The following is a 57,671-nucleotide window of genomic DNA, read 5'->3' on the forward strand; positions in this document are numbered from 1 at the left end:
CATGATGTTATCGCGCTGCTCAACATAGACCAGTGGGCGCGAGAACGGCGTATCATGATGTTCTCGCAAAAACTCTTCGATCGTCATTTTTGCATCGACGCGAAACAGTACTGGTCGCGGTGTCATTAATTTGGTGATTGGCACTTCGCGAAGGCTAAGCAAGTTAGTCAGCATGGTGGACTCGTCATCCTCCAGTTCGCCACTCTCTTTTGCTAATAAAGCCATCGCAGAGATCTCATCACGTAGTTTCGGTTGCTCTTTACCGCGCGAGAGGCGACGCGTGAGTTGCTCGGATGCCCATACGATAGGCGTTAGTGCCCATACCATCCAGCGCAAGACGCTCGAAGCGCCTGGCGCTAATTGACGCCAATAGGTTGCACCAATGGTTTTTGGTACGATTTCTGACAGCAGAAGAATGGCCAATGTCAGGAAGGCAGAAAATGCACCTAGCCATGCATCGCCAAATACTTTGGTCGCTTGTGCACCAGACGCCGCAGCGCCCACAGTATGAGCAATGGTGTTGAGCGTGAGGATAGAAGCGAGCGGGCGATCTATATCATCTTTAAGTTCTTGCAGGCGCGAAGCAGCAGGATGACCTTGCTGTCGCATCTGGGCCAAGTAACTGGGGGTAATACTCAAAAGAACCGCTTCGAGTACCGAACAAATAAATGAGACACCAATGGACAGTGCCACATACATGATAAGCAGGATCATCGTTTTCCAGCGTAATAGTAATAAAACAGGAATAAAGTAACGTCCAAGATCGGGTCTTAGCGCAGTAAATACAAGTGTTCGAGTGGGAATATACCCAATATTTTGTGAGGATGCGCTCAGTTTATGGTTAAAGACTCTGCAGACAGTCACTTGTAGCGCCACAAACCTTTGCCAGCTGGGCTTCTTTTGAATTAGAGTTGCCTTGTCTCAAGAAAACCTAAAGAAGGGAAGACCTAATGAACAAGACCAACTTGATCGACCTGATTGCTGAGAAAGCAGACCTGTCTAAAGCACAAGCAAAAGCAGCACTTGAAGCAACGCTAGCAGGCATCGAAGGTGCACTGAAAGACGGTGACCAGGTTCAACTGATCGGTTTCGGTACGTTTAAAGTTAATCACCGTGCAGCGCGCACTGGTCGTAACCCACAAACTGGCCAAGAAATCCAAATTGCTGCAGCAAACGTTCCTGCGTTTGTAGCGGGCAAGGCGCTTAAAGACGCGGTTAAGTAAGTTATACTCCGCCAAAGCATTCTCATGTTTTGGCGGATATTTATGCGTTCAACGCTAACACCTCTCGTTTCAATTCTTATTTTTTCTTTGGCGGGCTGCAGCTCGACAGAGAGCATCAAGCCTCCTATACAAACCCAAACCGCTGCTATCCAAGGTGATGCAACCACTATTTATTGGTTGGATGAACGCCAGGGATTTCCAGAATCGCTATCAGAACGTGTGTTGATGGGGGATTACGGTAAATACAGCACCGAATATCGCTGGCGTAAGGGTATTGTTCGCGAAATTCAGCGTGATGGCGAAGTCTTAATTGACGGAAAATTAACGCAGCAGTCTTTTCTGATCCGCTATGACTCTGAAGGTCAGGCTGTGTATCAACAGAATCGTCTAGATGGCGCTATGCGGCCATTGCGCACGACTGACCTTGTACGTTACTACCAGCAAGCCGAACAGGCGCTGAGTCAAGCCAGAGAGCTAAATAAAAGCGGCCATCAGTTTTTTCAAGGGTACTGGAGTGAAGGCATTTTGGAAGAGTGCTTTACTGACGAAGAGAAAGCGTTGTCGTTCGATGCTGCTGTGCCAAGTTTCATTGTGCAGCGACTCAACCAAGAAAATAACTTTATTGCCGCTGTGGGTAAAGTTGGACGTAAAAAAAATACGGTTAATGCCATTATCGCGCTGGACAATGATAGCGCTGATTGCATCGAGCGCCCCGATTTATAACGTACAGATGCTTCGCGCCTGATTGATAGGTTGTCCCGGAGTATCGTTAAAACGGCAAGGTATAAAAAACGCGCTCAAAGGCGCGTTTTGTGTTTTGAACGATGGTTGCAGACTATTGGTTTTGCTCGCGAGCAATTGCTCGGTAACCAATGTCATCACGGTGGAACATGCCGTCCCAGCTAATTTGTGATGCCAGTGCATACGCACGCTGCTGTGCCTCAGACACGGTTTCCCCCATTGCCGTGGCACACAGAACTCGACCACCCGCAGTCACCACACTACCGTCTTTCTCTGCAGTGCCTGCATGGAAGACTTTCGCCGCATCCAATTCTTCTGTTGGCAAACCTGAGATCACGTCACCTTTGTTGTATGACGCTGGGTAGCCACCTGCAGCCAGTACCACACCGATAGATGCTCGCGGGTCCCATTTAGACTCAACGGTATCAAGTTTACCCTCAATCGCGGCTTGGCAAAGTTCAACCAAATCGGATTGCAGACGCACCATCATTGGCTGGGTTTCAGGGTCACCAAAGCGACAGTTGTATTCAATCACTTTTGGCGTGCCGTCGGCCATGATCATTAGGCCCGCGTATAAGAAGCCCGTGTAATCATTGCCTTCGGCTGCCATGCCGCGCACGGTTGGGAAGATGACGTCGTTCATCACACGATCGTGGATCTCTGCAGTAACAACGGGTGCTGGACTATAAGCGCCCATGCCGCCGGTATTTGGACCCGTATCGCCGTTGCCCACACGCTTGTGATCTTGGCTGGTGGCCATTGGCAGGACGTTTTTGCCGTCTACCATCACGATGAAGCTCGCTTCCTCACCATCGAGGAATTCTTCTACCACCACGCGGTGACCCGCTTCCCCAAATGCATTACCTGCCAGCATGTCACGGATAGCGGTTTCAGCTTCTTCCAATGTCATGGCAACAATCACACCTTTACCTGCTGCGAGGCCGTCAGCTTTGACCACAATGGGAGCGCCTTTCTCACGGACATAGGCAAGAGCAGGCTCAATTTCAGTGAAGTTTTGATATTCAGCTGTTGGGATCTGATGGCGAGCAAGGAAATCTTTAGTGAAGGCTTTTGAACCTTCTAGTTGTGCAGCCGCGGCGGTTGGGCCAAAAATTGGCAACTCTTCTGCACGGAACGCATCAACCACGCCGATCACCAATGGTCCTTCAGGACCTACGATGGTTAGGCCGATATTTTTTTCTTTTGCAAACGCAATGAGTGCTGGAATGTCTTCAACGCCAATGGCGACGTTCTCAAGCTTTGGCTCCAATGCTGTGCCAGCGTTGCCGGGCGCAACAAACACAGTACCTACATGAGCTGATTGCGCCGCTTTCCACGCAAGCGCGTGCTCGCGGCCACCGTTGCCAATTACCAATACGTCCATTTTCAATCCTTGTATAACATCAGCCCGGCAGAACCGGGCTGTTGAAAAATATTAGTGACGGAAGTGGCGCATGCCAGTGAATACCATCGCCATACCGTGCTCATCGGCAGCAGCAATAACTTCGTCATCACGCATTGAGCCGCCAGGCTGAATCACGCAGGTAATCCCTGCTTCAGCGGCTGCATCAATGCCATCGCGGAACGGGAAGAAAGCATCAGATGCCATGACACTGCCTGCTACTTCGAGGTTCTCGTCAGCGGCTTTAATACCCGCAATTTTTGCTGAGTAAACGCGGCTCATTTGCCCTGCACCCACACCGATGGTCATGTTGCCTTTGGCGTAAACAATCGCGTTAGATTTCACGTATTTTGCTACTTTCCAGCAGAACAAGGCATCACGTAACTCTTCTTCAGAAGGTTGGCGTTTTGATACGACCGTCAAATCACCAGACGACACCATGCCTTGGTCACGATCTTGAACCAGCAGACCGCCATTCACTCGCTTAACGTCAAAGCCAGTGGTCTGTGTGCTCCAAGCTCCACATACCAGCAAGCGCAAGTTTTTCTTGGTGCTTACGACATCAGCCGCTGCTTGTGACACGCTTGGTGCAATGATGACTTCTACAAACTGACGGTCAACAATTGCTTGTGCAGTTTCAGCGTCCAGTTCACGGTTAAAGGCGATAATGCCGCCAAATGCGGATGTTGGGTCAGTTTTGTAAGCACGGTCATAGGCTTCAAGCAGGTTATCACCCAGTGCTACGCCGCATGGGTTTGCGTGTTTAACGATAACGCATGCTGGCTCAGCAAATTCTTTCACACACTCAAGTGCTGCATCTGTGTCTGCGATATTGTTGTAAGACAGAGCTTTGCCTTGAAGCTGAGTTGCAGTAGACACTGACGCTTCTTCTGGGTTGGCTTCCGTGTAGAAAGCGGCTGCTTGGTGGCTATTCTCGCCGTAGCGCATATCTTGCTTTTTGATGAACTGCTGGTTGAAGGTGCGCGGGAATTTCGACGCTTCATCACCTTCTTTATTGTCACCATAAGAAGGAACCATGGTGCCGAAGTAGTTGGCGATCATGCCGTCATAGGCTGCCGTGTGTTCAAAAGCAGAAATGGCCAAATCGAAACGGGTTTTCAGTGTTAGAGAGCCGTCATTCGATGACATTTCTGCCAAAACGCGGTCGTAATCAGACGCATTAACCACGATGGCAACATCTTTGTGGTTCTTCGCTGCTGCGCGAACCATTGTCGGGCCACCAATATCGATGTTTTCTACCGCATCTTCCAGCGTACAGCCTTCTTTTGCGACAGTTTCTGCAAATGGGTAAAGATTGACGACAACCATGTCGATAGGTGCAATATCATGCTTTTCCATGATGGCATCATCGGTATCGCGACGGCCAAGAATGCCACCGTGAACTTTCGGGTGCAGCGTTTTAACGCGACCATCCATCATTTCTGGAAAACCGGTGTAATCTGACACTTCAGTGACGTTCAGACCTTGCTCTGCCAGTAGGCGAGCGGTACCGCCGGTCGATAGAATATCGACGCCTTTTTGTGAGAGAGTTTTGGCAAATTCAACAATGCCAGTTTTATCAGATACGCTAATCAATGCGCGACGAATAGGGCGAGCGTTTTCCATTGCTACCATCTCTTTAACTGTGGGGATAGGATACTTGGGAAAATCGCTGAATGAGAGCGACTTTGCCAAACACCCGATTTACGGCAGAACGTTGATTGATTCGGCGCACATTCTAACCTAAATAACAGACGCAATCGATTGCTTTTGTGGTTTTGTCACAAAAATAGGTGGAGGTGAATAAATGAAGATGTTGCAGATAGGCCAGCTTGCTAAGCAGGCTGGGGTTTCCGGCGATACGCTGCGCTTTTACGAAAAAGTCGGGCTATTAAAACCGACGTCAAGAAACGAGAGCGGATACCGCCTCTACAATGAAGATGCGCTCTCACGTGTTCATTTTATTATGAAAGCGAAACGTTTGGGGCTAACCCTAGATGACATTCAGGAAATGCTCGAAATCCGGCTCGAAGCCAGTCAGCACAGTTGTGCTGAAGTGAAAGGCATAACGCAAAAGAAGCTGGATGAAATTGACCAAAAAATTGCGGAGCTCACTCAAATTCGCGTCGCACTGAAAAAGATCAATGATGCTTGTTGTGGTCATGCTAATGATAATGCGAGTCATTGCTCGATTTTGGGTGCGCTCGAGACTAGTTCAGACATCAATTAAGCGAACATATAAGGAGGCCAGCCTCCTTATATGTTCAGCGCGCTTTACGCCAAGGCGGCTAGTGCAGCCTCATAGTTTGGCTCATTGGTCAGTTCGTCGATTAACTCAACATGTTTCACAACGCCGCCTTCGTTAATGACGACTACGGCACGCGCAGTGAGCCCCACCATTGGACCCGCGCCCACGGCAACGCCATAGTCTGTGGCAAAGTTTGGGCTGCGGAACGTTGAAGCATGTTGAACGTTCTTCAGCCCTTCTAGTTCACAAAAGCGGCTTGCTGCAAAAGGAAGATCGGCAGAGATGCAAACCACCTTGGTGTTGTTCAGTGATGCCGCTTTCTCGTTAAACGCACGAACACTGCTGGCGCAGGTCGGGGTATCAATGCTTGGGAAAATGTTCAATACCACTTTATTGCCGCGTAGGCTTTCGAGTGTCAGATCAGATAAGTCCTGTGCCGCTAATGTAAAGTCAGGTGCGGGAGTTCCGATCTGCGGCAAATCGCCGGTCAGAGGGATGGGTTGTCCTTGAAAATGAATCTGCGACATCTTGCTCTCCTTGATGGATGGAATGGTTATCGCGTTAAGTTTGGCATAAAGGCTGCCGTTATTTGTGTATGAAAAACGCAATACGCCATAAGTCTTTGTTGAGACCAATTTGGGGCAAAAAATAGTGTTAGTGAAGCTTAGAAGAGTGTGATAGCGTCAAGGCAACGAAAAGGATAAACAGTTTCAATGGATAAGGATTGAGATGTTAAAGGTTAACGAATATTTCGATGGGCATGTAAAGTCGATTGGATTTGAGAACAAAGGCCCAGTCAGTATGGGTGTGATGGAAGTCGGTGAATACACCTTCGGCACAGCAGCACCAGAGCGTATGACCGTGGTGAAAGGTGAGCTTACGGTAAAATTGCCGGGTCGTATCGAATGGGAAACCTACGGTGCTGGTGATAGCTTTGAAGTGCCCGGCGAATCATCATTTCAGGTTCAAATTACGCAAACATCTGCTTACTTGTGTGAATACCTGTAACCCCCACATTATTTCAATAAAAAAGCGCCATTTAGGCGCTTTTTTATTGGCTGCGATCTGAGGGCATTAACGTCAGGTCGCTCATCTTTTTGGCGATGATGACCTCGTTGCTCCATCCAGATATATCGCCTCAAGCTTGTCAGCATGACCTTGCATGGAAAAGTGTTGAAGCGCGCGGTGATAGGCTTTGATCGCATTGCTCTCACGCAGCACATCATCGTCCAGATAGTGTTTCAGGCCAGCCGCAATAGACGCTGCATCCTGAGGCGTGCAATACACACCTGTCTCCTCCAGAATCTCTGGCAGTGCACCTGTGTTTGACACCACGAGCGCACAATGTTGCGCCATGGCTTCAATCGCCGTCAGCCCAAATGCTTCGTTCCAGTAAGGCAGGCACACGATTTGAATTTCTTCTAGCAGCGTCGGTACGTTTTTACGATAGCCTGCAAGATGAATACGATCAGCGAAAGGGGACGTGCGCGCTTTTTCTTGCAACAACCCTGAAAAGGTCTCATCAGCGCCCTCATCAGGGTTGAGTCCACCAATCAAAACCAAGTGTGCGTTAGGGTAATCTTTCGCAATCAACTCAAACCCCGCCAGCAGATCGGCTTGCCCTTTCCCATCGCAGATACGGCCTACTGAGCCAATAAATAGGGTGTCGTGTGAAAGGCCATACTCGTCAGCCAATAAGTGCGGTCGGGTAGCCTCATCAAAGGTTTTCTCTTCGATGTAAGTACCTAGCCACAAACGCTCAATGTTACTTTCAGGCACAGGCAGCGCTTTGATGTTGCGCTGATAAGTTTCGTTGCTGATAGATAGCACCTGATCGACATGTTTATACACCCAGCGGTGATAGATATCTTTCTTCGGACGTTTAACGCCCATGTGTTCAGTGAACACGGTGTAGCGGCGGGTCAGCAGGCTCAAAAGCGCGGAGATCAGGATATCGCCCGACTTATGACAATGCACAATTTGGACGTCGTTGGCTTTGAGCCAATTGTTGAGCGCAAAGAGTGTCGGGCCGAATAGGGCGGATTTTTTCGGCACGGTGAACACATCCATGCCTGCGTCTTTCATTGCATTAGCAACACGGGAGTTCTCAGATGCCAGCCCAAACACACGATAGCCTTTGTCGATAAACTCTTTACCCATGCGGGCAGGATACATTTCAAGGCCGCCCCAACCAGTGGACAGACAGATATGCAAGATACCCGGCTTGTTCTGTGCGGCAGTGTTGTTTAAGGCATCAGCCTGACCCATGTTTATCTCCTGAAAAAACTTTCGCTAGATGCGAATAAAACAGCAAAGTCAGCAGGGAGTATATAACGAAGGCGAGGAGAGGTGCAGTGTGAGTGTCGCTTGAGGGTATTGTTTGTTGGGGATAAAAACGCAAAAGCCAGACTTTGCAGTCTGGCTTCTACTGAAAACCGTTAAGACAGATGAACCTTAGTTCATGCCGTACTTTTTCAGTTTCTTACGCAGAGTACCGCGGTTGATACCCATCATGGTCGCTGCACGGGTTTGGTTACCGCGAGTGTATTGCATGATGGTGTCCAGCAGTGGTTGCTCAACTTCTGCCAGTACCAGCTCGTACAGGTCATTGACTTCCTGGCCATTCAACTGCGCTAGGTAGTTTTTCAGGGAGGCTTTTACTGAGTCACGCAGTGGCTTCTGGGTGATTTGATCTTGTGAAGTCACAGTAGTCACTGTCAATGCTTCTGAAGTCAGGTTTTGTTCGAACATACTCTGTCAGCTCTTCTCGTATTTTATGCAACGTTTACGAAATAATCTTGCAGCGCATCGATCTGCTGGTGGGCATCGTCGATTGCGTTGAAAGTCCGGCGAAAATCGCCAATCAAATCATGTTCTTTCAGGTACCATCCCACGTGTTTACGTGCAATACGTAGCCCTTTGAGATCACCATAAAATTGGTGTAGCTCTTGAACATGACCTAACAAAATTGCTTTGATCTCATCCATTGGGGGAGCGGCTAGCTCTTCACCGGTGGCGAGATAGTGTTGAATCTCTCTAAAAATCCACGGACGCCCTTGTGCCGGGCGACCAATCATTAAGGCATCTGCGCCTGTGTATTCCAACACTTGTTTGGCTTTCTGAGGGGAGTCAATATCTCCGTTGGCGATAACGGGAATGGAAACTGCCTCTTTGACCGCTCTTATGCTGTCGTACTCAGCCTCTCCTTTGTACATACACGCGCGAGTTCGACCGTGAAGGGCCAACGCTTGAATGCCACAGTCTTCGGCCATTCTGGCAATCTGGATACAATTTCTATTCTCCAGATCCCAGCCTGTCCGTGTTTTTAGTGTGACGGGAACGTCCACTGCAGACACAACTGCTTTTAGGATTTGCTCAATGATGTCAGGTCGGGTCAGCAAAGCTGAACCGGCCAGTTTCTTATTGACCTTTTTTGCCGGGCAACCCATGTTGATATCGACGATCTGAGCGCCATTTTCAACACAGTAACGCGCGGCATCTGCCATCAATGCTGGTTCAGCACCAGCAATCTGAACAGAGCGGATACCCTTTTCATCGAGATGAACCATCCGGTTTTTCGATTTGGCGGTGTGCCACATCGCCGGATTGGAAGACATCATTTCGCTCACCGCCATACCTGCACCGTGGCGCAAACACAGTTCGCGAAATGGCTTATCTGTTACGCCAGCCATGGGCGCGACAATAAGTGTGTTTTCCAGCTTGTACGGTCCGATCTGCAAGGTGATATCTTCAATGTCAGCAAGGGCGCGCATTTTACGCATTTTTTCCCAGTCTGAAAAGGCCAATATTTGAGCGTTCTGTATTGATTTTCTAAAAAGCCAGTGAATTCAAATTTTTAGTATAAAATTTGTTCGATTATCACTGAGTTAGGCTTTCTCGGCAGTGATACGACACCACTCTTCCTTCACGATAATCTCGTCAACCGTCAATTCATCGCGATAACAATCGGCCACAGACTTGGCCTGAGCTTCTAAAACGCCAGACATTGCCAATTTGCCTTTTGGTGCCATCAGGCTTTTGATAACGGGAGAGAGCTCACGAAGAGGACCGGCCAGAATGTTGGCTACCACGATTTCTGCTTGCAGATTATCAGGCTGATCTTTGGGTAGGAACAACTCAAGGCGGTCAGAAACACCATTGCGTTCTGCATTGTCTTTTGATGCTTGCAACGCTTGCGGGTCGATATCGATGCCGATCACTTTCTCTGCGCCCAGCAGCAGTGCCGCTAGTGATAGAATGCCAGAGCCACAACCAAAATCGATCACAGTTTTGCCTTTCAGATCGAGACCATCTAACCATTCAAGACACAGTGATGTGGTTGGATGAGTCCCCGTGCCAAATGCAAGGCCAGGATCAAGCATGATGTTGACAGCATCAGGGTCGGGGGCATCACACCAGCTAGGGCAAACCCATAGACGTTGGCCAAAACGCATTGGCTTGAAGTTGTCCATCCAAGCGCGTTCCCAATCTTTATCTTCTAATTGTTCGATTTTATGCGCGAAACCTTCCACAAGCAGTGGGCTTGCTTTCAGTACGCTCATTACCGCATCCATGTCGGTTTCTGCATCGTATAGTGCCACGATGTCAGTTTCACCCCACAAGCGTGTTTCGCCTGGCATAGGTTCAAAGACAGGCGTGTCTTTGGCATCAAGAAAAGTCACGGACAGGGCGCCAGCGTCCTCCATCAGCATGTCGCCAATGGCTTCTGCCGTTTCCGCTGTTGCGTTTAGTTTGATTTGAATCCAAGGCATGGCTAATTCACTTTTCGTTTTACTACGGTTTGAGGGGGCGGATTCTAGCATAAAAAGTAGGCAGCCCGCATAGGGGGGAATAGGGGCATGGGTAAGAAAGGGCAAAAAAACGGACAGCCGAGGCTGTCCGAGGAGAGGGGGATATCAGGCGATAGCGGGCTTGATGCGCGGATACTGCCATAAGCTAACCAGCACGAAGGCGATGAGGCTAACGGTTAAGGCAGGTACGATAGCGTGAACGCCAGCTATGTCCGGTTTAAAGGTGGAAAGCGCGGCGTAACTGCTAAGCCCAGTAATCATTGAAGCTAATGCACCACCTGCCGTCGCTTTTTTCCAGTAAAGTCCAAGCACGAGTGGCCACAGAAATACCGCCTGCATGCCGCCAAAAGCCAGCAAGTTGAGCCAGATAATCATATCGGGCGGATTGGTGGCTGCGACAAACACCAACAGCGAGAATATACCCGTCACCCAAAGAGACAGTGTCGGCAACTTGCTTTCTGTCTCTGGCGCATCAGCCGCCTTGGGGTTGATGTAGTTGAGGTATAAATCTTTCAGCAAAGTTGCTGATGCTTGGATCAGCTGGGAATCAATGGTCGACATAATCGCCGCCATGGGACCGGCAAGGAACACACCTGCGACCACAGGCGGTAAGACGGTCATCATCAGGGTTGGCATGATCTGATCAGGATTGGCGATATCGGGCACAATGGCACGTCCAAGTGCGCCAGCCAAATGCATTCCTAGCATCAAAAACGCCACCATCGCCGTACTGATCATCATCCCTTTGTGTAATGACGAGCTGGACTTGTAAGACATACAGCGCACGGCAGCGTGAGGGAGACCGATCACCCCAAAGCAAACCAGTACCCAAAAACTCAGCATGAAGGGTTCAGTGAGAAACGCATCTGGTCCATAAGGCGTCACTAGCGCAGGGTCAATGGTATGAAGTTCGGTGATCATTTCACCCAAACTGCCGCCTGCATGGATAATGCCTACCAGCAGGGCGATGGTGCCGATGATCATCATCACCCCTTGGACTGTGTCTGTCATCACTACCGCGCGGAAACCACCAATGGTGGTGTATAGGCCGACGGTAAAGGCAAACAGCATTAATCCATGGGTGTATGAAAGTCCTGTGACAGTTTGCAGGAGACGAGCGCCACCCACAAACTGCACTACCATAGTGCCAAAAAATGCCAGCAACAGCGCGAGAGAAGCGAAGATCACCACGGCGCGGTTTTGATAGCGAGCATAGAGCATGTCATTGAGGGTTAGGGCATTATGGCGGCGCGACTCGATGGCAAATTTTTTACCAAGCACGCCAAGTGTCAGCCAAGCGGCGGGCAGCTGGATCATGGCGAGTAACACCCAACCTAGCCCCATTTTATAAGCAGCGCCGGGACCGCCGATAAAAGAGCTGGCGCTCGCGTAGGTGGCCGCGAGCGTCATAGCGAGCACGAAGCCCCCCATGCTGCGGTTGCCCAGCAGGTATTCATTGAGAAAGCCCTTGCTCTGTTCACCCTTCTTTCGCGAGTAGATAGCCAATGCGAATACTGCAATCAGGTACAGTGCCATGGGAATAATAAGCTGATTATTCATGGGAACTATCCTGCTCGATGTCGAGTGACATATCTTTAAACAAGCACTTCACCATGGCCGCACACAAGAGCGTAAACAGTACAGGGCCGACGACACACGCCATCAAGAACCACAGTGGCAAGCCAAAATAGAGTGTTGGGGGAGCCAGTTCAATACCTTCTGGGGCAAGACCATAGGCAAACCCGTACCACCATAGGAAATAGGCAACAGCAAGTCCGATGGACCACTTTGCTTCTTTATGCGCTTGGCGGTAGCGGCTGCTAAGTGTCTTCATTAGAAGCCTCCGAAACAGAACAAGGTGTCTGTTTGTAATCATACAGTGTGTTGAGAAGGCGCGTATTGTGGCAAAAGAGGGGGGAATGTGACAGCAATTGCAGTGTGTTGATGAGGTAAAGAAAAGAAAAAAGGCTGCGAAAGTCGCAGCCTTTTACAGAAAACTAAACGGGGATGATTACTTGTGTATACCCAGTTTCTTTTCCAGATAGTGGATATTCGCGCCACCGTGCTGGAAGTTTTCGTCTTTCATGATTTCTAGCTGAAGCGGGATGTTGGTTTTGATGCCGTCGATGATTGTTTCACTCAGCGCATTACGCATACGAGCAATTGCCACGTCGCGGTTTTCACCAAAACAAATCAGCTTACCGATCATTGAATCGTAGTGAGGCGGCACGGTATAGCCTGAGTAGACGTGCGATTCCCAACGAACACCCATACCACCTGGCGCATGAAAGCGTGTGATTTTACCAGGGCTAGGCAAGAAGCGAACTGGGTCTTCCGCATTGATACGACATTCAATGGCATGGCCACGGATCACGATATCATCTTGCGTGAATGACAATGGCTGACCCGCTGCAATGCGCAGTTGTTCTTTGATAAGGTCAACGCCAGTTACCATTTCTGTCACTGGGTGCTCTACCTGAATACGGGTGTTCATTTCGATGAAATAGAACTCGCCGTTTTCGTACAAGAATTCAAACGTACCTGCACCGCGGTAACCGATCTCAATACACGCGCGGCAACAACGCTCACCAATGTATCGGCGCATTTCTGCGGTGATACCGGGTGCTGGTGCCTCTTCAACGACTTTTTGGTGACGACGCTGCATTGAACAGTCACGCTCACCAAGGTGAATGGCGCCACCTTGACCGTCCGCCAAAACTTGCACTTCAATATGACGTGGGTTTTCGAGAAATTTCTCCATGTAAACCACATCGTTATTGAACGCCGCTTTTGCTTCCGCGCGGGTCATGGCGATGGACTCAGTGAGTTCCGTCTCTGAGCGAACCACTCGCATACCACGACCACCACCACCACCAGAGGCCTTGATGATCACAGGGTAACCAATACGTTTAGCAAAGGCTTTGTTTTTCGCTTCGTCGTTGTCCAATGGGCCATCTGAACCCGGTACGCACGGAACGCCCGCTTTTTTCATCGCATTGATTGCGGCAACTTTGTCACCCATGATGCGAATGGTCTCTGCGCGAGGGCCAACGAAGATAAAGCCAGATTGCTCTACTTGTTCAGCGAAATCTGCATTTTCAGACAGAAAACCGTAGCCAGGGTGAATAGCCACGGCGCCTGTGACTTCCGCCGCACTAATAATGCGAGGAATATTCAGGTAACTTTCAACGCTTGATGCCGGACCAATACAAATGGACTCGTCTGCCAGCAACACATGCTTCAGATCGCGGTCAGCAGTAGAGTGAACAGCAACGGTTTTGATGCCAAGTTCTTTACATGCGCGCAGAATACGGAGCGCGATCTCACCGCGGTTAGCGATGACAATTTTATCTAACATAACTGTCCTCGATTACTCGATGATGATCAGTGGCTCATCAAACTCAACGATTTGACCGTCTACGCACAGAATCGCTTTTACCACACCTGCTTTGTCAGATTGGATCTGGTTCATCATTTTCATCGCTTCAACAATGCACAGCGTGTCACCCACGTTTACAGACTGGCCAACTTCAACGAATGATGGTGCTTCTGGGCTTGGTGAACGGTAGAAAGTCCCCACCATTGGTGACAGCACTTTATGGCCCGATTCAACAGGTGCAGCTGGTGCTTCTGTGGCTGGAGCTGCAGCAACAGGCGCTGGAGCCGCAGTTGAAGCTGGAGCGGCAACAGGTGCAGCATACATTTGTGTCGGTTGAGCAGAAGCAGGAACCGCACGGCTGATGCGTACTGATTCTTCACCCTCAGAAATTTCCAGCTCAGCGATACCTGATTCTTCAACCAGCTCGATCAGTTTTTTGATTTTACGAATATCCATGTTGTCTAATCTCTTCAAATTTGTTGTTCAGTTGGCGTCTGACTGCAGGCGGCGTGCCGCTGCCTTCAGTGCAAATTCGTATCCGTCTGCGCCTAAGCCACAAATCACACCTTCTGCTTTATCAGAAAAATAGGAGTGGTGGCGAAAAGGTTCGCGTGCGTGGACGTTGGACAGGTGCACCTCAATGAATGGGATACCCACTGCAAGAATGGCATCGCGAAGCGCCACGCTTGTATGTGTAAAAGCAGCAGGGTTGATAATGATAAAATCAACGTTTCCCATGGCTTGATGAATTCTCTCAATCAATGCGTATTCGGCGTTTGATTGAAGGTGATCAAGTTGGAGGTTGAGTTGTGCAGCAAGCGAAGTTAGATCGGCGACAATTTGATCTAACGTTTTCTGTCCATAGTGTCCTGGCTCCCTAACACCCAGCATATTGAGGTTGGGTCCATTAAGTAGTAAAACTTTGCGATTTGTCGTCATATTGATCGCTTTGTTCCTGTTCTTGTGGCGAAAAGACCGTAACTTCTGCTTTTCAATATCGTGTAGTACGAGAGCCAACAAATGGTACTCCGACCATCTGTTAATTGCCAATTATAGAGAAATCACAGCAAATGGCAGCAAAATACTGGTCTAATCAGACATATTAAGACATTCAGCGTTATAGATTACGGGTTTATGACAGGCATTAAGATGTGATAGTTCACGATTTAACCACTTCTGAAATAAAAAGTGTTATCTCGCTCCCATGAAATGATGTGCAACACGTTGATATTTGTGAGGGTGAATAGTGGTTTTATGTTTAAAACAGAGGGAATAAAAAAGGCCGCATTGCGGCCTTTTCATCGACTTAAGTGAACATTAAACCACGCTAGACTTCTCAGCGATCAATTTATCAACCACACCCGGATCGGCCAGTGTAGAGGTATCACCCAGCGTTCCTGTATCACCGGTAGCAATCTTGCGCAGGATGCGGCGCATGATTTTACCCGAGCGGGTTTTAGGTAACGCATCTGTCCAATGGATGAAATCAGGCGTGGCGATAGGACCAATTTCCTTACGTACCCAGTTTTTCACTTCTTTGGTTAGTTCGGCACTTGGTACTTCACTCGCGTTCAGCGTGATGTACGCGTAGATTGCCTGACCTTTAATATCATGCGGTACACCGACGATCGCGGCTTCGGCAATTTTGTCGAATGCGACGAGCGCAGATTCGATTTCCGCCGTACCCATGCGGTGACCCGACACGTTTAATACGTCATCGACACGACCTGTGATCCAGTAGTAACCATCTTCATCACGACGTGCACCATCGCCTGTAAAGTACATACCTTTAAAGGTCGAGAAGTAGGTTTGCTCGAAACGCTCATGGTCGCCAAATACAGTACGCATTTGGCCTGGCCATGAATCTAACATCACCAAGTTGCCTTCGGTTGCGCCTTCAACGATGTTGCCCATGTTATCGACCAACGCAGGTTGCACACCGAAGAATGGACGAGTTGCAGATCCTGGTTTCAAGGCCGTTGCGCCTGGCAGTGGGGAAATCAAAATGCCGCCAGTTTCAGTCTGCCACCAAGTATCAACGATCGGGCATTTGCTGTCGCCGATGGTTTTGTAATACCACTCCCACGCTTCTGGGTTAATCGGCTCACCCACTGATCCCATGATACGCAGTGAGTCACGCTTGGTGCCTTCAACAGCTTCGTTGCCTTTCGCCATCAGTGCGCGAATTGCGGTCGGAGCAGTATATAGAATATTAACCTGATGTTTATCAACCACTTCACTCATGCGAGCGGTCGATGGGTAGTTAGGAACACCTTCGAAAAGAATGGTTTTTGCGCCGTTTGCTAGCGGTCCGTAGACCAAGTAGCTGTGACCGGTGATCCAGCCAACATCTGCCGTACACCAGAAGACTTCACCTTCTTGGTAATCAAAGACATATTTGAATGTCATGGTGGCATAAACCAAGTAGCCCCCCGTGGTGTGAAGAACACCTTTTGGCGTGCCTGTTGAACCTGACGTGTAAAGAATAAACAGCGGATCTTCCGCACTCATCTCTTCTGGTTCACAGTTGTCTGATACCACAGCGGTGGCTTCGTGCCACCATACGTCGCGGTCAGAATGCCATTCCACGTTGTTGCCTGTACGCTGATAAACCACCACTTTCTCAACGCAGGTTACTGCAGGGTTAGCCAGTGCAGCATCGACGTTTTGTTTCAGAGGGACTGCACGCCCACCACGAACACCTTCGTCGGCGGTGATCACGACTTTTGCGTTTGAATCGACAATACGGCCAGCCAGTGCTTCTGGAGAGAAGCCGCCGAATACGATGGTGTGAACGGCGCCGATACGGGTACAAGCCAGCATAGCAATAGCCGCTTCAAGCACCATTGGCATGTAAAGGCACACGACATCGCCTTTGCGAACGCCTTGGCCTTTCAATGCATTAGAGAACTTACACACTTCGGTGTGAAGCTCTTTGTATGTCAGTGTTTTGTCTTCGGTTGGGTCATCACCTTCCCAAATCAGGGCGACTTGATCGCCTTTGGATTCAAGGTGACGGTCAATACAGTTAGCAGAAACGTTGAGTGTGCCATCTTCAAACCATTTGATATCGACATGGCCCGTATCAAAAGAAGTGTGTTTCACCTTGGTGAAAGGCTTGATCCAGTCAACGATTTTGCCGTGTTCGCGCCAGAATCCTTCAGGGTTAACAACGGACTGCTGGTACATTTCGCGGTAGCCATCGTTGTTTACGTGCGCGTTTGCTTCAATCTCCGGCATGACCGGGTGCAGGTGAACCTCACTCATTATTTTTCTCCTTGTGTTCCTGCGTGATGCCTTCTGGCATCCTGATTTGTCGACCGCGTTATATAAGAATAGGGTACGGTATTGCGGTCTTGTTACATTAAGGTCGGTCAGATGAGGGTTCTCGACAATTAGACTTTAGGATGACGCGTGTGTTTTCTCAGAGATTTGTGAGCTTGCGAGCCTCACAGTGAGGCATTGATCTCACTTAAATGCGTCTAGTTGCGTGAGGTTCAAGTTGATCTGGGCATTGGTACATCGCCGTACTTTAAACGCACGTATATCAAGGCGGCACTGACTGCATCATCAAGTGCATCATGTCGTCCATACAATGGTAGGTCGAGATGGTGTCCTATCGCCTCCATACTCAAATCGTAGTAGGCGTTGGGAAGAATGTGTTCGAGCTTTTTGCGGTAGATATCACTCACCTCAATCGTGGTATTTGGCAGCTTGAAGCCCAAGAGCCTTTTGGCATACCGATCAAGGATCGCTTTATCGTACTGAATGTAATAGCCGACGATGGGGCGATTGCCAATGAAATCGATGAGACGCTGCATGGCGTCTTTTTCCGATAATCCGTCGTTTAAATCCTGATGACGAATGCCGTGAATTTTAACGGATTGCGCGTTGAGCGAGGATGGCGCGCGCAGTGAGAGCGTGAGTGGGTCGCTAGTGATTATCATGTTGCCGCGAATTTTAGTGGCAGCAATGGTCACAAGCTCCGCTTTGTGCGGGTCGAGGCTGGTGGTCTCACAATCAAGGGATACCACTTCTTCATCCGTCGGAGCGGCAAATAGATGCGCGTAAGGCGTGTTTCGCCATTGGTAGCGGTGCCAGTATCTCGACAGCAGGTTCATATGTCAGTCTCTGACCTGGTAATGCGTCGCGAGTCGTTCTTTGAATTTTTTGACCACGCTTAGGCAATCGCGCAGCAAGTCTCGCTCAGTACGTGGTATTCGTGTCACATCCAGTTGATTGCCTACCGTGGCCGCTTCCTTGTCGAGTTGCTGTCGTAATCGGGTTTTGACAAACAGCTTCAGCGCTTCGGCGAGATTGTTGGCGTTTTCCTGATCCATGGCATGGCATTTCACTAATGCATTGAGGCGATCGAAGGTGTTAGTTTCGGTGAGTCCATGTTCGAGTGCCAAAGTGCGCACGCCATGAACCAGCGGAAATATCCCACCTTTTTTAACATCCAACCCTTCTTTGTCGGTTTTAAGGCCACCAAATAAAGTTAATGGCACGCGAAAGGCGAGACAAGGACGCACAAAGGTATTCAGAGCCAGCATGTTGCCTTTCAAGGTGTCACGCAATCTCGCTGAGACAGGATCAAGCAAGGCTTTGTTGCCCGCGACGGCATGGCTATCTGCGATGATGGCCAAGTCCATTAAACTGCCTTCATCGGATATCTGACACAGGGATAGGATATCTTTTTGCCATTCAGTTTGCGTTTTGACCCAGCGGGGGTTGTTTACCATGACATTGCCCGGGCAGGGTGGGTAACCAAGCCGGCTGAGCACTTCGCTAAATCGCCCCATGTAATGCTGAACATCCGGCCAATCTGCATCGTCGGCAAGCACTAAGCCATTGTCTTGATCTGTCTTGAGCACTTGTTCGCCGCGACCTTCTGAGCCCATGACAAACAGGCAGCATTTATCATAGAAAGCTTCTGGCATGGTAAGGCGAAACGCTTTTTCAATGATTTGTTCGTTGACTGCAGAGATAAGCTCCATCACAAACTGGGTGTGGATACCGTTGTTGGTCAGCGTTTCAACCAACTGCTGCTGATTGTTGGCTGCAAGCGCCAATTCTTCGATGGTATGGGCGCGGTTGATTTGCAGTGAGAGTACGTGAGAATGAGTTGAAAACAAGCTTAACACCTGTGTCATGTCGAGCATGCCCACTGTCTCGCCATTCTCTGTCACTCTAACGCGCTTGACCCGATCGCGTGTCATTAAAATCATGACATTAAAAAGGAAATCACCCACTTCGACGCTGATAACAGGTGCCGTTGCTACCTCTCCAATAGGGTGCAACTGCGAGCAGCTATCTTCGACCAATGCATGAAGTAAGTTAGTGCGCGTAATAATACCCACATCGTGCGATTTTCCTTTCATTGCCACCAATGCACAGTCTTGGCGTTGCTTGTGCATGAGTCGCGTGGCGTCATGAATGGAGGTATCGTGATCGAGGGTTAAGATGGGCTGGATATTACTTTCATCCACCTGCGTCAGGATAAATTCAGCAAGATTTTGCTGCTGTTGAGCTTTTTCTAGCAGGCGCTTTCGTTGACTGAAGCTGGTATTGAAATAATCGGCGAAAGCTTGGTTTTCTTCGTATAGAGCAACAAAAACCGCTTTGGGCAAGACGTAACACAGCGTGTCTTCCACTGCGCGATAGCAGTGATGGGAATAGCCCAGTAACAAGGCGCGGGCGTCGAACAAGTCATCTTTGATGTATTGTGCCTGTATCTCTTTGGTCTCAGGGTTCACTTCCTGCACTCGCCCTTTGATCACTATGTTCAGCGCACTGTTTTTGTCGCCAATATCAATCAGGGTGTCACCACGGCGGTAGTACGCCACATCGAGTGCTGAAAGCAGATGCTTGGCCTGTTTAACATTCAAGCGATCAAACGGCGGAGAGTTGGTATCAAATGGTTCTGGCATGGCAACTCCTTTGCATAGGAAAGACGGCACGCGATGTATATCTCAGTGTGTCTCACCACCCGTGCGCTTGCCAGCCGACTTTAGTCTATGCGGCTTCGTCACATTTCTGAGGTTACTCGGGTATATCAGTTTTTTTGCTTCGCTGTCAGAATAGCCACTCTTTGAACCTTGGTAGAAGGATCCGCCAGTTTGAAACTTCATCGTCCCTCGCCATTCCATTGGCTTTCTATTTATTACGGGACTTTTTTCTTCGCCTTCGGCGTGTATCTGCCTTTTTGGTCAGTATGGCTTGCTTGGTTAGGGCTATCCCCAGATGAGATTGGGATAGTGCTCGGTGCGGGGATCATGACCCGTTTCGTGGTGAACCTAACAGTGACGCCACGCTTTCATTTGCCGGAACACTTGCTCCCTGCTGCACGCTGGGTGGCTTTTTTAGGTGCGACGGTGGGTTTTCTCCACCTTATCGCCACACCGAACTTGCTTTGGTTGACGGTGCTTTCTGTGCTGATTAACAGTGTGATAGGGCCTGCGGTTCCTGTGTCTGATGCGTTGGCAAATCACTATCATCGTCGCCAGCTGGTGGATTATGGCAAAGCACGGCTGTGGGGTTCCTTGGCCTTTGTTGTAGGCTCAATGACTACGGGTAGCATGGTCGACACGTTTGGCCCTTCGGTGATTGTGCCGATGGCCGCTGTTGCTTTGTTGATCACTTGGTGCTGGAGTTTGTTCTCGCCAAATCCGTTGCCACAAAATGAAACTCAGCAACCCTTAGGCAGGCCGCCGATTCTTCACGTGTTGAAATCACGCAGTGTGATCACTTTTTTCATCATTGTTTCGCTCATTCAAGGCAGTCACGCGACCTACTATGCGTTCAGCGCGATTCATTGGACGCAATCGGGCGTTTCGGACTTATGGGTCGGTTATCTATGGAGCTTGGGCGTCGGGGTGGAAGTGTTGATATTTGCGTTCAGCCAGCGCCTTTTCGGTGGATGGTCAGTGCAATCTCTTTTTCGTCTCGCGGCATGTGCGGTGATTCTTCGCTGGTTGCTGACGGGGTGGTCAACAGAGATGAGTGTGCTTGTTTTCGCTCAGTCTTTACATGGGATAACCTTTGGTGTCGCGCATATTGCAGCCATGCGATATATCCAGCAGCAAACAGCGGATAGGGTGATGGCGTTGCAAGCGTTATACAGTGCGCTTCCTCTGGGCGGTGTGATGGCGGTGCTCACTGTGCTTAGTGGCGAATCCTTTGGATTGTGGGGTGGCGACAGTTTTTTCATCATGGCGTTATTGGGTGTGCCTGTATTGTTTCTCTCTTTGCCTTTGGTGCAATCAAACCGCCCGGAAGCATGCAGTAAGCACTGACGCGGAAGGCAAGGAGAGGTAGCTCACGGCGATCAGGATGCACGTTGTTGCATTTCACCTGTCGTGGTAAACAAACAATTGATAACCGCATGTCATGGAAGGAATTATGTCGGCTGGATGGATTGTGGTGCCCGTGGCACTGGCCTACCTTGGGGTTTTGTTTTTAATTGCTTGGTATGGCGATAGCCGCCCACGTTGGCTGCGAGGCTGGCGGCCATGGATATATAGCCTTTCTATTGCGGTGTATTGTACCTCGTGGACCTTTTTTGGCACGGTCGGGCAGGCATCCAGTCAGCCTTGGTCATTCCTCCCTATCTATTTAGCCCCCATTTTGGTGTTCACCATTGGTTGGCGCTTCCTCGCTCGGATTATCTTGATCGCTAAGCGTGAGCACATTACGTCTATTGCAGATTTTATTGCCGCGCGTTACGGAAAATCGCAAGGTTTGGCGGTCATGGTTACCGTGATTGCCGTGCTAGGGATCTTGCCGTATATCGCGTTGCAGCTTCGCGGCATTACCATGGGTCTCGACGTGATTGCGCCAGACATCGGTAAACAAGCAGGACTAAACCAAGGACAAATTGCTTGGCTAGTGTGTATGTCTCTGGCGATGTTCACGGTACTGTTTGGTACGCGTCATATCGACTCTACTGAGCATCATAGAGGCATGATGATGGCAGTGGCGTTTGAGTCTATTGTCAAGCTGGTGGCGTTTTTGGTGGTGGGCATGTTTGCCGTGTTTATGCTGCTCGACGCGCCAGGTCCATTGCCGAGCTTGAAGGATGCCAATGTGGTAGGCGAGCCGCAGTGGGGAGCGCTATTAGTGCATACGCTGCTGACCATGGCGGCCATCATATGCTTGCCTCGTCAGTTCCACACCATGGTGGTTGAAAATGCACGTGCGCAGGATTTGCATACTGCACGTTGGGTGTTCCCGCTTTATCTACTGCTTATGGGGATGTTTGTGTTACCGCTGGCCTATGCGGGACAAATATTTTTGCCACATCTCTCGGCAGATACCCATGTGATCCAGTTACCACTGTCAACGGGCAATGAAGGCATTGCGCTGTTGGCCTTTCTGGGCGGGGCATCCGCGGCGAGTGGTATGGTGATTGTGTCGACCATTGCATTGGCGATCATGGTGTCGAACGACCTGGTGTTGCCACAGTTACTGCGCCGTATGCGGGTGTCTAACCGCAACTTTACCCAGTTTTCTGGGCTGTTGCTGAATGTGCGTCGCGCCCTGATATTTCTGCTGCTCATCGCAGCGTGGGGCTTTTATCAGCTCATTCTCGAAGTCCCTTCTCTTTCTGCTATCGGTTTCCTTTCTTTTGCCGCGATTGCCCAATTTGCACCACCATTGGTGGCGGGTATTTACTGGCGACAAGCCAATAAAAAAGGCGTGTATGCGGGATTGCTTTCTGGCTTTATCGTATGGCTGATGACGCTGATGATGCAAACGGGCATGTTAGCAGGCGATGCAAACAGCAACGTTGTGTTGTGGATGTTATCCCCGCCAGATATTCCTTTCTTCCGCTCTTTGAACCCTGTCGACTGGGGCATGGTGTTGAGCTTAATGGTTAACATGTTTTGCTTTGTTGTGGTCTCGATGGCGACTCGTCCGTCATTGAGCGAACGCCTGCAAGCAGCGAGCTTTGTCGGTACGCCGCTACCTGAGGGCGATGACTCCAGCCTGTATCAAAGCCGTGTGACAGTAGCCGAGCTCGAAATGCTAGCAGCGCGTTTTGTGGGTCGCACGCGCATGCGCCAAACGTTTCGGGCTTTTGGCGAGCAACGCGGTGAAATATTGCTGCCGCAACAGCAAGCCAGTGCGGCTTTAATTCGACATACCGAGCGTGTGCTGGCAGGCGTATTCGGTGCATCGTCTGCCAAGCTTGTCCTGACTTCGGCGCTGCAAGGGCGCAACATGCAGCTAGAAGAAATTGCCACCATTGTGGACGAAGCTTCGGAGCTGTTCGATTTCAGTCGAGGCTTGTTGCAAGGGGCGATTGAGCACATTAGTCAGGGGATTTCCGTGGTGGATAAACAGCTAAGGCTGGTGGCGTGGAATCAGCGCTATGTCGAGTTGTTTAACTTCCCGCCAGATTTGATTCAGGTAGGGAGGCCAATTGCCGATGTGGTGCGCTATAACGCCGAGCGAGGGTTATGTGGCCCCGGTGAAATTGAAGATCACGTCAAAAAACGGGTTTCTTATCTTCGCCAAGGCTCCTCGCATACTTCGTCGCGTGTTCACCCTGATGGACGTGTGATTGAAGTGCAGGGTAACCCAATGCCCGGCGGTGGGTTCGTGATGAGCTTCACCGATATCACTGCTTTCCGTGATGCAGAAGAAGCGTTGAAACAATCCAATGAAACCTTGGAAGCGCGTGTTGTAGAGCGGACGCAAGCACTGGAATCGCTCAATCGTCGTTTAATTAGCGCCACCACCAAAGCTGAGCAAGCTTCGCAATCGAAAAGCCGCTTGTTGGCGGCGGTGAGCCACGATTTGATGCAGCCGATGAACGCCGCACGCTTATTTGCATCGTCACTCAGTGAGATGGCGCAAGACAAAGACGTGCAGAAGATGTCATCGCATATTGAGAGTGCGTTGGGTGCTGCAGAAGATTTGATTGGTGACTTGCTGGATATTTCGCGGCTTGAATCTGGGAAAATGAAGGCCCAGATCGCCCATTTTGAGCTGGATGATGTGTTTTCTACTCTCGCGGCTGAGTTCGGCATGATTGCGCGTCAACAAGGCGTAGATTTTCGCGTGCAGCACACCGGCTTGTGGATCCGATCTGACCGTCGCTTGCTGCGTCGAGTATTGCAAAATTTTCTGACCAATGCCTTTCGTTATAATCCTGATGGGCGAGTTCTGCTTGGTGTGCGGCGTCAAGGTTCACAATGCCGCATTGAAGTGTGGGACAACGGCCCCGGTATACCCGACGACAGACAGCAAGATATCTTCAATGAATTCACGCGTATTGATCGTAAAGGGGCTGAGCTGGGGTTGGGGCTAGGGCTTGCCATCGCGCGCGGTATTAGTCGCATTCTCAATCAACCGCTGGGGCTGAGATCTTGGCCGGGCAAAGGGACGGTATTCTCTATCACAGCGCAATGTGACACGGCATTGCCTCAGTATTGTAACACTGGAGTTGTGGCTGAAGAATCAGTGAAAATTGCTGAGCCATTCGCTGGGGTTCGTGTGCTGTGTGTGGATAATGAGAGGGACATCCTTTCCGGTATGGAAAGCTTGTTATCCCGCTGGGGATGCCAAGTTAGCGTCGCAGAAGATCTTGATGAAGTTGTCAGTTTGTTGGAAGGCGGCTTGAGACCTGATGCCATTCTCAGTGATTATCATCTAGCACCATCATTAACGGGGTTAGATGTATTGCAACGCTGCAGGGAAATGTTGGGTGAGGGGTTTATCGGCGCGATTATTACGGCTGACCGAACCGTAGATACCCGAACTTTAATTCGCGAATTAGGCTTTAGTTATATAGCTAAACCCGTTAAGCCCTTAAAGCTAAGAGCCCTGCTTCAACAAAAAGTGAACTAACATGGAAGCATTCTCTATACCTAGGTTAGATACTGAAGTGGGCCTTATTCGCACAGAAGGGGTCTGGGATCCGCTCACTGCGGAAATGCAGATCACAGAGTTAGCGATGATGGGCACAGACGGTTGGGTTGATGTGACGTTCTGGCTGTCAGAGCAAGAACATGAGGGAAGAGTGGCAGCGGTTGTGTCTGCTGCCAAACATTACCTCGCGGGGCAATAACCTCTGATTTATCGTTAGCGTGTTAAATGCAAAGAGGCAATGCGCGCTAACGTTACTTATCTTCTGTAAATAGGGTTTTGTATTCAGCAAAAACCGCTGGGGCTTCTGCGTAATAAAGCGTGCCATCTGCTTTGACCACCAAATGAATTTCGCTTTCTTCTGTTGTTGGGGCGGGAAGATCAACGAACCATTCTTTTTTATCTTCTTTATTCACAGCCATATCTACAGGCGTAGCGCTCTTCCCTTCTTGTTGCACCAAGCTGATTTTGGCGCCTTCCAAAGGGAAGTCAGAAATCAGCTTAATGACCAGAGCATTGTCTGTGAGTTGCTCAGAGCGTAGTTTGACTTTGAAGTCGCCGTTTTCCAATGTACAGATACCACTGGTATAGCGGCAGTTTGAGCCAGGCACGAGCTTATAAGACTCTCCTTCTTTTGCCACATGTGGCTTCTCGCTGACAGCAAGATCAACACCGAAATAGGCGATGATGGCTAAGATAGGAGCAACGAGCATTGCTGCGATTATATGTTTGTTTTTTAACATAATAGGTAACGTTTTCCGCATTCATCCGTGGGCTTATGGGCTCAACATACATTAAAAAAAGCCCCATAAAGGGGCTTTTTAGCGGTAACGTGATGCTTATGCCCTTCTTTTTAGAAGCTTGTCGCTTCCTTGGCTGCTTGCAGCCGTATAAAGAAGATTAGTGTGACTGTGCATCGCCTGCGCCTGCAGGAATACGCACATGCTCCACCAAGTCTTTCACGTGTTGTGGTGTCTCTGCTGTTACACGTGATATGGCAATGGCAACAATGAAGTTAATCAGCGCGCCGATAGCACCGAATGCGTTTGGTTCGATACCAAAGAACCAGTTGCTACCCCAGTCTTGGAGGTATTTCCAGTCAGCAACAAACAAAATGCCTTTGTGCTGGAATACGTAGAACAGTGTGACACTGATGCCTGCGATCATGCCGGCTATCGCACCTTCTTTGTTGATGGTTTTTGAGAAGATACCCATCATCAGAGCAGGGAAGATAGACGAGCCTGCCAGACCGAAGGCGAGCGCCACCGTGCCGGCGGCGAACCCGGGCGGATTAAGTCCGAGGTAACCAGCAAAGGCGATGGCAAAGGCCATGGCTACCCGGCTCGCCATGAGCTCGTTCTTCTCGGATATGTTCGGCATCATGACCCCTTTCAAGAGATCATGCGACACCGCAGAGGAGATGGCCAATAGTAGACCCGCAGCCGTTGACAGTGCTGCTGCAAGACCACCCGCTGCAACCAGTGCAATTACCCAGTTAGGCAGTTTTGCGATTTCAGGGTTCGCTAGAACCATGATGTCACGGTCAACTTTTAGCTCGTTCGTTGCATCGCTTGAGGTGTAGTTGATTTTGCCGTCATTGTTCTTATCGTCAAAACCGAGTAGACCTGTTTTTTCCCAATTTTTGAACCAGTCAGGACGCTCGTCATACGCAAGGTGTTGACCTGGTGCAGGGTTCACAGTATCCATCAGATTCAGACGTGCCATTGCAGCAACAGCGGGAGCCGTGGTGTAAAGAATCGCAATGAAGAACAGCGCCCAACCCGCAGAGATACGTGCATCACGTACTTTCGGTACTGTGAAGAAACGAATGATAACGTGTGGCAAACCTGCGGTACCAATCATCAGTGACAGGGTGTAGACGAACATGTTAAGGGTGTCACCGCGTACCGATGTTGTGTATTCGCTGAAGCCGAGTTCGGTCACCACCTGATCAAGCCGATCGAGCAGATAGGTATCTGTGCCTGTCATGGTGCTGCCTAAGCCAATTTGTGGCAGGGCGTGACCAGTAAGTTGCAGCGAGATAAAGATAGCAGGAATGGTGTATGCCAGAATCAGGACACAGTACTGTGCAATCTGGGTATAGGTAATGCCTTTCATGCCGCCGAAAACAGCGTACATGAATACGATCGCCATACCGATGTAAAGACCTGTTTCGTAGTCCACTTCAAGGAAGCGACCAAACGCAACGCCTACACCTTTCATCTGACCGATAACGTAGGTAATCGAAGCAATAATCAAACAAACAACGGCCACAATACGGGCTGTGTTTGAATAGAATCGTTCACCGATAAATTCAGGCACAGTAAATTTACCAAACTTACGAAGGTAAGGTGCTAACAGAAGCGCCAGCAGAACGTAGCCGCCAGTCCACCCCATTAGGAAAACTGAACCACCGTACCCCATAAAGCCGATAAGACCAGCCATTGAAATAAATGATGCTGCTGACATCCAATCCGCAGCGGTTGCCATGCCGTTTGCAACAGGGTTAACACCACCGCCTGCAACGTAAAACTCTTTCGTTGAACCGGCTCGGGCCCAAATCGCGATGCCGATATACAGCACAAACGTGAAACCTACGACAAGGTAAGTAACGGTTTTCAAATCCATGATACGGCTCCTTACTCGTCGTCTTCTACGCCAAACTCACGGTCGAGTTTGCGCATCTGAAAAGCATAAATAAAAATGATTGCTAAGAAGGTATAAATTGACCCTTGTTGTGCAAACCAAAAGCCCAGTTTGTAGCCGCCGATGCGAAATTGATTGAGTTCATCAACAAACAAGATGCCGCAACCAAACGACACCACAAACCAAACCACTAATAAGCCGATCATTAGTCTGACATTTTTTTGCCAGTAGGCTTGGGCGTTATCTCTTTTCTGTTCCTCAGACATCACCATCTCCTTAAGTGCCGAGTTAACGGATTGTTACGATTCGACAATAGCAGCCTAGGTACAAGTAAACACTGCAACTTTAGTCGAGCGAAATAAGTCCGTAACTCTCTGGGATGTAAGGTTTATGTGACGTGAGGCAAACCTTTGGCTTGTTAACGGGATGTTAACTAATCCAAAGGTCTAATAGGCTTTAGGCTAAGGTGTAAAAATCGAGAATGCCCTGTAGCAAATTGTTGGTTGCAACGGCTGCAAGGATTAAACCCATAACGCGGCTTATGATAGACGCGCCTACTTGGCCGATAATTTTGTGGATCATGCTGGCACTCAGCAACAAGAGAAGCGTCACCACTAATACCAGCATCATAATGCCTGCGGTCATGGCTTGTTCGGCAAGGGCAAAACGGTGGTTGTCCGTCAGCATAACGATGGCCATCATCGCGCCCGGCGACGCAATGGAAGGCACGGCTAATGGATACACGGCAGTGGCAGACAGATCGGATCGGGTGAGTGACTCGCTGCTCATTTTGGTTTCTTGATCCGGCTTGCTCTCACCAAAAATCATAGTCAGCGCAAACAGTAGCAACACTAATCCGCCTGCCGCTTGAAAGGCAGGTAAGGGGATTTGCATCGCTTCGAGCAAGAATTGCCCCGCAATCAGGAAAAACAACAAGATACTCGCAGCGATCAGCACGGCCTTGACTGCAACCACTCGGCGCTGTTGCTTGGTCATATGACTGGTTTGCGAAAGGTAAACGGGCACAGAGCCGATAGGGTCAATAACAGCCCAAAGAACAACAAACTGGGTGATGAGTGCGGTTAACAAAGATGGCCTCCTAATAGGATAGAGAAGGTCAAAAGATTACCCGCTAGAACAGCGGGCTGTGATGGAAGAGACTATCACACCTTGCTGTCTATTCGCTGACATTATTGAAGAAGGGCAATGAAGTTGTGCTAATTATCTTAGGTTATCTTAGGAACCATGTTTTATCTTATGAACTATGTTTTATCTTGGGAACTATGTTGCAGCAAGATAACGGCTTGAGTGCGGTTCTTGACACCGAGTTTGCGAAAAATGGCGGTCATGTGTGCTTTGATGGTGGCCTCTGAGACATCTAACTCATAGGCAATCTGTTTGTTAAGCAAACCATCAGACAACATACCCAGCACTTTGAACTGCTGCGGTGTGAGTGAAGCGACCTTCTCCATCAGCGATTCTTCGTCACTATGCCCACTATAATCAATACCTTCAGGAAAGCAGGGCTCTCCATCCAAGACTTGGTTTAGGGAGTTGATCAATTCTCGCATATCACTGGATTTCGGAATAAATCCGACTGCGCCATTGGCTTTAACTTGACGAACAACGCTGGCTTCTTCACTGGCTGAGACCACAACAATGGGCAGCTCTGGATACTGTGCGCGAAGGTGGATAAGTCCTGACATACCATTAGCACCGGGCATCTTTAGATCCAGTAGCAGCAAGTCAATATCAGGTTCTTTTTCTAACAGCGAAGACAGACTGTCTAGCGAATCTGCTTCAAGCAGGTTGGCACCACTGATCGCCATGTGCACTGATTGGAACAATGCATTGCGAAACAAGGGATGGTCGTCGGCGATGACAATGGTGTATTGAGCGTCCATAGCGATTTCGTTAATACCTCTTTAACAAAAAAACTAACACTCGCCATGGAATTGATCAATTTGCATAGGTGGGAAGTAAGAGCTTGATCCCCCGTCATCAGTGGGCAATGTCGGGGGGATCAAGTTTGGCTGCAATTAACCCTGAGAATTAATCAGCTTATTTTGCGCTAGGTGAGACAGAAAGGGGGTTGGCTCCATAAATCCAGTTAATCGCGCGTTGGGCATTGGCTTGCCGTTTGCGTCCCAGAAATCTAAGGTAGGCAGCCCAAGTACATTTAGCGACATCAGCAGTTTGATGTCCTGCGGTCGGTTGGCAGTGACATCTGCTTGAAGCAACACAAAGTCTTGTAGTTTCGGTGCTACGTTTGCGTCATGGAAGGTGTATTTTTCGAACTCTTTGCACGCCACGCACCAATCTGCATAGAAGTCGAGCATGACGGGTTTGCCTGCCTGTTTCGCAGCCGCTAGTTCACGATTCAGATCGTCGATTGACGTGATACGTGTAAAGTTCACCGATGGAATAGCGGGTTTGGTGGTGGTCACGAACAACGCGTTGTAGGTGAATGCGGCACCGGTACTCAGTCCTAGAATCGCAATAATACCTAAGGTGCTCGCCAATTTACCTGGCTTGAGCGTACGGCTGATGTGATACAGCCAGCCAAGCGAAACCAATAGCCATAATGCCCAAAGCCAAATGCTGATGTGTTCAGGCAGCAAACGTTCCAGCAGGAAGATGGGGGCAGCCAGCAATATTAGACCAAAGAAGGTTTTGACCTTATCCATCCAAGCACCTGCTTTCGGCAGGAGTTTATTGCCGAACATGGCTGCGAGAATCAGGGGAATACCCATACCTAGCGCGAGCGCATAGAGCGTGACAGCGCCAGTAAGCAGATCGCCACTTTGTGCTACATAAAGTAGAGCGCCAGAAAGTGGCGCCGTGGTGCAAGGCGAGCAAATCAATCCTGAAATTGCGCCCATGGCGAATACACCTGCGTTGCTGCCGCCTTTTTGATGGTTACTTATTTCACTGAGCTTGGTTTGCAAGCCTGATGGTAGTTGCAGATTGAACACGCCGAACATCGACAGTGCCAGCGCCACAAACAGTGCACTCAATCCCATCAACACATAAGGGTGTTGAAACGCTGCTTGAAATTGCAGGCCCGCCGAAGCCACGACCAACCCCAGCAGGGTGTAAGTCAGGGCCATTCCTTGCACATAGAGCATGGAAAGCTTGAATGTCTGGCCGTGAGTTTTTTTACCGCCACCCAGCACGATACCCGTGAGAATGGGATACATGGGCAGAACACAAGGCGTAAAGGCTAGGCCGATACCCAGGCCTAAAAACAGCAAAGGTTGCCACCAATTGTCTGCCAAGCTGCTCACATCAGTTTGTGAGACAGAAGATGGCATCAGCGTGGCAGTAGTCTCTGATTGAACTTGGGTGACAGTCGCTGTTTTGTCAGTTGTTGAAGTGCCGCGAGTACCGTCAAGCACTGCACTTAGCGGAACATCCACGGTTTCTGGCGGATAGCAAAATCCGGCGTCGGCACAGCCTTGATAGGTCACTTTTAGCAATGAACTGTCAGTGGCGTGAATAATGGGTACGGTGACGGTCAATGGCTGCTTGTAAATCGAAACATCACCAAAAAACTCATCTTTGTAAGGTTGACCTTGGCGCATTTCCAGCGGGCCAATTTTTGCATCCTCACTGGCTTTGACCTCTAATTTATCTTGATAAAGGTAGTAGCCGGGTGTCACCTGCCAGTCGAGATAAATACGATCGCCTTGCTGCGTGAAATTGAACGGGAACGCTTGATCAACGGGCACGAACTTGGGTGCACTGCCCATCGTAGGGGTTGAAGAATTAAACAGAGAAAACTCTGCCTGTGCAGGAAGCGCGCTCATTAGCGCTAGCGCAAAAATGGCGAAAAATCGGGAGCCTATCGTCGACATAGCCTTCATCAGAAACTGTTTTACCTAAGAGTGAAAGAAACTATATCACTGAGACCGGGAAAGCCCGAATTCGTTTCCAGAAAGTGTCAGTAAAATCGATTTAGGTGTCAGTGGGGTAGGTTGTTTTCAGAAACTAGAAAGAAAGAGAAAGCCAAAGAAAAGGGCTCCGAAGAGCCCTATGTTGTGTGTAGTGATGCTTACAAGATGATGCCGCCGATCACAAAGCCTAACGCCACGGAGGTGGCAATAGTCACGACACCCGGAATGAAAAACGGGTGATTGAATACCAGATTGCCGATTCGGGTTGAACCTGTGTCATCCATTTCTACCGCTGCCAGTAAGGTCGGGTAGGTTGGTAGTACAAACAGTGCAGAAACAGCAGCAAATGACGCAATGGCCGTCAACGGTGCGACGCCAATCGCAAGCGCAGCAGGCATCAATGCCACTGTGGTTGCACCTTGTGAGTAAAGCAGCATGGAAGCAAAGAACAGCACCAAGGCAAGCATCCACGGGTAGTCAGAAAGCAAAGTGCCAGCGACTTCTTTGATGCCATCAACGTGCGCATTCACGAAAGTTGAACCTAACCATGCCACACCCAGTACGCACACACATGCCGTCATGCCCGAGCGGAAGGTCGGTGCTTCGGCAATTTTAGATGCATCAATGTCCGTGGTCAGCACAATCAGTGCAGCGGCGGCCAGCATAAAGGTCATGATGGCCTCGTTACGACCTAGGGTTGGATTTTCAATCAAGCCAATAGAGCCCGAAATCGCTGCGGCGTAGCCAACCACGATGACGATCGCCGCCAAAAAGATGTAAGTCGCTTTTTTTGCTGTCGGCGCGATAACTCGCTTTTCTGTGCCTTGCAGCTTGATCTGCCCTTTTGCTAGGCGCTCTTGGTAAACAGGATCGTCTTTCAACTCGCAGCCCATGAAGTTCGCGACGAAAGCGCCCACCATACACGCAATGAAAGTGGTCGGAATACAAATGGCCAGTAGCGTCAGGTAACCGATGCCCAGTGGCTCAAGGATGCCAGAGAAGAAAACCACTGCCGCCGAAATAGGAGACGCAGTGATCGCGATTTGTGATGCCACTACAGCAATTGAAAGTGGGCGAGATGGGCGAATCCCTTGTTCTTTGGCCACTTCTGCAATCACAGGTAGCGTGGAAAACGCGGTGTGACCTGTGCCTGCCATTAGTGTCATCAGGTACGTGACAATAGGGGCATAAAAGGTGATTTGTTTTGGGTTCTTACGAAGGAAATTCTCAGCCTTTTCAACCAGCCAGTCCATACCACCAGCGACTTGCATGGCTGCAATGGCGGTGATTACTGACATGATGATCAAAATAACGTCGATAGGAATGTAACTTTGGCTGGTGGGCATACCTAAAAACAATGAAAGGGCGATGACACCCGCACCACCGGCTAAACCAATCCCAATACCACCGATCCGCGCACCTAAATAGATAAAGGCGAGAACGACGAACAACTCCACTGCTACCATGGGTAACTCCTGTTCAAATGATGAAATTAAAAAAACAAACGGAGCCACTATCAATCCGTGTCGCTGAACCTTTAACCATGGAATATCTAGGGTTTTAGGGGCGAAATGACGGTTAAAAAGTCTCTTCGTTTGCTCTTTACATCAAGCCGCATGACTGGACATGCTTGGGCTTGAATGCAAAAAAATGGGTACTCTTTGTGAGTACCCATGATTTGACACTTAGTTATAGCGTTTCGCTTTGTATTGTGGATGCATCAAGTTTTCGACAGAGAAGATATCGTCGAGTTGCTCTTCTGTCAGAAGGCCACGCTCAAGCACCACTTCTCGGACGCTCTTGCCTGTTTCTGCACAGATCTTGCCGACAATGTCACCCTCGTGGTGACCAATGAATGGATTGAGGTAAGTCACGATACCGATAGAGTTGAAGACGTAGTTCTCACAGATTTCTTTGTTCACTGTGATGCCTTTAACACACTTCTCACCCAGGTTGATGCACGCGTTAGACAGAATCTCAATCGATTCGAACAGCGCCTGACCAATCACAGGTTCCATCACGTTCAATTGAAGCTGACCCGCTTCTGCTGCGAACGTTACTGTGGTGTCATTACCGATGACTTTGAAGCAAACCTGATTCACCACTTCTGGGATCACTGGGTTCACTTTCGCTGGCATGATAGATGAACCCGCCTGCATTTCTGGCAGATTGATTTCGTTAAGACCAGTACGTGGGCCAGAAGACAGCAAACGTAGGTCGTTACAGATTTTCGATAGCTTCACTGCGAGACGCTTAAGTGCACCGTGAACCATCACATAAGCACCACAATCTGAGGTGGCTTCGATCAGATCTTCTGCCGATGTGCAGTTAAGGCCGGTAACATCTGCCAAGCGCTGAACGGCCAGTTGTTGGTAACCTGCAGCAGCGTTTAGACCGGTACCGATCGCGGTTGCGCCAAGGTTTACTTCAAGCAGCAACTCGGCGGTGTATTTTAGGTTCTTCACTTCTTCTTTTAGAAGGACAGCAAAGGCGCGGAACTCTTGACCAACGGTCATAGGCACGGCGTCCTGAAGCTGGGTGCGACCCATTTTCAGAATGTTTTTGTTCTCTTCCGCTTTGCCTTCAAATTCACCTTGTAGGTAGCTGATAGAATCCATCAGCGTCAAGATGCTGTTGTAAACCGCAATACGGAAACCTGTCGGGTAGGCACAGTTAGTCGATTGGCTCTTGTTGACGTGGTCGTTAGGGTTAACCACGTCGTATTCGCCTTTTTCTTTGCCCATCAGTTCAAGCGCAAGGTTTGCAATCACTTCGTTAGCGTTCATGTTAACGGATGTACCCGCGCCACCTTGATAAACATCAGATGGGAATTGGTCCATGCATTTGCCCGTGTCTAGAATCAGATCGCACGCCTGAATGATGTAGTCACCCACATCAGCCGGGATAACTCCCAGCTCTTTGTTCGCCATTGCTGCGGCTTTTTTGGTGAATACCATGCCACGAACAAATTCAGGAACGTCTGAGATAGTGGTGCGTGAAATGTTGAAGTTTTCGATGGCTCGTAGCGTATGAATACCGTAATACGCATCAGCTGGAACATGACGTTCACCGAGTAAATCTTCTTCGATACGGGTAGCGAAATGAGGGGGAGTTACGTTGTTTTCGAGATCAATCGTCTGAGACATAGTTTGGCCCTAAATGAAACTTATTTTGGATAATTATTAGCCATAAAGTTCGCTGTAGAGTCCATTCACCAGAGATTTTGGCTGGATGAAAGTGCGCTTTCATCCGATTTATGCTGAAGGATTTTACTCCTCCAGTGCAGTAAAAACATGAGAGAGATCACCAATCACAACGAAGTCAGATGAATTGCACAATTATGTGATCTTGATCGCCGATGTATTTGTTTCTCTTTGTTTTAACTCGTGATTAAAACGTATTGATCCCGTTAAACTCTTTATCTCACGTGGGTTTGTTTTGCTAATAGAGCTAGCCAATGTTGTACATAATTGACCCCAATATCTTGGCTTTGCCAACATACAACATTCGTTATTCAGCAATGTTAGTATGGTGGCAGGGTTAATCTCCCCCAGAATTCCAAAGAGGTGTATGCGTGTTTCCAATTTTGCTTTTGATGTTTATTACTGTCCCCATTATTGAGATCGCCTTGTTCATTCAAGTTGGTGGCGTGCTGGGGCTGTGGCCGACAGTGGCATTGATTTTATTGACGGCGATTGTGGGCGCATCTTTGGTTCGTAGTCAGGGGCTACAAACATTGATCACCGTACAGCAACGTTTGCAGCAAGGCGAGTTGCCTGCGCAGCAGATCGTGGAAGGTGTGATGCTTGCCGTAGCGGGTGTGCTGTTATTGACGCCCGGTTTTATGACAGATGCCATGGGCATGGCCTTTCTTCTGCCGTGGCCACGCGCATGGCTGGCAAAACAATTGATGAGCCGCGTGAAAGTGGCTGGTTTTCAAAGTGGGTTCCAACAACAAGGGCCGCATGGTCATGACCCATTTGGTGGCCGCAATCATGGACCGTTTCGTGATAGTTCAGAAAATGGCAGCACGTTTGAGGGCGAATACGAGCGCAAAAATGATGACAATCACCGCCTGAAGTAATTTGCGCACGTGATAAAAAGCGAACGTAAAAAGCCAACCTCACGGTTGGCTTTGTGCGTTTTGGCCTGCGGAGATTATTCCTGCAACTCAGGTCTATCTTTATATTGGTCGAGAGATTCAGGGTTATCTAAGGCGCTGAGTTGTGCTACTGCTCTACCATGCACCACATCACGAACGGCGAGTTCAGCCAGCTTTCCTGACTTGGTGCGTGGGATATCGGTGATAGATATTATCTTTGCTGGGACGTGTCTTGGTGTGCAACTGGTGCGGATCGTGGAGCGAATTTTCCGTTCAAGGGCATCATCCAAATCGACACCGGGTTTGAGTTTCACAAATAGCACGACGCGGACATCGTTTTGCCAATCTTGTCCAATCACCACGGAATCGAGGATTTCGTCTAACTGGTTTACATGACGGTAGATTTCAGCGGTACCGATACGTACGCCGCCGGGGTTTAAGATTGCGTCTGAACGACCAAAGAACATCATGCCGCCTTCATCGGTCAGTTCAACGTAATCGCCGTGAAACCAGATATCTTCAATTTTGTCCCAATAGGCTTTGTGGTAGCGCTCGCCGTCCGTGTCATGCCAAAAGCCAACAGGTTGGTTGGGGAAGCTATTACAACACACCAGTTCGCCTTTCTCATCACGAACGGGCTTTCCTTCGCTGTTGAATACTTCGACGTTGAGTGCGAGCCCGCGAACTTGGCTTTGACCACGATAAACGGGTGAAATCGGGCTTCCCAGCACAAAGCAGCCACAAATGTCGGTGCCGCCTGCGATTGAGCTCAGTTGCAGATCTTTTTTGACGTTTTGATAAACATAATCAAATTGCTCAGGGCCGAGCACGGAGCCGGTTGAACACAATACGCGTAGGGTGGACAGTGAATGCTCACGCATTGGTGCATAGTTTTGCTTTTCTTGGGCTTCAAGGTATTTTGCCGATGTGCCGAACAGGGTGACTTTTTGCGCGTCGGTTAAACGCCACAGCACGCCTGCGTCAGGGTAAAACGGTGAGCCGTCGAACAGCACCAGTGTTGCGCCACTTGCCAGTGCACTTGCCAGCCAGTTCCACATCATCCAGCCACATGTTGTGAAATAAAAGACGCGATCGCCTGCCTTCACATCAGAATGAAGCTGATGCTCTTTCAGGTGGTTGAGCAACATTCCGCCCACACTGTGAATGATGCATTTCGGCTTACCTGTCGTCCCCGATGAATACAATACATAGAGCGGATCGTTGAAGCCTACGCGTGTAAACGATAATGGTTCGGCAGGCTTGGTCAATAGCGCGCGCCAGCATGTTTCGTTGTCGTTTAATGGTGCTCCGCCGACATAGGGGATCACGACCATGTGGGTGAGGTTTTCGACACCTTCTCGCACGGCACGAGCTTTGTCGAGATTATCATGGGTTTTGCCGTTGTAGTGGTAGGCATCGGTTGTGAAGAGCACTTTGGGCTGTGTTTGGCCAAAACGGTCCAGGACGCTGTCAGTGCCAAAGTCTGGCGACGTTGATGTCCAAATCGCACCCAGTGAGGATGCGGCCAACATGGCAACCACGGTTTCGGCAATATTCGGCAGATAGCCGGCCACCACATCACCTTTCTCTACACCACAAGTTTTGAGGTAGGCTGCAATGCAGCTGACTTGACGCACGAGCTCAGCCCAAGATATTGCTTTGGCTTTCTCATCTTCTCCAGAAAAGACGATAGCGTCTTTATTGGGCATGTCATTGACCCATTGCAGCAGGTTTTCTGCAAAATTCAGTTTGGCATCGGGAAACCAGCGACTGTTCTTGTTGGGGTCTTTGTCGGGTTTGTCGATGATTCGATCACCTTGTTCTCCCACCACGCCAGCAAATTGCCACAAGGTTTGCCAGAAAGCTTCGCTGTTCTCAATTGACCAATTATACAACTGGTCATAGTGGGTGATTTTCAACGCGTACTGACGGTTTATGGTGTTAATAAAATCTGTCAGGTTGGCATTGGCAATACGTGTTGCGCTAGGTTGCCAAAGAGGCTGATTTGACATGCTTGCTCCTAAACATTGTCTGGGTGCGCCTGCTCAAAGGCGGGTAAGGCCTGGCAGCGCTGTTCTATTTCTTTCAGTGTTGGGTAAGGGGTCAAATCAAGATGGAAGCGGCGGGCGTTAAACAGCTGTGGAATAAGACAAATATCGGCAAGCGTTGGCGTGTCATCACAACAAAACGCGGTTTGTGAGTGTTCCACTTTCTTTTCTACTGCGCTCAGTCCTATGCGAAGCCAGTGCAAATACCAGTCCAGTTTTTCGTCTTCACTGTGTCCCATTGGGCCAGTCAGGTGTTTGAGTACCCGAAGGTTGTTCAAAGGATGGATATCACAGGCAATGTCTAGCGCTAAGGCTCGGCATTTGGCACGCGCAGCGCAATCGGTAGGCATAATGGAGGGAGACGGATATGCCTCTTCCAAGTATTCGATAATTGCCAGTGATTGCGTCAGTATTTGCCCATTGTCGACCAAGGTAGGGACTAGCCCACTGGGGTTGAGTGCCATGTAGTGCTCACTGCGATGGTCGCCTTCGAGTAAAGAGACTGACTGGGACTGATAGCTCAGCCCCTTAACATTGAGCGCAATGCGAACACGATATGAGGCTGAAGATTTACTGTAGTCATAGAGCTTCAAAGCGCGTTCTTCCTTGCTATCCTTGTTGAGCTATCCCATGAGGGATAACCTCTTGTTCAATTCGTCCGAAGATTGAACGACCTTCCTTGTCATGCATCTCGATTTCAACCTTATCACCATAGTGTAGAAAGGGAGTTTTGGGTGCTCCAAGATCCAGAATTTCCAACATTCGTCTCTCTGCTATGCAACAAGAACCTTTGCTGCGATCAAGGTTCGACACTGTGCCAGAGCCGATGATGGTACCTGCCCCTAATGGACGGCTTTTTGCGGCGTGCGCGATAAGCTCTGCAAAATCAAACGTCATGTCGACACCTGCGTTAGGCGCACCAAATAGGTCACCGTTGAATTGAACCGATAATGGCAGATGTACTTTGTTGTCGTGCCAATTCTCGACTAATTCGTCAGGTGTCACAGCGACAGGGGAAAAGGCCGATGCAGGCTTGGATTGAAAGAAACCAAAGCCTTTTGCAAGCTCTTCGGGGATCAGATTTCTTAACGAAACGTCGTTAACTAACATCAGCAGTTTTATGTGCTTTGCTGCGTCATTCGCTGAAGTTGCCATGTTGACGTCGTCAGTGATGACAGCGACTTCCGCTTCAAAATCACATCCCCAATTTTCATCACACAGTTCGATGTTGTCGCAGGGGCCGAGGAATTTGTCGGACATGCCTTGGTACATCAAAGGATCGGTCCAAAAACTTTCGGGCATGCTTGCGCCACGCGCTTTTCGCACTAATTCGACGTGGTTGACGTAAGCGCTGCCATCCGCCCATTGATAGGCGCGAGGTAATGGTGAGTCGCAATCTACTGGGTTAAATGTAAATCGGCCGGATGCTTTGTTGGCGTTTAGGGCGTCGTATCGTTCTTGCAATAGTGGCGAGAGGGTACCCCATTCGTCGATAGCATCTTGCAAGGTTAAGGCGATATCCGAGGCATCGACGGCTTGCGTGAGATCGCGGGAGACTAAAATGAGTTTGCCATCACGGCGATGTTTTAGGGAAGCGAGTTTCATGCGTTATTCCTTCATTCCATTGCGTTGGGTTAGCCACGAGGGGTGGTGCGCCAAGAGAGCACGTAATCATCAAGTTCGGTTTGCTTCGCGGCGTCAGCGAGATCTAATGGCAAGCGCGTGTCGATCATTACAGCGACTTCATCCGTATGTGTTTTCTTGGCTTTGGCCCCCGCTTCGAATGCTTTGGGGTGAGGACCATGAGGAAAACCACAAGGGTGGTGTGTCACCATGCCGGGGTGAATATTGTCTCGGCTGAAGAACTCGCCTTGATGATAGAAGATGACTTCATCGTAATCGTCGTTGTTGTGATAAAAGGGCACTTTCAATGCGCCAGGGTCGGATTCGATGGGGCGTGGTACAAAGGTGCAAATGACAAATCCATCTGCCACAAAAGTAATGTGTGCAGAAGGGGGAAGGTGGTAACGGTGGCTCATTAATGGGCGGATATCTCGCCAGTTGAGTCGAAAGACAGTGAGTTCACCTTTCCAGCCGATAGCATCGAGTGGGTTGAACGGGTAGGTGATTTTGTTGAGCACATTGCGGGATTTTAAGTAGACCTGCCATGAACGTTCATCTTGCTGGGCAAGGAAAGCATCATCGATGTGCGCATGCTCGAGTACTGCTGGATCAAAAATGGCGTGATCGCCCACAATGCCACGATCAGCACTCATATAAGAGCCGTTGCTTGCTTCGATCATCAAGATCGTGATGGGAGAATCGGGTTCTATGCGCCAGTTAGTTGAGCGGGGAATAATGAGATAGTCCCCTTCGCTAAACGTCAGGTGCCCGTAATCGCAATACAAAGAGCCCGAACCTTGATGAACAAACAGGCAATCATCGCCATCCCCATTTCTCACCAAACATGTCATGGCCTGATCACAGCGCCATATTCTGACTTTTACATTGGCATTGGATAGCAACAAAGGCGCGGTGAGTGGGTTGTCACTTGTGTCGTCGATCTGGTTGGTATCAAACGCGTGTGGGCGCAGATCCCCCTCCCACTCTGACCACCCTGTTGGTGCGTGCTGGTGGTACATGTGTGTGGCGGGGCCGAAAAAGCCTTCTTTGCCGCATTCACGTTCAAAGGTGCCTTGTGGTAAATCGCAATGCGCCTGACGGGAAGCGCTACCTTCAATCATTGGAAATGAGAACCACTTTCGCATTTGTCCTCCTACTACGCATCATTTTGCGAGGATGGTCTGAGGGAGTTGGTATATAGTTTCATTTGAAACTATATTAAGGGTAGTGCTCAACAGCAAAAAGTGGCAACTGAATCTCGCATAATTTCCGTGGTGGTTGCATTGGGTGTGACATAACGCAAAGAGGTGAATCGTATGGTGGATGCACAAGCCTTTATTTTGGATGATTTTTTACCTTACAAGTTGGTGAAAACAGCAACGCAGGTGGCCGATGCGCTGGCGAAAATTTATCAAAAAGAATTTGGCATCAGTCGATCGGAATGGCGCGTTTTGGCGTCGCTTGGCGCAAGAGATGGGGTGCTGTCCAAAGACTTGGCTAAAGAAACAAGCATGGATAAAGTCAAGGTATCGCGCATCCTCAATCGACTCGAAGCGAGTGGTATCGTGCTGCGTGAGACACTTGAGAACGATCAGCGAGCCGCGCTTATTCGTTTGACTCAACATGGTTGTGAGCTTTATCAGCAGATCGTTCCACGTGTTCAGACATGGGAGCAAAGTGTGTTGGCGGGATTAACGGATGGGCAATATCGCGATCTGTACTTGGCGCTTGATGCACTTCAGCATCGGATCATGCACTTAGAAACCTGAAGGTTTTTTGGGCTGAAAATGTTGTTGCACTATGAGTGATGAAGTTTGGCGAAAGCTTGTCGGCGAAGTAACAATGCGATGCTATAAGCAATCATACCGGCAATACCATTGGCCACGGCAATACCGATGAACATGCCTTCGGTGTTATCCAAAAGGCTACCCACCCACGCCATAGGCAGTAGCAATATAAACAGGCGCATGAGGTTAATTGTGAAAGCCAATACGGGCTTTTTCATGGCATTGAGCGCACTGACAAGCATCATCATCACACCTTGCATGCCATAACTTGCCGGCACAACAAGCAAGTAGTGCCAGAGTTTATCTTGTACTGCGGGCTCTTGGCTGAACAGCGAAGCGATCGGTAAACTCAGCGGTACCATGGCGATAAACACAATAAACTGAAAGAAAACAGAAAACCGTATTGCTCGAAACAATGCTTCGAAAGCACGTAAAGGGTTATTTGCCCCAAAGTTTTGCGCCATTAAGGGTGTGAGCGCGGAGGTCAGTGCCATCATCACGATTAGCAAAAGTGATTCCACGCGTTGCGCTGCGCCATAGGCGGCAACAGCTGCAGTGCCTTGTACTGCAAGCATCGCCATGAGTATGGCGCCAGAAATCGGGCTTAACGCATTTGATAATGCTGCGGGCGTGCCAATCGAGAGGATGTCTTTCCAATCTTGAAGGAGGTATTGCGTTGATGGGCGAGCCAGTAGTTTTTCCCTCTTTATTAACACGTACAAAGAGCAAATCAGTGCCCCAGCCCAACTAATGGCACTGGCAATAGCGGCACCTTGCACGCCAAACTCAGGAAATGGGCCTAGACCAAATATCAACAATGGGTCAAGCACGCCATTGATGATGCCAGCGACGATCATAATCTTTGCTGGGGTTTTGGTGTCTCCCGTAGCACGTATAGCTGAGTTTCCGGCCATGGGGATCACTAGCAAGGGTATAGTCAGATACCACACGTTCATGTAGTCATGGATCAGCGGCAGTAAGCCGTCTCGTGCACCCAGTAAACGAAACAACGGGTCAATAGTGACAAGCCCAATCATGCTTGCGCTAATCACCAGTAATACGGCTAAGATCAAACCGTGTCCAGAGACTCTTGCGGCATCCCCCATGGCGCGCTTTCCAAGAGAACGTGCAATACATGTTGAAAGGCCAACCCCGATACCCATAGTAATGCAATTGACCGCATACGTGATGGGGAACGTGAAACTCACCGCGGCCAATGCTTCTGTACCTAAAAGGGATATAAAGAAGGTATCAACAAGACTAAACGCCAAAATGGCAACAAGGCCAAACACCATAGGAATGGTCATGTTCTTGAGGACTTGATCAATAGGACCCGTCAGCAGGCCGTGCTTATCCTTCATACTACTCTCGGATTGCTGCTTTCTTCATTGAGATTGAGAAAGCGGGGATGTGTAAACGGGTCAGATGCCCATGGTTATCGATAAGGCAGAGCTACCCTAATGTATAGAATGTGATGTCGCAAAAGATATTGGCTAAAAAAAAGCAAAAAAGTTGCGTTTTCCCCCTTGGGATTGAGGTAACCCACCCCCACTTAGAAGGTACTTTGGGAACGACACTTGCTGTGGTTTCCTTTTACATATTCCATACATGGATCACTACATTAATTCAGGAGACGACCAATGAACATTCGTCCACTACATGACCGAGTAATCGTTGAACGCCAAGAAGTTGAATCAAAATCTGCTGGTGGCATTGTTTTAACTGGTTCAGCTGCTGAGAAGTCGACTCGCGGTGTTGTGCTAGCAGCAGGCAAAGGCCGTATCCTTGAGAACGGCACTGTTCAGCCTCTGGACGTTAAAGTTGGCGACACGGTTATTTTCTCAGAAGGCTACGGCACGAAAACTGAAAAAATTGATGGTAAAGAAGTCCTGATCCTGTCTGAAAACGACATCATGGCTATCGTTGAGTAATGACTATTTCACTATAGAAACAGATTTTTTAAAGGAAGAGAGAAATGGCAGCTAAAGACGTTAAATTTGGCAATGATGCACGAACAAAAATGCTGGAAGGTGTAAACGTTCTAGCAAACGCAGTAAAAGTGACCCTTGGCCCTAAAGGTCGTAACGTTGTACTGGACAAATCGTTCGGCGCACCAATCATCACTAAAGATGGCGTATCTGTCGCGCGTGAAATTGAACTGGAAGATAAGTTCCAGAACATGGGCGCGCAAATGGTTAAAGAAGTGGCGTCACAAGCTAACGATGCAGCGGGTGACGGTACAACGACAGCAACGGTAATTGCTCAAGCGATTATCACTGAAGGCTTGAAAGCTGTTGCTGCGGGTATGAACCCAATGGATCTGAAACGCGGTATCGACAAGGCTGTTATTGCTGCGGTTGAAGAACTGAAAGCGTTGTCTGTTCCATGTGCTGATACGAAAGCAATCGCTCAAGTTGGTACTATCTCAGCAAACTCTGATGAGACAGTGGGTAAACTAATTGCTGAAGCAATGGAAAAAGTTGGCCGTGACGGTGTTATCACTGTTGAAGAAGGTCAATCTCTACAAGATGAACTAGACGTAGTAGAAGGTATGCAGTTTGACCGCGGCTACTTGTCTCCTTACTTCATCAACAACCAAGAATCTGGTTCTGTTGATCTAGACAGCCCATTCATCCTATTGGTTGATAAGAAAGTATCAAATATCCGTGAACTGCTACCTACTCTAGAAGCAGTTGCGAAATCTTCACGTCCTCTTCTTATTATTGCAGAAGACGTAGAAGGTGAAGCATTGGCAACGCTGGTTGTGAACAACATGCGCGGTATCGTGAAAGTGGCTGCTGTTAAAGCGCCAGGTTTCGGTGACCGTCGCAAAGCGATGCTGCAAGATATCGCGACACTGACTGCAGGTACTGTGATTTCAGAAGAAATCGGTATGGAACTGGAGAAAGTGACACTAGAAGACCTGGGTCAAGCGAAGCGCATTACTATCACTAAAGAAAACACCACGATTATTGATGGTGCTGGTGATGAAGCGTCGATCCAAGGCCGTGTGTCTCAAATTCGTCAGCAAATCGAAGACGCAACTTCAGATTATGACAAAGAGAAGCTGCAAGAGCGTGTTGCTAAACTGGCAGGCGGTGTTGCAGTTATCAAAGTTGGCGCAGCAACTGAAGTTGAAATGAAAGAGAAGAAAGACCGCGTAGAAGATGCACTGCACGCAACACGCGCAGCTGTTGAGGAAGGCGTGGTTGCTGGTGGTGGTGTTGCACTTATCCGTGCTGCACACAAAGTCGTAAATCTCCAAGGCGCTAACGAAGACCAAAATGTAGGTATTCGAGTGGCACTCCGTGCGATGGAATCTCCAATTCGTCAAATCGCATTGAACGCAGGTGATGAAGACTCTGTTGTTGCTAACAACGTTAAAGCTGGCGAAGGTAGCTACGGTTACAACGCAGCGACTGGCGAATACGGCGATATGATTGAGATGGGTATTCTAGACCCAACGAAAGTAACGCGTTCAGCACTGCAATTTGCAGCATCTGTTGCTGGCCTGATGATCACCACAGAAGCAATGGTGACCGAAGCGCCTAAACAAGATGGCTCATCAATGCCTGATATGGGCGGAATGGGTGGCATGGGCGGCATGATGTAATCATCCGTTTTAGCTAAAAATACTAAAAGCCCGCGCAAGCGGGCTTTTTTGTATATAAAGAAAAGCTTATTGAGTGTTTTTTACACTAAACCCTAAAGATCTGCATTTTTACTGGCCTTGAAAGATATTTGTCTCAGAAATATTTCCGTGCAGAACCCGCGAACTGTGCTTTACTCAATAGTCTTCTGGTCACAAACTCGTCAAATAAACGAAATCAGATTGAAGCAATGATCAACTTTCTAGACCTTGATCTATCAAGATCGTCGTGATGGTTGTGTATTTTTTAATCAAAAGTGGCCTTTTTGGGTGTTATATAGACATTTGGCATCGAAAGTGTGATTTTTTTCATAAAACTACTTGCGTCATTTTCTGAAGTCCCTATACTGCGCCCCATCGACACGGAACACGGCGATTTCAGCCAGTGACCAAGTCAACGTTCTTTAACAATTTGACCTATACAATCTGTGTGGGCACTCGTATTTGATAGACATAAGATTTATCAATGAACTGAGTGACCTAAGATGGTTGAGCTCTTCGGAGTAACACTATCAACACAGTCAATGCAGATTTGCCTTAGGGCAAAAAAGTAATTCAGTATTCATTGAGCGTCACTTTCGAGTGACAACAAAATTCTAATTGAAGAGTTTGATCATGGCTCAGATTGAACGCTGGCGGCAGGCCTAACACATGCAAGTCGAGCGGTAACATTTCAAAAGCTTGCTTTTGAAGATGACGAGCGGCGGACGGGTGAGTAATGGCTGGGAACCTGCCCTGACGTGGGGGATAACAGTTGGAAACGACTGCTAATACCGCATGATGTCTACGGACCAAAGAGGGGGATCTTCGGACCTCTCGCGTCGGGATGGGCCCAGTTGGGATTAGCTAGTTGGTGAGGTAATGGCTCACCAAGGCGACGATCCCTAGCTGGTTTGAGAGGATGATCAGCCACACTGGAACTGAGACACGGTCCAGACTCCTACGGGAGGCAGCAGTGGGGAATATTGCACAATGGGCGCAAGCCTGATGCAGCCATGCCGCGTGTGTGAAGAAGGCCTTCGGGTTGTAAAGCACTTTCAGCAGTGAGGAAGGTTAGTACGTTAATAGCGTATTAATTTGACGTTAGCTGCAGAAGAAGCACCGGCTAACTCCGTGCCAGCAGCCGCGGTAATACGGAGGGTGCGAGCGTTAATCGGAATTACTGGGCGTAAAGCGCATGCAGGCGGTTTGTTAAGCAAGATGTGAAAGCCCCGGGCTCAACCTGGGAACCGCATTTTGAACTGGCAGGCTAGAGTCTTGTAGAGGGGGGTAGAATTTCAGGTGTAGCGGTGAAATGCGTAGAGATCTGAAGGAATACCGGTGGCGAAGGCGGCCCCCTGGACAAAGACTGACGCTCAGATGCGAAAGCGTGGGGAGCAAACAGGATTAGATACCCTGGTAGTCCACGCTGTAAACGATGTCTACTTGGAGGTTGTGACCTAGAGTCGTGGCTTTCGGAGCTAACGCGTTAAGTAGACCGCCTGGGGAGTACGGTCGCAAGATTAAAACTCAAATGAATTGACGGGGGCCCGCACAAGCGGTGGAGCATGTGGTTTAATTCGATGCAACGCGAAGAACCTTACCTACTCTTGACATCCACAGAAGAGACCAGAGATGGACTTGTGCCTTCGGGAACTGTGAGACAGGTGCTGCATGGCTGTCGTCAGCTCGTGTTGTGAAATGTTGGGTTAAGTCCCGCAACGAGCGCAACCCTTATCCTTGTTTGCCAGCACGTCATGGTGGGAACTCCAGGGAGACTGCCGGTGATAAACCGGAGGAAGGTGGGGACGACGTCAAGTCATCATGGCCCTTACGAGTAGGGCTACACACGTGCTACAATGGCGTATACAGAGGGCAGCGAGGCCGCGAGGTGGAGCGAATCCCAGAAAGTACGTCGTAGTCCGGATCGGAGTCTGCAACTCGACTCCGTGAAGTCGGAATCGCTAGTAATCGTGGATCAGAATGCCACGGTGAATACGTTCCCGGGCCTTGTACACACCGCCCGTCACACCATGGGAGTGGGCTGCACCAGAAGTAGATAGCTTAACCTTCGGGAGGGCGTTTACCACGGTGTGGTTCATGACTGGGGTGAAGTCGTAACAAGGTAGCCCTAGGGGAACCTGGGGCTGGATCACCTCCTTAACGATACTATTGATGCAAGTGCTCACACAAATTGTATAGGTTGAAAAAGTAAAGAGTGGTTTGGCATCCCAAATGCCAAACAAGCAAAGTGTCCCATTCGTCTAGAGGCCTAGGACACCGCCCTTTCACGGCGGTAACAGGGGTTCGACTCCCCTATGGGACGCCACTTATTAAACACATTTTCTGAGTGTGATTAGAAAGTGGTGATTCGAAAGAACATCATAGCTCTTTAAAAATCTGGAAAGCTGACTAGTAGATTTACTTCTTCTTTGAAAAAAGAAGGATTAAATTGAAATCTGTTTCTTATCTCTCTACCCGAGAGGTAACGAAACAAAAGTTCTCAAAACGTTAATTCTTCGGAATTGACACCAAACACATTCAAGTGTTCTTGGTTTCATTCTTCTCTTAGAGAGGGATGAACATATTTGAGTCCGGCGAAAAACCGTTCAACGTAAGTTGAGCATGTTCTTAGGAACAACCTTGGTTGTTTGCCATACACAAGACCTCTTGGGGTTGTATGGTTAAGTGACTAAGCGTACACGGTGGATGCCTTGGCAGTCAGAGGCGATGAAGGACGTAGTAACTTGCGATAAGCGTAGATAAGGCAGTAACAGCCACTTGAGTCTACGATTTCCGAATGGGGAAACCCACGTGCATAAGCACGTATCATGCAGTGAATACATAGCTGTATGAGGCGAACTCGGGGAACTGAAACATCTAAGTACCCGAAGGAAAAGAAATCAATTGAGATTCCGGCAGTAGCGGCGAGCGACCCCGGATTAGCCCTTAAGCGGTTTAAGTGTTAGTGGAATACCCTGGAAAGGGTAGCGATACAGGGTGATAGCCCCGTACACGACAATGCTTTTATCGTGAAAACGAGTAGGACGGGACACGTGGTATCCTGTCTGAACATGGGGGGACCATCCTCCAAGGCTAAATACTCCTGACTGACCGATAGTGAACCAGTACCGTGAGGGAAAGGCGAAAAGAACCCCTGTGAGGGGAGTGAAATAGAACCTGAAACCGTGTACGTACAAGCAGTGGGAGCCTCTTCGTGGGGTGACTGCGTACCTTTTGTATAATGGGTCAGCGACTTACTTTTAGTAGCAAGGTTAACCGAATAGGGGAGCCGTAGGGAAACCGAGTCTTAACTGGGCGAATGAGTTGCTAGGAGTAGACCCGAAACCGAGTGATCTAGCCATGGGCAGGTTGAAGATTGAGTAACATCAATTGGAGGACCGAACCGACTAATGTTGAAAAATTAGCGGATGACTTGTGGCTAGGGGTGAAAGGCCAATCAAACTCGGAGATAGCTGGTTCTCCCCGAAAGCTATTTAGGTAGCGCCTCGGACGAATACTACTGGGGGTAGAGCACTGTTAAGGCTAGGGGGTCATCCCGACTTACCAACCCTTTGCAAACTCCGAATACCAGTAAGTACTATCCGGGAGACACACGGCGGGTGCTAACGTCCGTCGTGGAGAGGGAAACAACCCAGACCGCCAGCTAAGGTCCCAAAGTTATCGCTAAGTGGGAAACGATGTGGGAAGGCTCAGACAGCCAGGATGTTGGCTTAGAAGCAGCCATCATTTAAAGAAAGCGTAATAGCTCACTGGTCGAGTCGGCCTGCGCGGAAGATGTAACGGGGCTAAGCGATACACCGAAGCTGCGGCATCAACTCTTCGGAGTTGTTGGGTAGGGGAGCGTTCTGTAAGCCGTTGAAGGTGAACTGTAAGGTTTGCTGGAGGTATCAGAAGTGCGAATGCTGACATGAGTAACGATAAAGGGGGTGAAAAACCTCCTCGCCGGAAGACCAAGGGTTCCTGTCCAACGTTAATCGGGGCAGGGTAAGTCGACCCCTAAGGCGAGGCCGAAAGGCGTAGTCGATGGGAAACGGGTTAATATTCCCGTACTGCTTATAACTGCGATGGGGGGACGGAGAAGGCTAGGTGAGCTTGGCGACGGTTGTCCAAGTTCAAGTGCGTAGGTGGGTGTCTTAGGTAAATCCGGGACGCTGTTAACACTGAGACACGATGTCGAGTCACTACGGTGATGAAGTCATTGATGCCATGCTTCCGGGAAAAGCCTCTAAGCTTCAGGTTATAAGCAATCGTACCCCAAACCGACACAGGTGGTCGGGTAGAGAATACCAAGGCGCTTGAGAGAACTCGGGTGAAGGAACTAGGCAAAATGGTACCGTAACTTCGGGAGAAGGTACGCTGCCTCCGGTGAAGTCCCTTGCGGATGGAGCTAGAGGCAGTCGCAGATACCAGGTGGCTGCAACTGTTTATTAAAAACATAGCACTGTGCAAAATCGAAAGATGACGTATACGGTGTGACGCCTGCCCGGTGCCGGAAGGTTAATTGATGGGGTTATCTTCGGAGAAGCTCTTGATCGAAGCCCCGGTAAACGGCGGCCGTAACTATAACGGTCCTAAGGTAGCGAAATTCCTTGTCGGGTAAGTTCCGACCTGCACGAATGGCGTAATGATGGCCACGCTGTCTCCACCCGAGACTCAGTGAAATTGAAATCGCAGTGAAGATGCTGTGTACCCGCGGCTAGACGGAAAGACCCCGTGAACCTTTACTACAGCTTGGCACTGAACATTGACCCTACATGTGTAGGATAGGTGGGAGCCTTAGAAGCACGTACGCCAGTATGTGTGGAGGCAATCTTGAAATACCACCCTTGTATGCTTGATGTTCTAACGTTGGCCCCTAATCGGGGTTGCGGACAGTGCCTGGTGGGTAGTTTGACTGGGGCGGTCTCCTCCCAAAGAGTAACGGAGGAGCACGAAGGTGGGCTAATCACGGTCGGACATCGTGAGGTTAGTGCAATGGCATAAGCCCGCTTGACTGCGAGAATGACAATTCGAGCAGGTACGAAAGTAGGTCATAGTGATCCGGTGGTTCTGAATGGAAGGGCCATCGCTCAACGGATAAAAGGTACTCCGGGGATAACAGGCTGATACCGCCCAAGAGTTCATATCGACGGCGGTGTTTGGCACCTCGATGTCGGCTCATCACATCCTGGGGCTGAAGTCGGTCCCAAGGGTATGGCTGTTCGCCATTTAAAGTGGTACGCGAGCTGGGTTTAGAACGTCGTGAGACAGTTCGGTCCCTATCTGCCGTGGGCGTTGGATGATTGAGAGGGGCTGCTCCTAGTACGAGAGGACCGGAGTGGACGAACCTCTGGTGTTCGGGTTGTCACGCCAGTGGCATTGCCCGGTAGCTAAGTTCGGAATTGATAAGCGCTGAAAGCATCTAAGCGCGAAGCAAGCCTCGAGATGAGTCATCCCTGACACTATAAGTGTCCTAAAGGGTTGTTGGAGACTACGACGTAGATAGGTCAGGTGTGTAAGCGCTGCGAGGCGTTGAGCTAACTGATACTAATTGCCCGTGAGGCTTAACCATACAACACCCAAGGGGTTTTAGCGGACTCAGATAAGAACATTGAATGTGTATTGAGAGATAGGCTAGTCAGATTTTCTTCAGATTTTTGTTTTTCGCGCAAGCGGGGGACACAACAAAATTTGCTTGGCGACCATAGCATTATGGACCCACCTGATCCCATGCCGAACTCAGTAGTGAAACGTAATAGCGCCGATGGTAGTGTGGGGTCTCCCCATGTGAGAGTAGGACATCGCCAGGCTTCAAATTTGAATGAGAGCCCGTTCAAGCGAACGGGCTTTTATTTCGCTCCGACTGATTGTAATGTGAGCGACGTTAAGAAAAGATTTTTATACGTCATCTTCGGATGAAAAAAGATGAAAGTTTTTTCTTGACTGAACATCAGAATCGCGTATTATACGCGGCCTGACTTGCTGAAGCGCAACGCGCCAACGCATTGAAAGTCAACGTTCTTTAACAATTTGACCTATACAATCTGTGTGGGCACTCGTATTTGATAGGCATAAGATTTATCAATGAACTGAGTGACCTAAGATGGTTGAGCTCTTCGGAGTAACACTATCAACACAGTCAATGCAGATTTGCCTTAGGGCAAATAAGTAATTCAGTATTCATTGAGCGTCACTTTCGAGTGACAACAAAATTCTAATTGAAGAGTTTGATCATGGCTCAGATTGAACGCTGGCGGCAGGCCTAACACATGCAAGTCGAGCGGTAACATTTCAAGAGCTTGCTTTTGAAGATGACGAGCGGCGGACGGGTGAGTAATGGCTGGGAACCTGCCCTGACGTGGGGGATAACAGTTGGAAACGACTGCTAATACCGCATGATGTCTACGGACCAAAGAGGGGGATCTTCGGACCTCTCGCGTCGGGATGGGCCCAGTTGGGATTAGCTAGTTGGTGAGGTAATGGCTCACCAAGGCGACGATCCCTAGCTGGTTTGAGAGGATGATCAGCCACACTGGAACTGAGACACGGTCCAGACTCCTACGGGAGGCAGCAGTGGGGAATATTGCACAATGGGCGCAAGCCTGATGCAGCCATGCCGCGTGTGTGAAGAAGGCCTTCGGGTTGTAAAGCACTTTCAGCAGTGAGGAAGGTTGGTACGTTAATAGCGTATTAATTTGACGTTAGCTGCAGAAGAAGCACCGGCTAACTCCGTGCCAGCAGCCGCGGTAATACGGAGGGTGCGAGCGTTAATCGGAATTACTGGGCGTAAAGCGCATGCAGGCGGTTTGTTAAGCAAGATGTGAAAGCCCCGGGCTCAACCTGGGAACCGCATTTTGAACTGGCAGGCTAGAGTCTTGTAGAGGGGGGTAGAATTTCAGGTGTAGCGGTGAAATGCGTAGAGATCTGAAGGAATACCGGTGGCGAAGGCGGCCCCCTGGACAAAGACTGACGCTCAGATGCGAAAGCGTGGGGAGCAAACAGGATTAGATACCCTGGTAGTCCACGCTGTAAACGATGTCTACTTGGAGGTTGTGACCTAGAGTCGTGGCTTTCGGAGCTAACGCGTTAAGTAGACCGCCTGGGGAGTACGGTCGCAAGATTAAAACTCAAATGAATTGACGGGGGCCCGCACAAGCGGTGGAGCATGTGGTTTAATTCGATGCAACGCGAAGAACCTTACCTACTCTTGACATCCACAGAAGAGACCAGAGATGGACTTGTGCCTTCGGGAACTGTGAGACAGGTGCTGCATGGCTGTCGTCAGCTCGTGTTGTGAAATGTTGGGTTAAGTCCCGCAACGAGCGCAACCCTTATCCTTGTTTGCCAGCACGTCATGGTGGGAACTCCAGGGAGACTGCCGGTGATAAACCGGAGGAAGGTGGGGACGACGTCAAGTCATCATGGCCCTTACGAGTAGGGCTACACACGTGCTACAATGGCGTATACAGAGGGCAGCGAGGCCGCGAGGTGGAGCGAATCCCAGAAAGTACGTCGTAGTCCGGATCGGAGTCTGCAACTCGACTCCGTGAAGTCGGAATCGCTAGTAATCGTGGATCAGAATGCCACGGTGAATACGTTCCCGGGCCTTGTACACACCGCCCGTCACACCATGGGAGTGGGCTGCACCAGAAGTAGATAGCTTAACCTTCGGGAGGGCGTTTACCACGGTGTGGTTCATGACTGGGGTGAAGTCGTAACAAGGTAGCCCTAGGGGAACCTGGGGCTGGATCACCTCCTTAACGATACTATTGATGCAAGTGCTCACACAAATTGTATAGGTTGAAAAAGTAAAGAGTGGTTTGGCATCCCAAATGCCAAACAAGCAAAGTGTCCCATTCGTCTAGAGGCCTAGGACACCGCCCTTTCACGGCGGTAACAGGGGTTCGACTCCCCTATGGGACGCCACGGGTCGTTAGCTCAGTTGGTAGAGCAGTTGACTTTTAATCAATTGGTCGTAGGTTCGAATCCTACACGACCCACCATCTCCTCCACAGGTGATGTAAAACGCGTTTAGATTTTGCCTTTTCAAAGGTGAAAATGAACATTGTGGGCGATTAGCTCAGTTGGGAGAGCACCTCCCTTACAAGGAGGGGGTCACTGGTTCGAGCCCGGTATCGCCCACCATTCTTTCTCATGAGAGAATTAAAATATCATGGGGCTATAGCTCAGCTGGGAGAGCGCCTGCCTTGCACGCAGGAGGTCTGCGGTTCGATCCCGCATAGCTCCACCACTCTTTAAAAACATTCTCACGAGTGTCTTTAGAAAGTGGACATCTCTGTCTCAGAGATATATCACTTTGCTCTTTAAAAATCTGGAAAGCTGACTAGTAGATTTACTTCTTCTTTGAAAAAAGAAGGATTAAATTGAAATCTGTTTCTTATCTCTCTACCCGAGAGGTAACGAAACAAAAGTTCTCAAAACGTTAATTCTTCGGAATTGACACCAAACACATTCAAGTGTTCTTGGTTTCATTCTTCTCTTAGAGAGGAATGAACATATTTGAGTCCGGCGAAAAACCGTTCAACGTAAGTTGAGCATGTTCTTAGGAACAACCTTGGTTGTTTGCCATACATAAAGACCTCTTGGGGTTGTATGGTTAAGTGACTAAGCGTACACGGTGGATGCCTTGGCAGTCAGAGGCGATGAAGGACGTAGTAACTTGCGATAAGCGTAGATAAGGCAGTAACAGCCACTTGAGTCTACGATTTCCGAATGGGGAAACCCACGTGCATAAGCACGTATCATGCAGTGAATACATAGCTGTATGAGGCGAACTCGGGGAACTGAAACATCTAAGTACCCGAAGGAAAAGAAATCAATTGAGATTCCGGCAGTAGCGGCGAGCGACCCCGGATTAGCCCTTAAGCGGTTTAAGTGTTAGTGGAATACCCTGGAAAGGGTAGCGATACAGGGTGATAGCCCCGTACACGACAATGCTTTTATCGTGAAAACGAGTAGGACGGGACACGTGGTATCCTGTCTGAACATGGGGGGACCATCCTCCAAGGCTAAATACTCCTGACTGACCGATAGTGAACCAGTACCGTGAGGGAAAGGCGAAAAGAACCCCTGTGAGGGGAGTGAAATAGAACCTGAAACCGTGTACGTACAAGCAGTGGGAGCCTCTTCGTGGGGTGACTGCGTACCTTTTGTATAATGGGTCAGCGACTTACTTTTAGTAGCAAGGTTAACCGAATAGGGGAGCCGTAGGGAAACCGAGTCTTAACTGGGCGAATGAGTTGCTAGGAGTAGACCCGAAACCGAGTGATCTAGCCATGGGCAGGTTGAAGATTGAGTAACATCAATTGGAGGACCGAACCGACTAATGTTGAAAAATTAGCGGATGACTTGTGGCTAGGGGTGAAAGGCCAATCAAACTCGGAGATAGCTGGTTCTCCCCGAAAGCTATTTAGGTAGCGCCTCGGACGAATACTACTGGGGGTAGAGCACTGTTAAGGCTAGGGGGTCATCCCGACTTACCAACCCTTTGCAAACTCCGAATACCAGTAAGTACTATCCGGGAGACACACGGCGGGTGCTAACGTCCGTCGTGGAGAGGGAAACAACCCAGACCGCCAGCTAAGGTCCCAAAGTTATCGCTAAGTGGGAAACGATGTGGGAAGGCTCAGACAGCCAGGATGTTGGCTTAGAAGCAGCCATCATTTAAAGAAAGCGTAATAGCTCACTGGTCGAGTCGGCCTGCGCGGAAGATGTAACGGGGCTAAGCGATACACCGAAGCTGCGGCATCAACTCTTCGGAGTTGTTGGGTAGGGGAGCGTTCTGTAAGCCGTTGAAGGTGAACTGTAAGGTTTGCTGGAGGTATCAGAAGTGCGAATGCTGACATGAGTAACGATAAAGGGGGTGAAAAACCTCCTCGCCGGAAGACCAAGGGTTCCTGTCCAACGTTAATCGGGGCAGGGTAAGTCGACCCCTAAGGCGAGGCCGAAAGGCGTAGTCGATGGGAAACGGGTTAATATTCCCGTACTGCTTATAACTGCGATGGGGGGACGGAGAAGGCTAGGTGAGCTTGGCGACGGTTGTCCAAGTTCAAGTGCGTAGGTGGGTGTCTTAGGTAAATCCGGGACGCTGTTAACACTGAGACACGATGTCGAGTCACTACGGTGATGAAGTCATTGATGCCATGCTTCCGGGAAAAGCCTCTAAGCTTCAGGTTATAAGCAATCGTACCCCAAACCGACACAGGTGGTCGGGTAGAGAATACCAAGGCGCTTGAGAGAACTCGGGTGAAGGAACTAGGCAAAATGGTACCGTAACTTCGGGAGAAGGTACGCTGCCTCCGGTGAAGTCCCTTGCGGATGGAGCTAGAGGCAGTCGCAGATACCAGGTGGCTGCAACTGTTTATTAAAAACATAGCACTGTGCAAAATCGAAAGATGACGTATACGGTGTGACGCCTGCCCGGTGCCGGAAGGTTAATTGATGGGGTTATCTTCGGAGAAGCTCTTGATCGAAGCCCCGGTAAACGGCGGCCGTAACTATAACGGTCCTAAGGTAGCGAAATTCCTTGTCGGGTAAGTTCCGACCTGCACGAATGGCGTAATGATGGCCACGCTGTCTCCACCCGAGACTCAGTGAAATTGAAATCGCAGTGAAGATGCTGTGTACCCGCGGCTAGACGGAAAGACCCCGTGAACCTTTACTACAGCTTGGCACTGAACATTGACCCTACATGTGTAGGATAGGTGGGAGCCTTAGAAGCACGTACGCCAGTATGTGTGGAGGCAATCTTGAAATACCACCCTTGTATGCTTGATGTTCTAACGTTGGCCCCTAATCGGGGTTGCGGACAGTGCCTGGTGGGTAGTTTGACTGGGGCGGTCTCCTCCCAAAGAGTAACGGAGGAGCACGAAGGTGGGCTAATCACGGTCGGACATCGTGAGGTTAGTGCAATGGCATAAGCCCGCTTGACTGCGAGAATGACAATTCGAGCAGGTACGAAAGTAGGTCATAGTGATCCGGTGGTTCTGAATGGAAGGGCCATCGCTCAACGGATAAAAGGTACTCCGGGGATAACAGGCTGATACCGCCCAAGAGTTCATATCGACGGCGGTGTTTGGCACCTCGATGTCGGCTCATCACATCCTGGGGCTGAAGTCGGTCCCAAGGGTATGGCTGTTCGCCATTTAAAGTGGTACGCGAGCTGGGTTTAGAACGTCGTGAGACAGTTCGGTCCCTATCTGCCGTGGGCGTTGGATGATTGAGAGGGGCTGCTCCTAGTACGAGAGGACCGGAGTGGACGAACCTCTGGTGTTCGGGTTGTCACGCCAGTGGCATTGCCCGGTAGCTAAGTTCGGAATTGATAAGCGCTGAAAGCATCTAAGCGCGAAGCAAGCCTCGAGATGAGTCATCCCTGACACTATAAGTGTCCTAAAGGGTTGTTGGAGACTACGACGTAGATAGGTCAGGTGTGTAAGCGCTGCGAGGCGTTGAGCTAACTGATACTAATTGCCCGTGAGGCTTAACCATACAACACCCAAGGGGTTTTAGCGGACTCAGATAAGAACATTGAATGTGTATTGAGAGATAGGCTAGTCAGATTTTCTTCAGATTTTTGTTTTTCGCGCAAGCGGGGGACACAACAAAATTTGCTTGGCGACCATAGCATTATGGACCCACCTGATCCCATGCCGAACTCAGTAGTGAAACGTAATAGCGCCGATGGTAGTGTGGGGTCTCCCCATGTGAGAGTAGGACATCGCCAGGCTTCAAATTTAGAAAAAGCCCTGACCTTACGGTCAGGGCTTTTTTGCATGTGGATTAAGCACTTCAAGTACTTAAAACCCGTATTAATATCAATCCGAATAATGTTATGGGCATTCAGTTTTAACGTTAAAAGCCGGGTAGTAGAGAAAATGCTCTACATCGTGAACCCGATAAGGACTAAGCGGAAACTCGCTCTTAGAGCAAACGATCTCGCTATTCTGTATCAAGTGCGCATCCTCTCGCGTAACTTTCGGTTTTCTGAATACTGATACCGACAACCGAATCGCTCACACCTACACTGTTTTGACGCCGATTGAATGAGGTTCTTTGTTCATGCCTAAACAACGCTCTAAACGATTAAGAAAAAAACTATATCTCGATGAGTTCGCCGTATCTGGTTTTGTCGTATCCCTGAAACTCAATACGGACAAAGATGATGAGCTTGATGACTTTATCGAATCATTTGCCAACTTTTCTGAATCGCGTCTTTTACTGGTTGGCGGCGGCGGGATAACAAGAATTGAGTTAGTGATTGGTTCAGCGCTTCGATATGGCTCAGCAACCGAGCAGGATAGAGTAAAAGTTAAAGACTGGTTGAATGAACGTGATGAAGTAGAGCTTATTGATGTTGGCCAACTGGTCGATCTGCACCAGTTAGAGTGGAATGACTAAACGAAGAACCCAGCTTGGGCTGGGTGTTTGCGTTTTAGGCTGTATCTCGCGATCTGGGATTGAATCTGGCCATATGGTAAGCATCCACGTACTCGCCATTGCGAAAAGCGTATTCGGAGAAGCGTCCTTCCACCCCGAAACCAAACTTACTGTATAACGAAATCGCAGCCTCGTTATCGCAGTATACGGTGAGCTCTATTCTTCTCAGGTTAAGCCAGTTATCGGCTAAGTCGATCATCGCTGACATTAGCGCACTGGCAACACCTTTTCCAGTGTACTTATCGTGCACTGCCATGCCAAACTCGCCTACATGGCGTCTGCGTGCGCGGCGATTGGCTTCAAAACCCAATTGACCAATCACTTTTCCATCTTGTTCCGCAACTAGGCAGTAAGTGTCATCGGGTAGGTTAGCGAGTCGTTTCTCCCACATTGTGAGCGTCGGAAATGGCATTTGTAGGGTGCCCGCTTGGGCTTTAGGGCAAGCGTAAAGCTGTTGGATTGCAGGGATATCTCGCGGCTCTACAGGACGTACAGTTACAGGCATAGTCACTCCGTTATACATGCCAGAAGGTCTTTTCATCATTACCTGTAACTATTTGCAAAGCAATGGTTTTTTAGTTGGAGACCACTTACTCCAAGTGCAGGTCCAGCGGTGTTTTACTATCGCGACCACCGATCTCTCGGGTTAAGCGCGGGACTAGATAGCCGGAGACTTCTTTGATAAGCCCTGACATCAGGTTTTTCGCTTCTACATCATCAACGAGAAAATGTGCAGCACCCTTAACCTTATCAAGTACGTGTAAGTAGTAGGGCAAAATTCCAGCATCAAATAGAGCATTGCTGAG

At 49.3% G+C, this 57,671-nt stretch carries 43 protein-coding genes, 5 tRNA genes and 6 rRNA genes (2 of these 54 only partly in view); 23 read left to right on the forward strand and 31 right to left on the reverse strand.

The window, feature by feature from the left end:
* Positions 1 to 714: the 5' portion of a hemolysin family protein gene (locus AB8599_RS00805; protein ID WP_407331940.1), read on the reverse strand. Its footprint begins 468 nt before the window's first position; only the first 714 of its 1,182 coding nucleotides appear in the window; its start codon is at positions 712 to 714; the stop codon falls past the left edge of the window.
* 236 nt (positions 715 to 950) lie between these two features.
* Here AB8599_RS00805 and hupA point away from each other — a divergent pair, with 236 nt between their 5' ends.
* Positions 951 to 1,223: a nucleoid-associated protein HU-alpha gene (hupA, locus tag AB8599_RS00810; RefSeq protein WP_002542017.1), complete on the forward strand. Its 273-nt coding sequence runs from the start codon at positions 951 to 953 to the stop codon at positions 1,221 to 1,223.
* 42 nt (positions 1,224 to 1,265) lie between these two features.
* On the forward strand, positions 1,266 to 1,946 hold the full coding sequence (locus tag AB8599_RS00815) for a DUF1481 domain-containing protein (protein WP_407331941.1): 681 nt from the start codon (positions 1,266 to 1,268) through the stop codon (positions 1,944 to 1,946).
* Positions 1,947 to 2,058: 112 nt separating this feature from the next.
* On the opposite strand, the gene purD is transcribed toward AB8599_RS00815, so the two are convergent.
* Together purD and purH are read right to left on the reverse strand one after the other, a co-directional pair.
* On the reverse strand, positions 2,059 to 3,348 hold the full coding sequence (gene purD, locus AB8599_RS00820) for a phosphoribosylamine--glycine ligase (protein ID WP_407331942.1): 1,290 nt from the start codon (positions 3,346 to 3,348) through the stop codon (positions 2,059 to 2,061).
* Positions 3,349 to 3,399: 51 nt separating this feature from the next.
* Positions 3,400 to 4,992, reverse strand: coding sequence for a bifunctional phosphoribosylaminoimidazolecarboxamide formyltransferase/IMP cyclohydrolase (gene purH, locus AB8599_RS00825; protein WP_407331943.1), 1,593 nt, complete (start codon positions 4,990 to 4,992; stop codon positions 3,400 to 3,402).
* Between the two features lie 181 nt (positions 4,993 to 5,173).
* Between purH and zntR the strand changes: the two genes are divergently transcribed.
* Positions 5,174 to 5,596 (forward strand): Zn(2+)-responsive transcriptional regulator, encoded by a 423-nt coding sequence (zntR, locus tag AB8599_RS00830; RefSeq protein WP_407331944.1) that lies wholly within the window; start codon positions 5,174 to 5,176, stop codon positions 5,594 to 5,596.
* 44 nt (positions 5,597 to 5,640) lie between these two features.
* Here the strand turns inward: zntR and tpx are convergent, their stop codons facing one another.
* The gene (tpx, locus tag AB8599_RS00835) at positions 5,641 to 6,141 is read right to left on the reverse strand and encodes a thiol peroxidase (RefSeq protein ID WP_407331945.1); all 501 of its coding nucleotides are present in this window, start codon (positions 6,139 to 6,141) and stop codon (positions 5,641 to 5,643) included.
* Between the two features lie 202 nt (positions 6,142 to 6,343).
* On the opposite strand from tpx, the gene AB8599_RS00840 reads away from it, so the two are divergent.
* Entirely contained in the window at positions 6,344 to 6,622 is a 279-nt protein-coding gene (locus AB8599_RS00840) for a pyrimidine/purine nucleoside phosphorylase (protein ID WP_016960664.1), read from the forward strand.
* An 81-nt stretch (positions 6,623 to 6,703) separates the two neighbouring features.
* On the opposite strand, the gene AB8599_RS00845 is transcribed toward AB8599_RS00840, so the two are convergent.
* From AB8599_RS00845 to AB8599_RS00900, 12 genes are all read right to left on the reverse strand, one after another.
* Entirely contained in the window at positions 6,704 to 7,882 is a 1,179-nt protein-coding gene (locus tag AB8599_RS00845; RefSeq protein WP_407331946.1) for a glycosyltransferase family 4 protein, read from the reverse strand.
* Between the two features lie 186 nt (positions 7,883 to 8,068).
* Positions 8,069 to 8,365 carry a DNA-binding transcriptional regulator Fis gene (fis, locus tag AB8599_RS00850; RefSeq protein ID WP_002542007.1) on the reverse strand — a complete coding sequence of 99 codons (297 nt, stop codon included), beginning with the start codon at positions 8,363 to 8,365 and terminating at the stop codon, positions 8,069 to 8,071.
* Between the two features lie 23 nt (positions 8,366 to 8,388).
* A complete protein-coding gene (dusB, locus tag AB8599_RS00855; protein WP_407333155.1) occupies positions 8,389 to 9,354 on the reverse strand; it encodes a tRNA dihydrouridine synthase DusB in 966 nt (321 codons plus the stop codon).
* A gap of 147 nt (positions 9,355 to 9,501) precedes the next feature.
* Positions 9,502 to 10,386 carry a 50S ribosomal protein L11 methyltransferase gene (prmA, locus tag AB8599_RS00860; protein WP_407331947.1) on the reverse strand — a complete coding sequence of 295 codons (885 nt, stop codon included), beginning with the start codon at positions 10,384 to 10,386 and terminating at the stop codon, positions 9,502 to 9,504.
* 144 nt (positions 10,387 to 10,530) lie between these two features.
* Positions 10,531 to 11,985, reverse strand: coding sequence for a sodium/pantothenate symporter (gene panF, locus AB8599_RS00865; RefSeq protein WP_407331948.1), 1,455 nt, complete (start codon positions 11,983 to 11,985; stop codon positions 10,531 to 10,533).
* A complete protein-coding gene (locus tag AB8599_RS00870; RefSeq protein ID WP_407331949.1) occupies positions 11,978 to 12,259 on the reverse strand; it encodes a YhdT family protein in 282 nt (93 codons plus the stop codon). Before AB8599_RS00870 ends, panF begins: the two co-directional genes overlap by 8 nt.
* A gap of 177 nt (positions 12,260 to 12,436) precedes the next feature.
* On the reverse strand, positions 12,437 to 13,783 hold the full coding sequence (gene accC / locus AB8599_RS00875; protein ID WP_407331950.1) for an acetyl-CoA carboxylase biotin carboxylase subunit: 1,347 nt from the start codon (positions 13,781 to 13,783) through the stop codon (positions 12,437 to 12,439).
* Between the two features lie 12 nt (positions 13,784 to 13,795).
* Positions 13,796 to 14,260 (reverse strand): acetyl-CoA carboxylase biotin carboxyl carrier protein, encoded by a 465-nt coding sequence (gene accB / locus AB8599_RS00880; RefSeq protein WP_407331951.1) that lies wholly within the window; start codon positions 14,258 to 14,260, stop codon positions 13,796 to 13,798.
* A 27-nt stretch (positions 14,261 to 14,287) separates the two neighbouring features.
* The gene (gene aroQ / locus AB8599_RS00885; protein ID WP_407331952.1) at positions 14,288 to 14,743 is read right to left on the reverse strand and encodes a type II 3-dehydroquinate dehydratase; all 456 of its coding nucleotides are present in this window, start codon (positions 14,741 to 14,743) and stop codon (positions 14,288 to 14,290) included.
* A 378-nt stretch (positions 14,744 to 15,121) separates the two neighbouring features.
* A complete protein-coding gene (gene acs, locus AB8599_RS00890) occupies positions 15,122 to 17,071 on the reverse strand; it encodes an acetate--CoA ligase (protein WP_407331953.1) in 1,950 nt (649 codons plus the stop codon).
* 230 nt (positions 17,072 to 17,301) lie between these two features.
* Positions 17,302 to 17,925, reverse strand: coding sequence for a 3'-5' exonuclease (locus AB8599_RS00895; RefSeq protein ID WP_407331954.1), 624 nt, complete (start codon positions 17,923 to 17,925; stop codon positions 17,302 to 17,304).
* A 3-nt stretch (positions 17,926 to 17,928) separates the two neighbouring features.
* Positions 17,929 to 19,734: a DUF294 nucleotidyltransferase-like domain-containing protein gene (locus AB8599_RS00900; RefSeq protein WP_407331955.1), complete on the reverse strand. Its 1,806-nt coding sequence runs from the start codon at positions 19,732 to 19,734 to the stop codon at positions 17,929 to 17,931.
* A gap of 189 nt (positions 19,735 to 19,923) precedes the next feature.
* Between AB8599_RS00900 and AB8599_RS00905 the strand changes: the two genes are divergently transcribed.
* The 3 genes from AB8599_RS00905 to AB8599_RS00915 all read left to right on the forward strand — a co-directional run bounded on the left by AB8599_RS00905 (position 19,924) and on the right by AB8599_RS00915 (position 24,878).
* Positions 19,924 to 21,099, forward strand: coding sequence for a 3-phenylpropionate MFS transporter (locus AB8599_RS00905; RefSeq protein ID WP_407331956.1), 1,176 nt, complete (start codon positions 19,924 to 19,926; stop codon positions 21,097 to 21,099).
* A gap of 106 nt (positions 21,100 to 21,205) precedes the next feature.
* Positions 21,206 to 24,658 carry a PAS-domain containing protein gene (locus AB8599_RS00910; RefSeq protein ID WP_407331957.1) on the forward strand — a complete coding sequence of 1,151 codons (3,453 nt, stop codon included), beginning with the start codon at positions 21,206 to 21,208 and terminating at the stop codon, positions 24,656 to 24,658.
* Between the two features lies 1 nt (position 24,659).
* The gene (locus AB8599_RS00915; RefSeq protein ID WP_407331958.1) at positions 24,660 to 24,878 is read left to right on the forward strand and encodes a hypothetical protein; all 219 of its coding nucleotides are present in this window, start codon (positions 24,660 to 24,662) and stop codon (positions 24,876 to 24,878) included.
* 52 nt (positions 24,879 to 24,930) lie between these two features.
* Here the strand turns inward: AB8599_RS00915 and AB8599_RS00920 are convergent, their stop codons facing one another.
* The 8 genes from AB8599_RS00920 to aspA all read right to left on the reverse strand — a co-directional run bounded on the left by AB8599_RS00920 (position 24,931) and on the right by aspA (position 34,364).
* Positions 24,931 to 25,419 carry a hypothetical protein gene (locus AB8599_RS00920; protein ID WP_407331959.1) on the reverse strand — a complete coding sequence of 163 codons (489 nt, stop codon included), beginning with the start codon at positions 25,417 to 25,419 and terminating at the stop codon, positions 24,931 to 24,933.
* Between the two features lie 157 nt (positions 25,420 to 25,576).
* Positions 25,577 to 27,304, reverse strand: a complete 1,728-nt coding sequence (locus AB8599_RS00925; protein ID WP_407331960.1) for a sodium:solute symporter family protein — start codon at positions 27,302 to 27,304, stop codon at positions 25,577 to 25,579.
* An 11-nt stretch (positions 27,305 to 27,315) separates the two neighbouring features.
* Entirely contained in the window at positions 27,316 to 27,588 is a 273-nt protein-coding gene (locus tag AB8599_RS00930) for a DUF4212 domain-containing protein (RefSeq protein ID WP_016960681.1), read from the reverse strand.
* Positions 27,589 to 27,778: 190 nt separating this feature from the next.
* The gene (locus AB8599_RS00935; protein ID WP_407331961.1) at positions 27,779 to 28,411 is read right to left on the reverse strand and encodes a MarC family protein; all 633 of its coding nucleotides are present in this window, start codon (positions 28,409 to 28,411) and stop codon (positions 27,779 to 27,781) included.
* A gap of 173 nt (positions 28,412 to 28,584) precedes the next feature.
* On the reverse strand, positions 28,585 to 29,226 hold the full coding sequence (locus AB8599_RS00940) for a response regulator (protein ID WP_407331962.1): 642 nt from the start codon (positions 29,224 to 29,226) through the stop codon (positions 28,585 to 28,587).
* Positions 29,227 to 29,361: 135 nt separating this feature from the next.
* Positions 29,362 to 31,179, reverse strand: a complete 1,818-nt coding sequence (locus AB8599_RS00945; protein WP_407331963.1) for a protein-disulfide reductase DsbD — start codon at positions 31,177 to 31,179, stop codon at positions 29,362 to 29,364.
* Between the two features lie 197 nt (positions 31,180 to 31,376).
* Positions 31,377 to 32,684 (reverse strand): anaerobic C4-dicarboxylate transporter, encoded by a 1,308-nt coding sequence (locus AB8599_RS00950; RefSeq protein ID WP_407331964.1) that lies wholly within the window; start codon positions 32,682 to 32,684, stop codon positions 31,377 to 31,379.
* 219 nt (positions 32,685 to 32,903) lie between these two features.
* On the reverse strand, positions 32,904 to 34,364 hold the full coding sequence (aspA, locus tag AB8599_RS00955) for an aspartate ammonia-lyase (protein WP_407331965.1): 1,461 nt from the start codon (positions 34,362 to 34,364) through the stop codon (positions 32,904 to 32,906).
* A 428-nt stretch (positions 34,365 to 34,792) separates the two neighbouring features.
* Here aspA and AB8599_RS00960 point away from each other — a divergent pair, with 428 nt between their 5' ends.
* Positions 34,793 to 35,302: an FxsA family protein gene (locus AB8599_RS00960; RefSeq protein ID WP_407331966.1), complete on the forward strand. Its 510-nt coding sequence runs from the start codon at positions 34,793 to 34,795 to the stop codon at positions 35,300 to 35,302.
* 74 nt (positions 35,303 to 35,376) lie between these two features.
* On the opposite strand, the gene AB8599_RS00965 is transcribed toward AB8599_RS00960, so the two are convergent.
* From AB8599_RS00965 to AB8599_RS00980, 4 genes are read right to left on the reverse strand one after another with little or no spacing between them, the layout of a single operon-like run.
* Entirely contained in the window at positions 35,377 to 37,332 is a 1,956-nt protein-coding gene (locus tag AB8599_RS00965) for an acetoacetate--CoA ligase (RefSeq protein WP_407331967.1), read from the reverse strand.
* An 8-nt stretch (positions 37,333 to 37,340) separates the two neighbouring features.
* Positions 37,341 to 37,961, reverse strand: coding sequence for a maleylacetoacetate isomerase (gene maiA / locus AB8599_RS00970; protein WP_407331968.1), 621 nt, complete (start codon positions 37,959 to 37,961; stop codon positions 37,341 to 37,343).
* A gap of 16 nt (positions 37,962 to 37,977) precedes the next feature.
* Positions 37,978 to 38,973: a fumarylacetoacetate hydrolase family protein gene (locus tag AB8599_RS00975; RefSeq protein ID WP_407331969.1), complete on the reverse strand. Its 996-nt coding sequence runs from the start codon at positions 38,971 to 38,973 to the stop codon at positions 37,978 to 37,980.
* A gap of 29 nt (positions 38,974 to 39,002) precedes the next feature.
* Positions 39,003 to 40,136 (reverse strand): homogentisate 1,2-dioxygenase, encoded by a 1,134-nt coding sequence (locus AB8599_RS00980; protein WP_407331970.1) that lies wholly within the window; start codon positions 40,134 to 40,136, stop codon positions 39,003 to 39,005.
* Positions 40,137 to 40,307: 171 nt separating this feature from the next.
* On the opposite strand from AB8599_RS00980, the gene AB8599_RS00985 reads away from it, so the two are divergent.
* Positions 40,308 to 40,760, forward strand: a complete 453-nt coding sequence (locus tag AB8599_RS00985; protein WP_407331971.1) for a MarR family winged helix-turn-helix transcriptional regulator — start codon at positions 40,308 to 40,310, stop codon at positions 40,758 to 40,760.
* Between the two features lie 29 nt (positions 40,761 to 40,789).
* Here AB8599_RS00985 and AB8599_RS00990 read toward each other — a convergent pair whose 3' ends face one another.
* Positions 40,790 to 42,139, reverse strand: coding sequence for an MATE family efflux transporter (locus tag AB8599_RS00990; protein WP_407331972.1), 1,350 nt, complete (start codon positions 42,137 to 42,139; stop codon positions 40,790 to 40,792).
* A gap of 279 nt (positions 42,140 to 42,418) precedes the next feature.
* On the opposite strand from AB8599_RS00990, the gene AB8599_RS00995 reads away from it, so the two are divergent.
* From AB8599_RS00995 to AB8599_RS01060, 14 genes are all read left to right on the forward strand, one after another.
* Entirely contained in the window at positions 42,419 to 42,709 is a 291-nt protein-coding gene (locus AB8599_RS00995; RefSeq protein ID WP_407331973.1) for a co-chaperone GroES, read from the forward strand.
* A gap of 44 nt (positions 42,710 to 42,753) precedes the next feature.
* Positions 42,754 to 44,391, forward strand: a complete 1,638-nt coding sequence (gene groL, locus AB8599_RS01000) for a chaperonin GroEL (RefSeq protein WP_407331974.1) — start codon at positions 42,754 to 42,756, stop codon at positions 44,389 to 44,391.
* A gap of 633 nt (positions 44,392 to 45,024) precedes the next feature.
* Positions 45,025 to 46,569: ribosomal RNA gene (locus AB8599_RS01005) — 16S ribosomal RNA — on the forward strand.
* A gap of 90 nt (positions 46,570 to 46,659) precedes the next feature.
* Positions 46,660 to 46,735: transfer RNA gene (locus AB8599_RS01010), tRNA-Glu, on the forward strand.
* 353 nt (positions 46,736 to 47,088) lie between these two features.
* Positions 47,089 to 49,981: ribosomal RNA gene (locus AB8599_RS01015) — 23S ribosomal RNA — on the forward strand.
* 122 nt (positions 49,982 to 50,103) lie between these two features.
* Positions 50,104 to 50,219 (forward strand): 5S ribosomal RNA (gene rrf, locus AB8599_RS01020).
* A gap of 405 nt (positions 50,220 to 50,624) precedes the next feature.
* A 16S ribosomal RNA gene (locus AB8599_RS01025) occupies positions 50,625 to 52,169 on the forward strand.
* Between the two features lie 90 nt (positions 52,170 to 52,259).
* Positions 52,260 to 52,335: transfer RNA gene (locus AB8599_RS01030), tRNA-Glu, on the forward strand.
* Position 52,336: 1 nt separating this feature from the next.
* Positions 52,337 to 52,412, forward strand: a tRNA-Lys gene (locus tag AB8599_RS01035).
* Positions 52,413 to 52,478: 66 nt separating this feature from the next.
* A tRNA-Val gene (locus AB8599_RS01040) sits at positions 52,479 to 52,554 on the forward strand.
* A 30-nt stretch (positions 52,555 to 52,584) separates the two neighbouring features.
* Positions 52,585 to 52,660 (forward strand) — tRNA-Ala (locus AB8599_RS01045).
* A gap of 364 nt (positions 52,661 to 53,024) precedes the next feature.
* Positions 53,025 to 55,917 (forward strand): 23S ribosomal RNA (locus tag AB8599_RS01050).
* 122 nt (positions 55,918 to 56,039) lie between these two features.
* Positions 56,040 to 56,155, forward strand: a 5S ribosomal RNA gene (rrf, locus tag AB8599_RS01055).
* The 16S, 23S and 5S rRNA genes sit together here with 5 tRNA genes alongside, the layout of an rRNA operon.
* Before the next feature lie 332 nt (positions 56,156 to 56,487).
* Positions 56,488 to 56,826, forward strand: a complete 339-nt coding sequence (locus tag AB8599_RS01060; RefSeq protein WP_407331975.1) for a 50S ribosome-binding protein YggL — start codon at positions 56,488 to 56,490, stop codon at positions 56,824 to 56,826.
* Positions 56,827 to 56,860: 34 nt separating this feature from the next.
* On the opposite strand, the gene AB8599_RS01065 is transcribed toward AB8599_RS01060, so the two are convergent.
* Together AB8599_RS01065 and epmB are read right to left on the reverse strand one after the other, a co-directional pair.
* Positions 56,861 to 57,370: a GNAT family N-acetyltransferase gene (locus tag AB8599_RS01065; protein ID WP_407331976.1), complete on the reverse strand. Its 510-nt coding sequence runs from the start codon at positions 57,368 to 57,370 to the stop codon at positions 56,861 to 56,863.
* A gap of 85 nt (positions 57,371 to 57,455) precedes the next feature.
* Positions 57,456 to 57,671: the final stretch of an EF-P beta-lysylation protein EpmB gene (epmB, locus tag AB8599_RS01070; RefSeq protein WP_407331977.1), read on the reverse strand. 807 nt of this gene lie beyond the right edge of the window; 216 of the gene's 1,023 nt are visible here — the last part of the coding sequence; its start codon lies beyond the right edge, outside the window; the stop codon is at positions 57,456 to 57,458.

Origin of the sequence: Enterovibrio litoreus (genome assembly GCF_045679545.1) — a bacterium.
Classification (GTDB): Bacteria; Pseudomonadota; Gammaproteobacteria; order Enterobacterales; family Vibrionaceae; genus Enterovibrio.

Coding starts and splice junctions, on each gene's coding strand:
- AB8599_RS00990 (WP_407331972.1), bottom strand. CDS start 42,139: ATGAAGGATAAGCACGGCCTGCTGACGGGTCCTATTGATCAAGTCCTC.
- AB8599_RS00870 (WP_407331949.1), bottom strand. CDS start 12,259: ATGAAGACACTTAGCAGCCGCTACCGCCAAGCGCATAAAGAAGCAAAG.
- hupA (WP_002542017.1), top strand. CDS start 951: ATGAACAAGACCAACTTGATCGACCTGATTGCTGAGAAAGCAGACCTG.
- purD (WP_407331942.1), bottom strand. CDS start 3,348: ATGGACGTATTGGTAATTGGCAACGGTGGCCGCGAGCACGCGCTTGCG.
- AB8599_RS00900 (WP_407331955.1), bottom strand. CDS start 19,734: ATGCCAGAACCATTTGATACCAACTCTCCGCCGTTTGATCGCTTGAAT.
- AB8599_RS00975 (WP_407331969.1), bottom strand. CDS start 38,973: ATGAAACTCGCTTCCCTAAAACATCGCCGTGATGGCAAACTCATTTTA.
- AB8599_RS00985 (WP_407331971.1), top strand. CDS start 40,308: ATGGTGGATGCACAAGCCTTTATTTTGGATGATTTTTTACCTTACAAG.
- prmA (WP_407331947.1), bottom strand. CDS start 10,386: ATGCCTTGGATTCAAATCAAACTAAACGCAACAGCGGAAACGGCAGAA.
- AB8599_RS01065 (WP_407331976.1), bottom strand. CDS start 57,370: ATGCCTGTAACTGTACGTCCTGTAGAGCCGCGAGATATCCCTGCAATC.
- AB8599_RS00995 (WP_407331973.1), top strand. CDS start 42,419: ATGAACATTCGTCCACTACATGACCGAGTAATCGTTGAACGCCAAGAA.
- AB8599_RS00910 (WP_407331957.1), top strand. CDS start 21,206: ATGTCGGCTGGATGGATTGTGGTGCCCGTGGCACTGGCCTACCTTGGG.
- AB8599_RS01060 (WP_407331975.1), top strand. CDS start 56,488: ATGCCTAAACAACGCTCTAAACGATTAAGAAAAAAACTATATCTCGAT.
- AB8599_RS00950 (WP_407331964.1), bottom strand. CDS start 32,684: ATGGTAGCAGTGGAGTTGTTCGTCGTTCTCGCCTTTATCTATTTAGGT.
- accB (WP_407331951.1), bottom strand. CDS start 14,260: ATGGATATTCGTAAAATCAAAAAACTGATCGAGCTGGTTGAAGAATCA.
- groL (WP_407331974.1), top strand. CDS start 42,754: ATGGCAGCTAAAGACGTTAAATTTGGCAATGATGCACGAACAAAAATG.
- AB8599_RS00915 (WP_407331958.1), top strand. CDS start 24,660: ATGGAAGCATTCTCTATACCTAGGTTAGATACTGAAGTGGGCCTTATT.
- AB8599_RS00940 (WP_407331962.1), bottom strand. CDS start 29,226: ATGGACGCTCAATACACCATTGTCATCGCCGACGACCATCCCTTGTTT.
- AB8599_RS00815 (WP_407331941.1), top strand. CDS start 1,266: ATGCGTTCAACGCTAACACCTCTCGTTTCAATTCTTATTTTTTCTTTG.
- AB8599_RS00925 (WP_407331960.1), bottom strand. CDS start 27,304: ATGGATTTGAAAACCGTTACTTACCTTGTCGTAGGTTTCACGTTTGTG.
- zntR (WP_407331944.1), top strand. CDS start 5,174: ATGAAGATGTTGCAGATAGGCCAGCTTGCTAAGCAGGCTGGGGTTTCC.
- fis (WP_002542007.1), bottom strand. CDS start 8,365: ATGTTCGAACAAAACCTGACTTCAGAAGCATTGACAGTGACTACTGTG.
- aspA (WP_407331965.1), bottom strand. CDS start 34,364: ATGTCTCAGACGATTGATCTCGAAAACAACGTAACTCCCCCTCATTTC.
- acs (WP_407331953.1), bottom strand. CDS start 17,071: ATGAGTGAGGTTCACCTGCACCCGGTCATGCCGGAGATTGAAGCAAAC.
- purH (WP_407331943.1), bottom strand. CDS start 4,992: ATGGAAAACGCTCGCCCTATTCGTCGCGCATTGATTAGCGTATCTGAT.
- AB8599_RS00980 (WP_407331970.1), bottom strand. CDS start 40,136: ATGCGAAAGTGGTTCTCATTTCCAATGATTGAAGGTAGCGCTTCCCGT.
- AB8599_RS00845 (WP_407331946.1), bottom strand. CDS start 7,882: ATGGGTCAGGCTGATGCCTTAAACAACACTGCCGCACAGAACAAGCCG.
- accC (WP_407331950.1), bottom strand. CDS start 13,783: ATGTTAGATAAAATTGTCATCGCTAACCGCGGTGAGATCGCGCTCCGT.
- AB8599_RS00930 (WP_016960681.1), bottom strand. CDS start 27,588: ATGTCTGAGGAACAGAAAAGAGATAACGCCCAAGCCTACTGGCAAAAA.
- AB8599_RS00840 (WP_016960664.1), top strand. CDS start 6,344: ATGTTAAAGGTTAACGAATATTTCGATGGGCATGTAAAGTCGATTGGA.
- AB8599_RS00945 (WP_407331963.1), bottom strand. CDS start 31,179: ATGTCGACGATAGGCTCCCGATTTTTCGCCATTTTTGCGCTAGCGCTA.
- AB8599_RS00920 (WP_407331959.1), bottom strand. CDS start 25,419: ATGTTAAAAAACAAACATATAATCGCAGCAATGCTCGTTGCTCCTATC.
- AB8599_RS00965 (WP_407331967.1), bottom strand. CDS start 37,332: ATGTCAAATCAGCCTCTTTGGCAACCTAGCGCAACACGTATTGCCAAT.
- AB8599_RS00895 (WP_407331954.1), bottom strand. CDS start 17,925: ATGAACCTGCTGTCGAGATACTGGCACCGCTACCAATGGCGAAACACG.
- aroQ (WP_407331952.1), bottom strand. CDS start 14,743: ATGACGACAAATCGCAAAGTTTTACTACTTAATGGACCCAACCTCAAT.
- panF (WP_407331948.1), bottom strand. CDS start 11,985: ATGAATAATCAGCTTATTATTCCCATGGCACTGTACCTGATTGCAGTA.
- tpx (WP_407331945.1), bottom strand. CDS start 6,141: ATGTCGCAGATTCATTTTCAAGGACAACCCATCCCTCTGACCGGCGAT.